Raw genomic sequence first — 57,671 nt, 5'->3', positions numbered from 1 at the left:
GACCTGCACCTGCGAAGACCTCCGGCACTCGGCCCTCACTCAAGGACGTACCGTCATGAGCACCGACGACACCCTGCGCACCCTCGTGGTCACCGCGCACCCCGATCCCGGCTCCCTGACCCATCACGTCGCGGAACGTCTCAGCGCAGCCCTGCGCGCCGGGACGGTCGAGGTCGCGGACCTGCACCAGGAGGGATTCGATCCCCGGTTCACCCCGGCAGACCGTCGTGCGTACCAGGAGGGCGGCGGCCACCCGCCCGATGTGGTCCGCGAGCAGCAGCGCCTGGACCGGGCGACCGACCTGGTTCTGGTCTTCCCGGTGTACTGGTGGTCGGCCCCGGCCCTGCTGAAGGGGTGGATCGACCGGGTCTTCGTGAACGGCTGGGCCTTCGAGTACTCCGCAACAACGGGGGTGCTGCCCAAGCTCCAGCAGCTCACGACGCACCTGATACCGATAGCCGGCGCGGACACCGGCGCGTACGAGAGGCACGGCTACGAAAGGGCGCTGCGCACCCAACTCCTGCACGGCTTCGTCGACTACGTCGGCAGCCGGCGCGGCGCCACCGCCTTCGTCCATGATTCCGAGCAGCCCACCACCGAGGTCACGGTCGACCGTGCGATCCGCACAGTCGCCGTCGCTGTTGGAGCTCCTGTCCCTCATTCCTGATCCACCGCCCGGCTCCGCACGCCCGGCGCCCGGAAGGCGCGTCGGTAGAGCGCGCGGCCTGGTACCGGTGGCCTCGCCTATCCAACTGTCGCCAGTGTGCCCAGTAGATGGCGCGATCGTTGCTCTCTGCGATCTCTACCGGGCACACTGGCGTTTCTTCCCCAGGACCGGGTCCGGGTGACCGAGCAGCGTGGCTCGGGACTATCCGCTCTGAGGGTCACGCTCGCGTTCCTGTCCAGGAAGCACTGGCCTGAGGCACGCCCCTGGCCAAGCTCCGCCGCGGCCGGCGCATCAAGAGAGAAGCGCCAGTACGCCTACGATCCCGCCCTATGGATGGCAGGTGCGCAAGAACTAGCTGGCAGCTGAGGAGAGGGAGCGGGCGGGCCGAGCCCACGCAGGCAGTACGGGCAACGCAAGTCGCCGACTACCTGGTGCTGGGGTGACGTCCCGCCAGCTCACACTCTTGCGAAGCACGTAAACGATGCCCCGCGGAACAGCACGGCCATCGGCCGGCAACCTCCCCGGGTAGCGGTGCCGCCGCGGCGCACGAGCCGGCAGCAGCGGAGCGAGACGAAGCACCCCGAGTGCCTGGCACTCAACTCCTTCGGCCCTACCATCGGCGACCCGGTAGACCCGTACTGGAAGGACCGCAGCCCCGCCAGGAAGGCGAGGGACACCGACACCCCGCTCCTGTTCACCCAGGGCACCACCGAGACAAACACCTCCCCGTGGGAATGGAGGAGTTCCTCAGCAACCACCGCGGCCCGCAGCGTGCCTGGGTCGGCCCCTGGGACCACGTGCGCGGCAACGACCGTACGCAGGACGGGAAGTTCGCGATGGGCCGCGCGACCTGGTTCAAGGAGACGATGTCCTTTTTCGACGAACACCTCAAGGACCTAGATCCCAAGGTCAAGTACCCGAACTACGCCGTCCAGGACAACCTCGGCGACTGGCGCGCCGAGAAGTTCTGGCCGACAGCGAACCGCTCCGCGAACCTCCGACTCGGCAACGGCTCGTACCTGGACAGCGGAGCGGGCTCACAGCCCACACCCCCGGAAGAGGAAACCGGTCGTGACGCCGCCGGAAGCTTCTTCGTCTGGTCCCGGCCTCTCGGCACGGCCACCCGGGTCACCGGCACACCCCGGATCACCATGACGGCCAAGGGCGAGGGCAACGTGATGGTCAAGCTGTACGACGTGGACCCCGACGGAAACGCCGTCGCATTCGACGAGCGAGTCTCCCGACTGGACCAGGACCAGTTGGACATCGGCCTGAAGTCGACCGATTGGACACTGCAGACGGGCCACCGCCTCGTCGTGGAAATCGGCTCGGTACGGACCGGTGACTGGCTCGATACCCCCTCCAAGCAGAAGATCAGGATCAACAACGCCCGTCTCCACCTGGCCCTGGGCAACCCGGCTGAAGACGTCGCCACCGATGGCGACCGAGCGCCGTGGATCGACGCCTTCACGCAGATCAACTCGGCGAAGCTGAACCCCGGTCGCGCCATCTTCACGGTTCCCCCGGCCAACGCACGAGGCTGAGGGACGCCACACTCCTGGGCATCCACGTCGACGATGCGCACACCCGCGTGCCCAGCCGTGAGCGGAAGCGCATCTCCAGAGCGCGGTCAAGAGATCCGAGCTCCGTCCGGCCGATCCGGACGGAGCTCGATGCGCACCAAGACCTCGTCGAGCCCGGGGCATTCGACGCGGATCTCACCGACCTCCGCACGCCCTTTGTCGGGAATCACCGCAACCCGTGTCGTGATGGGCATCATCTCCTCCTGGGGCCACTGGGCGCCAGGCGGCCCCGAGCCCACCGGGCCGGGTCCCACGACTGGTTCACCCAACTCGCACGCGGCGAACCAGCCCAGCTGGCATCAGAAGCCCTGGTCGGTGGGCCGGATGACGATCTCGTTGATCGCCCGCCGCCGCGGGCTGGTCACGATGTAGGCGACAGCACCGGCGATGTCCTCGGGATGGAGCTTCTCCACACCCTCGAACCGCTGGTTCTCACCTGCCTGGGCGTGCTCCTGCTGGTGCCCGAACAGCTCGGTGTCCACCGCGCCCGGCTCCACAACCGAGAACCGCAGCCCCTGCGACGCGTACTCCTGCCGCCACGACTCCGTCGCGGCGGTCACACCGAACTTGGTCGCGTTGTAGATCGCCACCGTCGGCGCTGCGGCACGGCCCGCCACCGAACTGATGTTGACCACGTCCGCCACCTTGCGCCCGGCGCTCTCGGCCGCCTCCAGCAGGTGCGGAAGCGCGGCCTTGGTGACATACATCAGCCCCTTGAGGTTGACGTCCACCATCTGGTCCCACTCGTCCAGACGCGCCCGAAGGGAGTCGCCGTTGAGCATCACACCGGCCGCGTTCACCAGGACATCGAGCCGCCCGAAGCGGTCCACAACTTCCTTCACCGCCGCCGAAGCGGCATCGGCATCGGTCACATCCGCGACGATGACCAGAGCCCGACCGCCCTCCGCCTCGACGGCCTTCGCCACCTCCTCGGCACGGTCTCGCCGACGCGCCACCAAGGCGACGGTGGCCCCCTCCTGCGCCAGACGCACAGCGGTGGCACGACCGATACCGCTACTGGCACCCGTCACCAGCGCAACCGCAGACTCCAGAACAGCAGCCATGACAACAAACCTCCAGAAGTCCAACGGCCCACACATGATGTATGAGCCCTCTTACTTCACCGAATGTAAGAGGGCTCTCTCATCAAGTCAAACGCCACGTCGGCCGCCGCCCACGCTTCCACGACGGCCGAACCTGATGTAAGATGTCTCTTACATCAGGTTCGGAGAGAGAGTTCATGGCCAAGCGCAGCACCTACCACCACGGTGATCTCAGAACGGCCCTGGTGACGACCGCGCTCGAAGTGATCGCCGAGCAAGGCATCGGAGCCCTGTCCGTGGCGGAAGTGGCTCGGCGCGCGGGCGTGAGCAGCGCAGCGCCCTATCGGCACTTCAGCAGCCGGAAGGCGTTGCTGATCGCTTGCGCCGTAACCGCCGCCAGACGCCTCACGGACGAACTGTTGCAGACCCAAAGGGACCTGGTCGGGAACGGCGATCAGCCCGACCCCGTCGAAGTGACGGCCGCGAGCGCCGCCGCCTACACGCGCTTCGCCGCACAGTACGGTTCAGGCTTCGATCTGATATTCGCCGGAGAACTGCAGGACGCGGGAGACCAAGACCTTCTCGCTGCAGGACGCGAAGTCATGGACGCCTTCCTGCCCTTCGTCCTCGCGGTCACCAGCGGCGACGCCCGCAGTGCCCTACAACTCCTGGAACGACAGATCTCAGCAGCCCACGGCTACGCCACACTCATGCGCAGTGGCTTCTACAGTCGGCGCCAGGCAACCACGGATGACGTCGCCGCCCACGCGGCAGAGATCGCCCGAAGCCTGGCCCGCGACGCCGCGAAATCAGCAAGGAGCTGACGACCAAGGGGCGTGGGGCGCACCACTCGCCTGAGGGAATCCGGCGCCGACAGCCTTGGCGGCTTCATCTCCGACGGCCGTAACCACGCCGAGGTCGAACTCGCCGGCTTCCCCATCGAAGCGCGGCAGGTTCACGCCGGGTCCTCCGCAGTGATCGACCGACCGACTCTCCACCAACCAGCGCCGTGACACGGCCTGTTTACAGGAAACCCCCGAGAACGCCCGGAACGGGACGCATTACCCAGAGAAATACTCTATGAAAAGCACAAAGGCCCAGGTCAGATGTGATCTGTCCTGGGCCTTCAGTGAGCCGCCTTCGGGATTCGAACCCGAGACCTACGCATTACGAGTGCGTTGCTCTGGCCAACTGAGCTAAGGCGGCGCGCCCTGTCGCACCATGGTGCGGTCAGCAGCGACGCCAAGTCTACACAGTTTCCGGGGGTGCTCCGTACCGGCCCGTCTCCGAGGTGTAGCCGCAGGTCAGCGGCGGGGCAGGTGGGGTCAGGAGCACTTCTTGCCCTTGGCCGGCGGGGTGCCCTCCAGGAGGTATTTGTTGATCGCCGTGTCGATGCAGTCGCTGCCGCGCCCGTACGCCGTGTGGCCGTCGCCCTCGTACGTGAGGAGGGTGCCGGAGGAGAGCTGGCCGGCCAGGGACTGCGCCCACTTGTACGGGGTGGCCGGGTCCCGGGTGGTGCCGACCACCACGATCGGGGCCGCGCCCTCGGCCTTGATGCGGTGCGGGGTGCCGGTGGCGGGGACCGGCCAGTAGGCGCAGTTCAGGGACGCCCAGGCGAAGCCCCTGCCGAAGACCGGGGAGGCCTTCTCGAAGTCGGGGAGCGCCTTGGTGACCGCCTTGGATGTGGTGAAGGCGGGAGGCAGGTCGAGGCAGTTCACGGCCGCGTTGGCGTACATCAGATTCGTGTACGTGCCGTTGGGCTGGCGCTCGTAGTAGCTGTCCGCGAGGGAGAGCAGACCGGAACCGTCACCGGCTTCGGCGGCGGTCAGCGCCTCGCGGAGCTGCGGCCATGCCGTCTCGTCGTACATCGCCGCGATGACCCCCGTGGTGGCGAGGGACTCACCCAGCTTTCGGGACTCCCCCGTGGCGATCGGTTTGGCGTCGAGGCCGGCGAAGAGCCGGCTCAGCCTCTTCGCGGCATCGGATGCTGACGTGGTGCCGAGCGGGCAGTCCGACTTCTTCACGCAGCCCCCGGCGAAGGACTGGAACGCGGTCTCGAACCCCGCGGTCTGGTCCCGGTTCATCTCCGCCGACGGGAGCGAGGGGTCCATCGCACCGTCGAGGACGAGCCGGCCGGACCGCGCGGGGAAGAGTTCGGCGTACGTCGCGCCGAGGAAGGTGCCGTACGAGGCGCCGACGTAGTTGAGCCGTTCGTCGCCGAGCAGGGCCCGCAGGATGTCCATGTCACGCGCCGTCTCCACGGTGGAGACGTGCGGCAGGATCTCCTCGGAGCGCTGCTCGCAGCCCGTGGCGAACTTCTTGAACGCACCGCTCAGCGCGGCGACCTCGCCCGCGTCGTCCGGTGTCTGGTCGACCTGCGTGTAGGCGTCCATCTGCGGACCGGTGAGACATTCGACGGGTTCGCTGCGCGCCACACCGCGCGGATCGATGGCGACCATGTCGTAGCGGGCCCGCACCTGGGCCGGGTAGCCCATCGCCGCGTAGCCCTGGAGATAGCCGATGGCCGATCCGCCGGGGCCGCCCGGATTCACCAGCAGGGAGCCGATCCGCTTGCCGGGGCCGGTGGCCTTCTTGCGGGAGACCGCCAGTTTGATCTCGTCGCCGTCCGGCTTCTTGTAGTCGAGCGGCGCCTTCATGGTGCTGCACTGGAAACCCGTGACACCGCAGTCACGCCATTTGAGGTCCTGCTCGTAGAACTTCTTCAGCGCGGCGGGGACGGCGGAGGTGGCTGCCGCCGGCGCGGACGACGAGGCGCTCGACGTCGAACTTCCACTGCTGCAGCCGGAGATGAGCAGGCCGGCAGTGCCGAGCGCGAGGGCGAAGGTGCGGAGCGGGCGCCTGGTGTCCATGTCGGGAGCGTAGCCGCAGGGTGCCGACTCGCCCGATTCGATGCTCATTCGGGTGATTCGGGCGCACGCGGCCCCCCGGTACCCGCCGGAGCGCGGGGGTACCTGACGCGCGGGACGTGCGAGACACGCAGGACGTGCGGGACGCACGAGACGTGTAGGGCATGCAAGGCATGCGGGACGTGCGAGACGTGCGAGACGTCAGCCCTCGTGCAGCGCCATCGTCATCGCCTCCACGGCGAGCAGCGGAGCCACGTTGCGGTCCAGCGCACGGCGGCAGGCGGTCACGGCCTCGATCCGGCGCAGCGTCCGCTCGGGTGTGGACGCACGGACGACACGGTCCAGGGAGTCCTGCGCGTCCGCATTGGCGATGGCGATCCGCGATCCCAGCTGGAGGGCGAGCACATCGCGGTAGAAGCCGGTCAGTTCGGTGAGCGCCAGGTCGAGGCTGTCGCGCTGCGTACGGGTCTTCCGGCGCTTCTGCTTGTCCTCCAGATCCTTCATCACCCCGGCCGTACCCCGGGGCATACGGCCGCCGGCCGACGCACCGAGGGCCGCCTTCATGTCTTCCGTCTCCTTGACGTCCACGTCCTCGGAGGCCTGTTTCGCGTCGTCGGTGGCGGTGTCGATCAGCTCCTGCGCCGCCCTCAGACAGCCACCGATGTCGTCGACGCGCAGGGGCAGTTTGAGGACTGCCGCGCGACGGGCACGCGCCCGCTCGTCCGTGGCGAGGCGGCGCGCCCTGCCGATGTGCCCTTGCGTGGCGCGGGCGGCGGACGCGGCCCGCTCCGGATCGATGCCGTCGCGGCGGATCAGCACATCGGCGACGGCGTCCACCGACGGGGTACGCAGCGTGAGGTGACGGCAGCGGGACCGGATCGTGGGCAGCACGTCTTCGAGTGAGGGTGCGCAGAGCAGCCACACCGTACGCGGCGCGGGCTCCTCGATCGCCTTCAGCAGGACGTTGCCCGCGCCCTCGGTCAGGCGGTCGGCGTCCTCCATGACGATGACCTGCCAACGCCCGACTGCCGGGGAGAGCTGGGCCCGGCGGACCAGCTCGCGGGTCTCCTTCACACCGATGGAGAGCAGGTCGGTGCGGATCACGTCGACATCGGCGTGCGTCCCGATGAGGCTGGTGTGGCAGCCGTCGCAGAAACCGCAGCCCGGCGCCCCTCCCAGGGCACGGTCCGGGCTGGTGCACTGCAGGGCGGCGGCGAAGGCCCGGGCGGCGGTGGACCGCCCTGAGCCCGGCGGGCCGGTGAAGAGCCAGGCGTGCGTCATCTTCGAGGCGGGCGGCACCGGCTCCCCCGCCGAGATGGCGGAGACCAGCACATCGGCATCCCGGGCGGCGGCGCCGAGCTGTTCCTGCACCCGGTCCTGGCCGACCAGGTCGTCCCATACGGACATGGGTCTTCGCCCTTCCGGTGGTGTGCGGCCGCGCTGCCCCTCCGCGGAGCGGCGACGCGGGCCTGTGTGACTCCCGGCTTCCCATTGTGGGGGACGGGTCTGACATTGATCCGACATCGATGCCGGACCCCGGGTTCCGGTGGCCGCGGGCACCCGCACACGAGGGAGGCGGGCACCCGCACACGAGGGAGGGAGCCCCGGGTGTCCCGGAGCTCCCTCCCCTGTCCAACGGACGACGTACCGGATCAGCGGCGCGGGCGGCGTCCTCGTCCCCGGGACCCGGGACCCTCGTCGTCGTGGTCGCCGAGCAGTTCGTCCGCCAGCGTCGGCAGATCGTCCAGCGGGGTCTCCTCCGCCCAGTCGGGGCGCGGCCGACGCGAGGACCGGCCGGAGCGCTCCTGCTGGTCCGCGGCCGGGTGCTGGGGCGCGTGCGGGTCCGGGACCTGCGGGAGCTCACGGGTGCGCTCGTTCTCGCCCTCGGGGGCGGAGCCTGCCGGACGCTCGTCCCGGAAGATGCCCCGCGGCACCCGGTCGGACGGATCCGCGTCCCGCGCGGGTTCGCGTCCCGCGTCCCGTACCGGCGGAAGCACCGCCGTCTCGTCCATCGCACCTGTCGCGTCGCGCCCGTCCGGGCGCCCGGACGGGTCGTCGATCTTCGGGATCATCGTCGTCTCGGCCTCGTCGGAGGGCCAGGGAGCGGACGAGGAACCGGACCGGGAAGAGGAACCGGATCGCGAACGGGAGGTATCCGACGACCGGCCCGCCGACGGATCGACCGGGGAAGGAACCGGCTGAGTGATCTCGTTCGGGTTGACGATCGGGGTCGGCACCGTCAGCTCGTTGTCGTGAACGGACGACCCGGACGACCCGGAATCCGATTCCGACCCGGAAGCCGATTCCCGGGAGGCGCGTGCGGCCGCTTCCGCCTCCGCCGCGGCCTGTGCCGCTTCCGCCTCGGCAGCAGCGGCCTCAGCCCGCGCGGCCTCAGCCGCGGCGGCCGACTCGGACTCCGCCTGGCGGCGTGCCGCCTCGGCCCGCAGCAGCGATTCCTCGGCCTTGCGCTGCTTCTCGAGACGCCGCGCCTCGGCCTCCTTGCGCAGCCGCGCCTCCTCCTCGGCCTGGCGGCGCAACCGTGCCTGCTCGACCTCGCGGGCCGCTTCCTCGGCCTCCTGCCGGGCCCGCTCCTCCTCCGCGAGGCGGCGGGCCTCCTCGGCACGCTGCCGGGCCTCCTCTGCCTGGCGTTCGGCCTCGCGGCGGCGCGCTTCCTCCAGCTCCTGGCGCTTGCGCTCCTCCTCCTCGGCGCGGAGCCTGGCGAGCTGTTCCTCCCGCTCGCGCTCCAGGCGCTCCTCCTCGGCCTTGCGCGCCGCCTCTTCCTCGGCGAGGCGCCTGGCCTCCTCCTCGGCGGCCTTGCGCGCCTCTTCCAGAGCCTTGACCTCGGCCTCGGAGAGCGGGAGGAGCTGGTCGAGCCGGTGCCGTACGACCGTGGTGATCGACTCCGGGTCCTGCCCGGCGTCCACCACCAGATAGCGCGTCGGGTCGGCCGCGGCCAGCGTCAGGAAACCGGAGCGCACCCGGGCGTGGAACTCGGGCGGCTCGGACTCCAGCCGGTCGGGCGCCTCGGTGAACCGTTCCCTGGCGGTCTCGGGGTCGACGTCCAGAAGCACCGTCAGATGCGGTACGAGCCCGCTCGTCGCCCACCGCGAGATCCGGGCGATCTCGGTCGGCGCGAGATCGCGGCCCGCGCCCTGGTAGGCCACGGACGAGTCGATGTAGCGGTCGGAGATGACGATCGCGCCGCGCTCCAGCGCCGGGCGCACGACCGAGTCGACGTGCTCGGCGCGGTCGGCGGCGTACAGCAGCGCCTCGGCGCGGTTGGAGAGCCCGGCCGACGACACGTCGAGCAGGATGGACCGCAGCCGCTTGCCGACGGGCGTGGCCCCGGGCTCCCGGGTGACGACGACCTCGTGGCCCTTGGCCCGGATCCACTCGGCGAGCGCCTCGACCTGGGTGGACTTGCCGGCTCCGTCGCCGCCCTCCAGGGCGAGGAAGAAACCGGTCTCGGCGGGTGCGACCGCCGGGTCGCCGCCCCGCAGCGCCTCGCGCAGATCACGCCGCAGCGGCACTCCGGCACGGTCGTCCGTCTTCGCGAGGACGATCGCGGCGACCGGCAGCAGCAGCGCACCGATCAGCATCAGTGTGAAGGCGGCGCCGCCGTGCGCGAAGACGAAGTCACCGGCTGTCAGTCGGTGCGTCCCTATGGCCGCGGCCACCAGCGGGCCACCGACCGCGCCGAACGCGATCAGCACCCGGACGACGGCCTGGAGGTGTTCGGTGGTCCGCGCCCGGCGGAACTCCTCCGTCTCCTGGTCGACGAGGACATGACCGGTGTTGGCGGCGACACCCGCCGCGTATCCGGCGAGCACGGCGATCAGCACGACGGTGGCCGTGTCCGGGACCAGACCCATCGCCAGGAGCGCGACTCCGGTGACGGCGGTGGCCAGGGACAGCAGCCGCCGCCGCGACAGGGCAGGCAGCACCTTGCCGGCGGTACGGATACCGATACCCGTGCCACCGGTGAGGGCGAGGACCAGCAGTGCGAGGGTGGCGGGCCCGCCACCCAGGTCCGTGGCGTGCAGTACGGCGACGGCGCCCGCGGCCGCGATCGCGCCGGCGACAGCGGCGCAGGCAGCGACGATCAGCGGGGCGGCACCGGTACGTCCCTTGTCGGGTCCGCTGCCGGTGGACGGCCGGCGCAGGCCCTCCAGGGGCGAACGGGGGCGGGGTGTCTGCGTACCGGGGAGTTCCAGGAAGTACAGGATGGAGATGGAGGCGGAGAAGAGCCCGGCCGCGACGTACGAGCCGAGGGACGCCTGGTGGAACGAGAACCAGTCCAGGCCCGAGCCCAGCAGATTCCCGATCAGCGTGGCCACCAGCAGGACGGCCGCGGCAAGCGGTACGGCGGCGAAGTCGGTACGCAGGGAGAGCCGGCGCAGTGCGTCGAGGTGGTCCGGCAGCGGGCGAACCGCGGCGCCCTCGATAGGCGGGGCGGGCAGCAGCGCCGGGGCGGCACTCTCCTTGGCGACCCGCCAGAGTCGTTCGCCGACGCCGGTGACGAAGACGGTGATCAGGACCATCATGAGTGCCCGGTCGGGCATCCAGTCGATCCACAGCGGCGCGACGACCAGCAGCGCGAGCCGCAGCCCGTCCGCCCCGATCATCAGCCATCGCCGGTCGATCGGCCCGCCCGGCGCCGTCAGGGTCGTCAATGGCCCCAGTAGTACGGCTCCGAAGAGCAAGGTGGAAATAATCCGGGCACCGAACACGGCGGCGACGGCAAAGGCCGCCCCGCGGTATCCGGATCCGAATGAGCCCTCAAGGACCGCCGCTTGCAGCGACAGCAACACCAGCACGAGAAGGGCGAGTGCATCGCCGATACCGCCGACGAGCTGGGCGCTCCACAACCGCTTCAGCGGGGGAATACGCAACAGGGCTCGTACGGCGCGCTCGCGTGAGTCTGCGGCAAGTGTGTCGGAGGTGGGGCTCACGACCGTTGGCTGCTCGGCTCGCGTCATCCGCCCAGCCTATCGGGACCGACCCGGTGCCCGGGGCCCGCGTCCGAACATACGACCGCCAGCCCCGAATTCCCGCCCCGCCCGAGCCCACTCCCACCCACGCATCCCACCCGCTCCCAGCCCCATCACCGTCACAGCGCACACCCGCGGCACACCCCAGCCCCGCCGGCGTTTGAGGCGCGGGGTCCGGGGCGGAGCCCCGGTTACGGGAAGGGGCGGGCAGGGGACAAGGCCCGCCGCAGGCGCCCCCGCACCCACACCCCCTCCCCCACACGGCCCACACCAAAACGCCGAACGGGCCGAAGAACCAACTCTCCGACCCGCCCGACGTTCAGAACCACCGAGAAATCCGCGATGCCCGCGATGCCCGCAAAGCCCGCGAAGTCACTCCTCCGACGAGGAAGCCGAAGAAGCCGCCTTCTTCGCCGGAGCCTTCTTGGCCGCAGTCTTCTTCGCGGCCCCCGCCCCCGCAGCCACGGTCTTCTTCGCCGCAGTCTTCTTGGCCGTAGTCGCCTTCTTGGCCGGAGCCTTCTTGGCGGCCGCCTTCTTCGCCGGGGCCTTCTTCGCAGTCTTCTTCTTGGCCGGCCCCTTGGCCCGCTTCTCCGCGAGCAGCTCGTACCCGCGCTCCGGCGTGATCTCCTCGACGCTGTCGTCGGACCGCAGCGTCGCGTTCGTCTCGCCGTCGGTGACGTACGCGCCGAAGCGCCCGTCCTTCACGACCACCGGCGCCCCGCTCACCGGGTCCGTGCCCAGTTCCTTCAGCGGCGGCTTGGCGGCGGCACGCCCGCGCTGCTTCGGCTGGGCGTAGATGGCGAGGGCCTCTTCGAGCGTGATGTCGAAGAGCTGGTCCTCGGAGGTCAGCGACCGCGAGTCCGTGCCCTTCTTCAGGTACGGGCCGTAGCGGCCGTTCTGCGCGGTGATCTCGACACCCTCGGCGTCCTCACCCACCACACGCGGCAGCGACATCAGTTTCAACGCGTCGGCCAGCGTCACCGTGTCCAGCGACATCGACTTGAACAGCGAAGCCGTCCGCGGCTTCACCGCGTTCTTGCCGGTCTTGGGGGTGCCCTCGGGCAGCACCTCGGTGACGTACGGACCGTAGCGCCCGTCCTTGGCGATGATCTGGTTCCCGCTGACCGGGTCCGCCCCGAGCTCGAAGTCGCCGCTCGGCTTGGCGAGCAGCTCCTCCGCGTACTCGACGGACAGCTCGTCGGGCGCCAGGTCCTCGGGGACGTCGGCGCGCTGGTGGCCCTCGGAGTCCTTCTCGCCGCGCTCGATGTACGGGCCGTACCGGCCGACCCGCAGCTTGATGTCGTTGCCGACGGGGAACGAGGAGATCTCCCGGGCGTCGATCGCGCCGAGGTCGGTGACGAGCTCCTTGAGCCCGCCGAGGTGGTCGCCGTCGCCGTTGCCCGCGTCGGAGGCCTTCCCGGCACCGGCCGCGTCGTCACCTTCCTGGGCACCGAAGTAGAACCGCTTCAGCCACGGCACGGACTGGGCCTCACCGCGGGCGATGCGGTCGAGGTCGTCCTCCATGCGGGCCGTGAAGTCGTAGTCCACGAGCCGGCCGAAGTGCTTCTCCAGCAGGTTGACCACGGCGAACGACAGGAACGACGGCACCAGGGCCGTGCCCTTCTTGAACACGTAGCCGCGGTCGAGGATCGTGCCGATGATCGACGCGTACGTCGACGGGCGGCCGATCTCGCGCTCTTCGAGCTCCTTGACCAGCGAGGCTTCCGTGTACCGGGCCGGCGGCTTGGTCGCGTGTCCGTCGACCGAGAGCTCGTCGGCGGAGAGCGCGTCGCCCTCGGCGACCTGCGGCAGCCTGCGCTCACGGTCGTCGAGCTCCGCGTTCGGGTCGTCGGCGCCTTCGACGTACGCCTTCATGAAGCCGTGGAAGGTGATCGTCTTGCCGGAGGCGGAGAACTCGGCGTCCCGGCCGTCGCTCGCCCGGCCACCGATCTTGACGGTGACGGAGTTGCCGACCGCGTCCTTCATCTGGGAGGCGACGGTCCGCTTCCAGATCAGCTCGTAGAGCCGGAACTGGTCACCGGTGAGGCCGGTCTCGGCAGGGGTGCGGAAGCGGTCGCCGGAGGGGCGGATCGCCTCGTGCGCCTCCTGCGCGTTCTTGACCTTGCCGGCGTACGTGCGCGGCTTGTCCGGCAGGTAGTTCGCCCCGTACAACTGCGTGACCTGGGCCCGGGCCGCGGAGATCGCGGTGTCCGAGAGCGTCGTGGAGTCGGTACGCATATAGGTGATGAAGCCGTTCTCATACAGCTTCTGCGCGACCTGCATGGTGGCCTTGGCCCCGAAGCCCAGCTTCCGGCTCGCCTCCTGCTGGAGGGTCGTCGTACGGAAGGGGGCGTACGGGGAGCGGCGGTACGGCTTCGACTCGACGGACCGCACGGCGAACGCGGAGTCTGCGAGTGCGGCGGCCAGGGCGCGGGCGTTCGTCTCGTCCAGGTGCAGCGTCTGGCCGGAGCCCGACTTGAGCTGCCCGTCCGGACCGAAGTCCCGGCCCTGGGCGATGCGGCGCCCGTCGACCGCGCTGAGGCGGGCGGTGAGCGTCGACGGGTCGGAGGCGTCACCGGTGCGGCCGGTGGCGAAGGTGCCGGTCAGGTCCCAGTACTCGGCGGAACGGAAGGCGATGCGCTCGCGCTCCCGCTCGACGACGAGGCGGGTGGCGACGGACTGGACACGTCCCGCGGAGAGCCGCGGCATGACCTTCTTCCACAGGACCGGCGAGACCTCGTAGCCGTAGAGGCGGTCGAGGATCCGGCGGGTCTCCTGGGCGTCGACCATGCGCTGGTTGAGCTCGCGCGGGTTGGCGACGGCGGCCCGGATCGCGTCCTTGGTGATCTCGTGGAAGACCATCCGGTGGACCGGGACCTTGGGCTTGAGCACTTCCTGCAGGTGCCACGCGATGGCTTCGCCCTCGCGGTCCTCATCGGTGGCGAGGAAGAGTTCGTCGGACTCGGCCAGCAGCTGCTTGAGCTTTCTGACCTGGGCCTTCTTGTCGGCATTGACGACGTAGATGGGCTGGAAGTCGTGTTCGACGTCCACGCCGAGGCGGCGCACCTCACCGGTGTACTCGTCCGGCACCTCCGCGGCACCGTTCGGGAGGTCGCGGATGTGCCCGACGCTCGCCTCGACGACGTATCCGGGGCCGAGATAGCCCTTGATCGTCTTCGCCTTGGCAGGCGACTCGACGATAACGAGTCGGCGGCCGCCCTGTGCGGTCTCGCTGGTCGGGGACAACTTCGCTCTTCTCTCCGGTCGACGCTCGGTGGGCATCCAGGCAGCGCGATTGCGCTGCCGACAGTGCTGTCGCTGCGGAGTGTGACGGTACAACCCGCCCCCGTGTCAAACGGCAAAAGCCCGCAACGGCCACTCGAACGGTAACCCGACTTCCGCCTTTCCTGCCGCCCGGCCCGCTCGGTCCGCCGTGCGCAGGGCCACTGCCTGCGGGTTTCGGAAGCGCTCAGGCCGCCCTGCGGGTGCCGGGAGCGAGGCCCCGGCGGCCCGGGCGTGTTCCTGGGCCTGCCCTGGGCGGCACGGGGGTCACGACGGGCTCGGACGCGAGTTCGAGCGCGCCCTCGGTCTCGGCGCCGGGCATGACTTCGGCCACGGCTTCGGACGCGGGTTCCCATACGAATTCCGCTACGGGTTCAGACCAGGGTTCGGATCCCGGTTCGGACCGGGTTCGGATCCCAGCTCGGATCCGGGTTCAGACGCGTGTGAGGCACCACACCCCGAGGACGAGAAAAACTACGCCGAACACAGTGGCCAGTGCGGTGGAGACGAGGGGGCTCACCCCGTGCGCCACCGGCGCACGTCGCAGCGTGCGCGCCCCCGTCCACAGCAGCAGTGCGGCACCGAACAGCGCGAATACCGTTCCGGCGAAAACCGCAGGTCCGCTCTCCATACCCGTACGCCTCTCCGTCCCCCGACGCGGGCCGGGGCGGGTGCCCGGGTCACGCCGCGCGGTACGACTCCGTGTCACGCCGTTTCGGGGGAGGTTCGCACCGCAGAACGTCCCCGGCGCAAACCCCGGGTGAACAGCAGGGCCCCACCGCCCCGGCGCGTCCCGCCCGCACTCCCGCCCTCACACCACGTCGAAGGTCGCCCACCGCCTGCTGCCGCGTTCGGACACCGTCAGGAGCAGCCACATCGAGCAGCGCGTACCCCACCACTGTCACGAGATCGGCCGCGTGGGTCATCGGCAGTACGTTCCCCGACGGCACCCATCCGACATCCGATGGGGCAGGTTCCCGCGCGGGACGTTCGCGCCGGTCCGCAGTAGCAGCAGGAGCCGTGGCAGTGGCGGTGGCAGTGGCAGCACAGAACTCGCCACGTTCGAGATCAGGAACACATCACGGAAGCGCGGCCCGAGCGCCCCAGCGCGAGGCCGACGGCGGAGCCCCCACTTCAGCGGGGAGCAGTTCCGCGGCCAGTCCGGGCAGAGCATCAACCGGAATCCGCAGACCGAGCAGCAGGCAGGCCGCGGACAGCATGAAGACGCTGATGACGAGGCCGTTCAGTACATATGACGGAGCGCGGCCGGACCAGAGCGGAACCCGGTTCCGCCAGGGTGGCACGGAAGGTCTCCAACTCCGCCTCGTCCGGCGCGCATCACCCATGGCGCACAGGGCGGTGAGGGGGTTCGGTACGACATCGCGAGTCGCAGACCGCAGAAGGCGCTCCACAGCGGGCTGACCGCGGTCCGCGTCGCGCCGAGCGACGGCTCGTCCGGTTGGATGCCGATCATCCAACCTCCCGGTCCGCCGGGGGCAACGGCTCCAGGAAGCCCTCCTCGACCAGCAGCCGGATGGCCTGAGGCGTGCGGTCGCGCAGCAGCACCGGATCCTCGTTCATCAACTGGGCGATGGCGTCGAGAATCCGTCCCGCGGGCAGCGAGCCGTCGCACACGCCCGCGAAACCGGCGCCGACCGCGTCGACCTTCGTCGCACGTCGCATACCGCGGTTCTGACGGAGCACCACGTGCTCGGGGTCCTCCGCACCCGGCAGCCCCACCTGCTCCTGCACGACCTCGGCGGCGAGGCTGAAGTGACCGGCGAGGAGTGCTGCGTCGTCCTGGTCTCGCAGATAGTCCTGACGGGCGAAGTGCGCCTCGATGGCAGGGCCGAGCGGCTGCTCCACCGCGTGCGGCCATTCCTCGACCACGATCGAGGCGTCCCCGGCGGCGGCAGCGGCGGACTTCCGCAGCGTGATCCAGCCGAAGCCGACCCCCTTGGTGCCACTGGCCTCGAACTCGTCCAGCCAGGCGTCGTACCGCGCGGCGTACTGCGCGGGGTCCGTACGGTGATCGCCGCTGTCACGCAGCCACAGCTCCGCGTACTGCGTGACGTCCTGCACCTCGCGCTGCACGATCCAGGCGTCACAGCCGCGCGGCACCCAGGAACGCAGCCGGTCCTGCCACTCCTCGTCCCCGGTGTGCTGCCAGTTGGCCAGGAAGTGGGCGTATCCGCCGTCGTTGAGCCGGTCGCCGGTCTGCTGCACCAGCGTCCGGCACAGGTCGTCGCCCGCCATGCCGCCGTCGCGGTAGGTGAGGCGGGCGCCGGGCGAGATGACGAAGGGCGGGTTGGAGACGATCAGGTCGTACGTCTCGTCGGCGACGGGCTCGTAGAGGGAACCTTCGCGCAGATCGGCCGGGGCGGCGCCGGACAGGGCCAGGGTGAGCCGGGTGAAGTCGAGGGCGCGCGGGTTGAGGTCGGTGGCGGTGACCCGGGTGGCGTGCTGCGAGGCGTGCAGCGCCTGGATGCCGGAGCCCGTACCGATGTCGAGGGCGGAGCCGACGGGCCGTCGGACGGTGATCCCGGCGAGAGTGGTGGACGCACCGCCGATGCCGAGGACGACGCCCTCCTCGCGCGAACCGATTCCGCCCGCCCCGCCGACGGCGCAGCCCAGGTCGGAGACGATGAACCAGTCCTGGCCGTCCGGACCGCTGTACGGCCGCACATCGACGGAGGCGCGCACCTCGCCGTCCGACTCGGTCAGCCAGCCGTCCGCCACGCATTCCGGCAGCGGCAGCACGGCGGCCACCCGCCCCGCCGGAACCGGACTCTGGAGCAGGAAGAGGCGCACCAGCGCGTCGAGCGGCGCGTCACCGCGGGTGGCACGCAGCGCGGGAACGGTCTCGCTGCGGGCCAGCGCGGCGTAGGCGGGCGCGCCGAGCAGGTCGAGGAGTCCGTCGGCGGTGAAGGCGGCGGCGAGCAGGGCTTCGCGGAGCCGGGTCGCATGGTCGGGTGCGGGAAGGCTGGTCTTACTCACAGGACCCATTGTGGCTGCTCCCACTGACAACGGCAGCGGCCCGCCGGCCCATCGGGGGCCGCCGGGCCGGTCGTACGCCCGCCGGTTCACGGTCGTACAGCTGCTCGTTCGGGGTGTTTCGGCGTGTTCCGGGGTGTGCGGCCGCGGCGCGGGTTCTCGCGGTTACGACTTCTCGCTGGGCGAGGCGGAGGAAGAAGCCTCCTTCGGGTCCGCCTTCGAGTCGTCCGAGGGCGAGGCCGACTTCGAGGAGCCGGCCGACGGCGATGCCGAGGCCGTCGGCTTCTGGCAGCCCTCCTGCTTGGCCATCGCGTTGCCGACGTCGCCGGACTGGAGCTTCTTCAGCGCCTGGTCACCGTTGGTGCTGATCTTGTTCAGCTGGTCCGCGATGCCCTTGAGACCGTCGGCGAACTTCGCCTGGTCCTTGGTGTTGAGGTCATCGACCTTCTTCTGCAGATCCGCGTACGCCACGGAGGAGGCGTTGAGCTCCTTCACGGCCTCCTTCTGCGTGGTCTCGCCGTCGTCGACCGGCGGCGGGCCCGCCGAGTCGACGGCCGAGCCGAGCGCCTTGTAGGCCTGGGAGATCTGCTTGAACGCGGCCGAGTCGGTCTTCTGCACGTCGACGGGCTTGCTGTTGTCGGCCGTCTGCTGCTGGATGGAGGCGTTGGCGTTCGCGATCTTCTGCAGCTGGGGCTGGACCTGGTCACAGACCTTCTTGGCCCAGTCGTTCACCTTGTTGTCGCTGTCGTCGCTGCAGCCGGACAGCGTAAGTACCAGTACCGCACCGCCGGACAGCGCGGCCGCAAGCTTCTTGTTCACCGGATCGGTCCCTTCCAAGGCTCTCGGCCCCGGAACTTACACGCCGAGCGCCCTCCATCCGGGTGCCGGGCATCCGATGAGTGACCTTTTGCAGCCATTTGCACCAAGCGAAATGAGGGAGATACAACTCACCCGCCCGGCCCCGACGCACGGGAACACCTGAACGAACATGCACTCGTCCGGACAGGCCGACGGGCGGACGCCGCATCAGAGAGCAGCGCCCGCCCGCACATTGGACCCGCCGCCTAACGGACGCGGCCTCCTTCCGGCGACCGGCTCACTGAACTGCTGCCGGGTCGGCCGGACGGGCGGAACCGCCCCCGTCCTCGCCCCCGGAGCCGCCCTCGTCCCCCACGGCGATCCCTCGCCGCTTGGAGACGTAGACCGCGCCGATGATGACCACGACCGCGAGCACGGCCACCAGCGCGCGCACCCATGGGTTCGCGTCATCGCCGTAGCTGAACTGCACCACGGCGGGCGCGATGAGCAGCGCTACCAGGTTCATCACCTTGAGCAGCGGGTTGATCGCCGGCCCGGCCGTGTCCTTGAACGGATCGCCCACCGTGTCACCGATGACGGTCGCGGCATGGGCGTCGCTCCCCTTGCCGCCGTAATGACCGTCCTCGACGAGCTTCTTGGCGTTGTCCCAGGCGCCACCGGAGTTGGCGAGGAAGACCGCCATCAGCGTCCCGGTGCCGATCGCCCCGGCAAGGTAGGAGCCGAGCGCCCCGACCCCGAAGCTGAAGCCGACCGCGATCGGCGCCAGCACCGCCAGCAAACCGGGCGTGGCCAGCTCGCGCAGCGCGTCCTTGGTGCAGATATCGACGACGCGCCCGTACTCCGGCTTCTCGCTGTAATCCATGATTCCGGGGTGCTCGCGGAACTGCCGCCGCACCTCGTAGACCACGGATCCGGCGGACCTGGACACCGCGTTGATGGCCAGGCCGGAGAAGAGGAAGACGACCGCGGCACCGAGGATCAGACCCACCAGGTTGTTGGGCTGCGAGATGTCCAGGCTCAGCCCCATCTCCCCGGCCGAGGCACCGACGTCGTCGACCGCGGTGGCGATCGCGTCACGGTAGGAGCCGAAGAGCGCCGCCGCCGCCAGGACGGCGGTGGCGATGGCGATGCCCTTGGTGATGGCCTTGGTGGTGTTGCCGACGGCGTCCAGGTCCGTGAGGACCTGAGCGCCGGCTCCGGTCACGTCACCGGACATCTCGGCGATGCCCTGGGCGTTGTCGGAGACCGGGCCGAAGGTGTCCATGGCGACGATGACGCCGACGGTGGTGAGCAGCCCGGTGCCGGCCAGCGCCACCGCGAAGAGCGCCAGCATGATCGACGTACCGCCGAGCAGGAACGCCCCGTAGACGCCGAGCCCGATCAGCAGCGCGGTGTAGACGGCCGACTCCAGACCGATGGAGATACCGGCGAGTACGACGGTGGCCGGCCCGGTCAGCGACGACTTGCCGATGTCCCTGACGGGCCGCCGGCTGGTCTCGGTGAAGTATCCCGTCAGTTGCTGGATCAGTGCGGCCAGCACGATGCCGATGGCGACGGCGACCAGGGCGAAGACCCGTGGATCCCCGCCGTGCGAGGTGATGGCGTCGTCGGCGACACCGTCCAGGTCCGCGTACGAGGACGGCAGGTAGACGAAGACCGCCACGGCCACCAGGACGAGTGAGATGACCGCCGAGATGAAGAATCCACGGTTGATGGCTGTCATCCCGCTGCGGTCGCTGCGCCGCGGGGCGACCGCGAAGACGCCGATCATCGCGGTGATCACCCCGATCGCGGGCACGATCAGCGGAAAGGCAAGCCCCGAGTCACCGAAGGCGGCCTTGCCGAGGATGAGCGCGGCGACCAACGTCACGGCGTACGACTCGAAGAGGTCGGCCGCCATGCCCGCGCAGTCCCCGACGTTGTCGCCCACGTTGTCGGCGATGGTGGCGGCATTGCGCGGGTCGTCCTCCGGGATGCCCTGCTCCACCTTGCCGACGAGGTCCGCGCCGACGTCGGCCGCCTTGGTGAAGATGCCGCCGCCGACCCTCATGAACATCGCGATCAGCGCAGCACCGAGCCCGAACCCCTCGAGCACCTTGGGCGCGTCGGCGGCGTAGCCGAGCACCACACAGGAGGCACCGAGGAGTCCGAGACCGACGGTGATCATGCCGACCACACCTCCGGTACGGAATGCGATCTTCGTCGCTCTGTGCGAAACGGCGGTGAGATCCTTTTCCGGTTCGCCTTCCGCCGGAGTCGCCTCTCGCGCCGCGGCGGCCACCCGCACATTGCTCCGTACGGCCAGACGCATCCCGATGTATCCGGTGGCCGCCGAGAAAAGCGCACCCACCAGGAAGAACACCGAACGCCCCGCACGCTGCGACCAGTTGTCGGCCGGAAGCAGGAGAAGCAGGAAGAAGACCACGACGGCGAAGATGCCTACTGTGCGCAACTGCCGGGCCAGATAGGCATTTGCGCCTTCCTGGACCGCAGCTGCGATCTCCTTCATACGATCGGTGCCCTCGCCGGCCGCCAGCACCTGGCGTGCCAGCAACTGGGCGACCAGCAGTGCCGCGACGGCGACGACCGCGATGACGATCACGATGACACGGTTGCCATCGGTGAGTACGGCTGCCGCGAGAGTGGTGGGTGGGTCGGAAAGTGCGGAAAACTGCGTCAGTTCTGCCAGTGGTGTGGTGCCGAACCCCGCCATACGTCCTCCTTGACGCTCAGCGCTCAAGACGTGGACGGATTGTAGGGAGCGGAACACGATCAAAACAGTGCGCGGTAAATGTAATTGACCTTCATCCACCGAACGACAATTGATCACGTTCGCCGACTGGACCGAATGCAGTAATGGGGCAGAAGCATTTTTCGGCAGATCACCGGTCACACAGAAATGAAAAAGGCCCTGCTCAGCAGGGCCAAGAAAAAAAGATCAGGGGCCGTCGGTCGCACCGTCGGGCGGTCGCACCGTCGGGCGGTCGCACCGTCGGGCGGTCGCGCCGCCCCGGGGCTCCGGCCCTCAGGAAGGATCGCCGCACCCTCAGAGAGGTACGGCCCCGCTCCTCAGGGAAGTACGGTCCCGTCCCGTCCCTCAGGGAAGTACGGTCGCCGGCGTCTTCGGCCAGCTCATCCGGATGACCCCACCGGCCGCGCCGGACCTGACTTCCACGTCATCGACCAGTCCGCTGATGACCGCGAGGCCCATCTCGTCCTCACCGTCACCCTCCGGATCGGGTTCCGGCTCATCCGGTCCCACGCCGGGCGTGGCGCCGCGGTGCCCGGACGCGCCGGGTACGGCCCCGTCACTGCCGGGACCCGGCACCTCATCGCCGACCTCGATGGAGAATGCCTTCTCCTCCTCGGTCAGGACGACGGTGACCGGAGCGGTGATGCCATGACTTCGGTGCAGCCCGACCGCGCGGCTGCAGGCCTCTCCCACGGCGAGCCTGACCTCGTCGAGCACTGCCTCGTCGACCCCGGCCCGGCGCGCCACGGCGGCCGCCACGAGGCGAGCCGTTCTGACGTGTTCGGGCTGGGCGCTGAAGCGGAGTTCAACGGTGGCCATGCGATCCCCCTCGAACGTACGTGTGTGCATCCCGAGGGCCGGGCGGGTGGCCCGGCTCTCCTGGCTCTTCTCTCCGGACACCGCCGACCGCCGCACCGCCCCGACATCCGACGGACACCGGTCCGACGAATACTGTCCGGCCAATGTTCCGCCACCGCCGAACGGCTGACGGCTGACGGCTGACGGCTGACGGCTGACGGCTGACGGCTGACCCGATCGCATGAGCGAGCGGGTCGGCAAAATAGATCAGCCGACGGCCGCCGACCGGGTGACGGACTGGTGGCGGTACGGCATGACGGCGGCCCGGCCGATGACGGTCCGGCTGGCGCCGGACGTCGGCCACCGGAATCACCGGCCACCGACGAACCGCCGCCATCACCCCGGCTGTCTTCCTCCGGAGCTGCCGTCGCACCGACCACGGTCGTACCCGCTGCCGCCGGACCGGCCCTGGAGCCGGTCCGACCGCGGGCCGGCCGTCAGTCGGTTGCCGCGACGGCCTCGTCGACCGTCGTGTGAATCGGGAACACCTTGGTCAGCCCGGTGATCCGGAAAATCTTGAGAATGCGTTCCTGGTTGCAGACCAGGCGCAGCGAGCCCTCATGGGCCCGAACGCGCTTCAAGCCGCCCACGAGCACGCCGAGGCCGGTGGAGTCGAGGAAGTCGACGCCTTCCATGTCGACAACCAAGTGGTAGCTGCCGTCATTCACCAACTCGACCAACTGCTCGCGCAGCTTGGGCGCGGTATACACATCAATCTCGCCACCGACCTCGACGACCGTACGGTCGCCACCAGGGCCGGACACATTGCGAGTCGACAAGGACAGGTCCACGGATCCTCCAGCACCTTGCTATCGAGCGGTCGCCCCTCGGTCTCCCCGGCGGAGCCAGGGGACGGATCGCCAGCCGCGATGGCATTCAATCACTTACCGGCTGCCATGCACGACGCCTTGGGACCATTGTCCGCCTCGCCAGTGACACACTCGGTGCCGATGGCCAAGAATCACCGCCCCAGTCGACCGCCCGAGAGCGGGGGCTCCCGCCCCTCTCCGGACCTGGTCCTCGACCGGCTCGCCGCAGGGGCGGGCCGGTCCGCGCGCATCACTCATACGGAGCACTTGCCCCCGCGTACGGGAACCCATGCCATCTGGCCCGATCGCATCCGTCCAGAAGTGGTCGCGGCAATCCAGAAGGCCGGCATCGACCACCCGTGGGCCCATCAGGCGGCCGCGGCCGAGCACGCGCTGGACGGCGAGTCGGTCGTAATCGCCACCGGTACGGCCTCCGGCAAGTCGCTGGCCTACCTCGCCCCGGTCCTCAGCGCCCTCCTGGACGGCTCCGAGGCTCCCAACGGCCGTGGAGCCACCGCCCTCTACCTCGCCCCCACCAAGGCGCTGGCGGCCGATCAGAGACGCTCGGTGAAGGAGCTGGCGACTCCGCTGGGCAACGGGATCCGCCCTGCGGTCTACGACGGCGACACCCCCGTCGAGGAACGCGAATGGGTACGCCAGTACGCCAACTACGTCCTCACCAACCCCGACATGCTGCACCGCGGGATACTTCCGTCCCACCCCCGCTGGTCCTCCTTCCTGCGCGCCCTGCGCTATGTCGTCATCGACGAGTGCCACACCTACCGCGGTGTCTTCGGCTCCCACGTCGCCCAGGTGGTGCGCCGGCTGCGCCGTCTGTGTGCCCGCTACGGCGCCGATCCCGTCTTCCTCCTGGCCTCCGCCACCGCGGCGGAGCCGTCGGCCGCTGCGGGCCGTCTGACCGGCCTCCCGGTCGTCGAGGTCGCCGACGACGCCTCCCCGCGCGGCGAGCTGGTATTCGCCCTGTGGGAGCCGCCCCTGACCGACCTGCACGGCGAGAAGGGCGCCCCCGTACGCCGTACGGCCACGGCGGAGACCGCGGACCTGCTCACCGATCTGACCGTGCAGGGCGTGCGCTCGGTCGCCTTCGTACGCTCCCGGCGGGGCGCCGAGCTCATCTCCGTCATCGCCAAGGAACGCCTCGCGGAGGTCGACCGCTCCCTGCCCGCCCGCGTCGCCGCCTACCGCGGGGGGTATCTACCCGAGGAACGGCGTGCCCTGGAGCGCGCCCTGCACTCCGGCCAACTACTCGGCCTGGCTGCCACGACCGCCCTCGAACTCGGCATCGACGTCTCCGGCCTGGACGCCGTCGTCATAGCCGGCTACCCCGGGACACGTGCCTCGCTGTGGCAGCAGGCCGGCCGCGCGGGGCGGGCGGGCCAGGGTGCCCTCGCCATCCTGGTGGCCCGCGACGACCCGCTGGACACCTTCCTGGTCCACCACCCCGAGGCACTGTTCCAGCAGCCCGTGGAGTCGACCGTCCTCGATCCTGACAACCCGTACGTCCTGGCCCCCCATCTCTGCGCCGCCGCCGCGGAGCTACCGCTCACCGAACCCGATCTGGCACTCTTCGGCCCTGCCACCGCCGAGCTCCTTCCGCAGCTGGAAACCGCCAAGCTGCTCCGCAAGCGGCCCTCCGGATGGCACTGGACCCGGCGCGAACGGGCCGCCGACCTCACCGACATCCGGGGCGAGGGCGGCCGCCCCGTCCAGATCGTCGAGGAGGGGACCGGCCGGCTGCTGGGCACCGTCGACGAGGCCGCCGCACACACCGCCGTCCACGAGGGCGCGGTCCACCTCCATCAGGGCCGCACCTACCTGGTCCGGAAACTGGACCTCGACGACTCCGCGGCCCTGGTGGAGGAAGCCAGTCCGCCGTATTCGACGACCGCACGCGACACCACCGCCATCGCCGTCCTGGAGACCGACACCGAGATCCCGTGGGGTGACGGCCGCCTCTGCTACGGCTCCGTGGAGGTCACCAACCAGGTCGTCTCCTTCCTGCGTCGCAAACTGATCACCGGCGAGGTCCTCGGCGAGACCAAACTGGACCTCCCGCCCCGCACCTTGCGCACCCGTGCCGTGTGGTGGACGGTCACCCAGGACCAGCTCGACAACGCCCGGATCAATCCGGAGATCCTGGGCGGCGCACTGCACGCGGCCGAGCACGCGTCGATCGGGATGCTGCCGCTCTTCGCCACCTGCGACCGCTGGGACATCGGCGGCGTTTCCGTGCCGCTGCATCCGGACACCCTGCTGCCGACGGTCTTCGTGTACGACGGTCACCCCGGCGGCGCCGGATTCGCCGAACGCGCCTTCCACACCGCGCGCGACTGGCTGACCGCCACCCGCCAGGCCATCGCGTCCTGCGAGTGCGACGCGGGCTGCCCGTCCTGTATCCAGTCCCCGAAGTGCGGCAACGGCAATGACCCGCTGCACAAACGCGGCGCCGTGCGGCTGCTCACGGAACTCCTCCGGTCCGCACCGCCGGAACCGCAGCAGCAGCCCGAGCCGGAGCCGGAGCCATTGAAGCCGTCGTGACAGGAGTGGTGGCCGCCGGTCCAGTCACGACGGGGGCGGTGGCCGCCGGCCCAGTCTCGACAGGGGCGGTGGCCGCCGGTCCGGCGCGGGACCTGACCTCGGGCGCGTACGGTCCGAGCCGCACCCGGGCCGCCACATCGGCGATCTCCCCCTGCACGGCGCACCGCACCACTTCCGCGCCCTGGGCACCGGCAACCTCCCGTGCGGCCCGGCAGGCGACGGCCGCGCCCTCCAGGGCCCGGTCGGCCGCTGCCAGTGCCGCCAGATCGGCCGCGCCTCCGGCCCGGTGCCGCGCCACCACCACCTGGCCGAGCGCCAGGATCACCGCGAACACCGTGCACAGCGTCGCTGTGGTCACCGCAGCCCACACGGTGGCCAGGCCCCGGTCCCGGCGCTCACGGCGCTCACGGCGTCCCAGGAGCCCCCGCAGCCACTGGCCCGACGCCGGCGACCGACGGTCCGGCGCCCGCCGACCGGGCCGCATCACGACGCCGCCCCTGCCATGTCCTCGGCCGACGCCACAGCCTCCGCCCTCAGCGTGACGGCCAGCGGGCCTAGGCCCGGGGTCGGTGCGGTCACGCTGACGCGCCACAGCTCCCCGGTCCGTTCAACCTCGATCCCCGCGCGGCCGGGCGCCGCCGAGAGCGCGGCCTCCCGCACCTGCGCCTCCGGTTCCGAGCGAGCGGCCGCCCGGGCCCCGGCCCGTGCCGCGTCGACGCAGCGGATCTGGGCCGAGGCTGCCATCAGGGCCCACAGCAGGGCGAGGGCGAACACCGCCAGCACCGGAATCGCCATGGCGGCCTCCGCCGTCACCGCACCCCGGTCGCACCACCGCCCCTCTGCCCGCCCCTTCCCGGACCCCGTCGCCACGGCCCGCCTCTTCCCGGGCCTCGCAGCCGCTACCGAGTCGCTCTCGCAGCCGCAGTCACAGCCGCGCTCAGAACTTCGCATCGAGAGCGCCCTTCAGCAGCGATTGCAACTGCGCCATGACCGGCGCACTGGTGACCACCTTGTAAAGCACCGCGGCGAAGGCACAGGCGGCGATCGTTCCCACCGCGTATTCGGATGTCGTCATTCCGCCGTCCCCGCGAACCCCGCGCACCCTCCGCGTCAGACTCTGCGCCCAATTCATAACTTTCTGCATCATTTCAGACCCCCGTGCGATGTATTTCTACCGAAAATGACCCATCGAGCTGATTGACCTCTTCACGGCGTCAGGGACTCAGCAATCCCTTCGCCAGACCGATCACCACAGGCGCCACCCCCACCGTGAGAAACGCGGGAAGGAAGCAGAGCCCGACTGGTGCGGTGATCATCACGGCCGCCCGCTGTGCCCGCGCCACGGCCGCGCTCGACCGCTCGGCCCGCATCGCCGCGGCCAGCCTCGACACCGGCTCCGCCGCCGGAGCGCCGGTCGCACCCGCCCGGTCCAGGCACCTGGCCAGGGCGTCAGCTCCCGGTATCGCGCCGAACCTCCCCCAGGCGACTGCGGGTTCTCCACCGAGCCGGATCTCCGCGGCTGTTCGCGCCAGTTGCTCACCGACCGGGCCGCCGAGCGACTCCCCCACCGCCTCTGCCGCCTCCCGCGGGCCGGCCCCGACCGAGATGCAGGCGGCCAACAAGTCTGCAGCCAGGGGAAGCTGACGTGCGGCCTCCGCCGCCTCCGCAGCTTCGTGGGCCGCCAGGTGCGGCTTCTCCCCAAGCCGGGACCGCTGCCAACGCCATGCGCCGTACCCCGCCGCCAACCCGACCGCCCACCCCGGCAGGCCGCCCACCAGAATCCACCCCGCGGGCACGACACAGAGCGCCGCTGCCCACTGCCTGGCCGGGGCAGCGGGCACCCGACGGCCCAGCCGCATCAGGACCCGGCCGCCCCATCCGGTGCGGCCGTCTCCACTGGCGCGGCCGGCCGGACGCACCGGCGTCCGCGCATCCACCCCAAGGATCTCCCCGCCGCGGCGGCGTACCAGCTGCCCCGCCCTTCGGTGGGCCATCACGAACGCCAACTGGGTGCACGCGCCCGCCACCGAACCAATCGCCCCCAGCCTGTGGACCACTTCACCGGCCCCCGCACTCATACCGCTTCTCCCGCCCGGACGATCCGGCCGGCCCAGAGCAGACCGGCCGCCTCCAGCAAGCAGCCCATCACCAGGCAGACCAGCCCGGCCGGACTGTGCAGCAGAACTCTCAGCGGGTCCGCCCCGAGCGCCGCGCCAAGCCCCGTGCCCAGCACCGGCAACACCGCCAGCACCGCGACCGTCGACCACGCTCCGGCCAGTTGTGCCCGCAGTTCCTCCCGTCGGCGCCGCTCGGCCCGTAACGCGCCCTCCAGCCGGTCCAGGCCGGCCGCGAGACCGGCGCCGCCGTCCACCGCCACCCGCCAGCAGGCGGCCAACCCGGCGAGTCCCTCGAGGCCTGGTTCACCCGCCGCCTGGCCCAGCGCTCCCGGGACGTCGCCCCCGAACCGCGCCGCAGCCGACACACCGGCCTCGGCAGCACCCATCACCCCCGTTCCCCGCACCGCGACAAGGAGCGCCTGTCCCGGCTCTCGGCCGGCCCTCAGCTCGCCCACCACCGCACCGCACAGGTCCACCACCCCGTCGGCCCTGCGCTCACGGTCCTTGCGTGATTCCCTTCTCCGCAGCCACCGCCGCACCAGCGGCACCGCGGCAACCCCCGCGATCACCGGCAGCACGGATTCGCCCAGAACCGCCAGCACCAGTGCCACCGGCAGACACAGCCACTCCCGCCGCTCCCTCAGCCACCCCCGGAGCACTCTCAGGCTGCTCTCCCACCACTCCCGGTGGGGCGACTCCGCGTTCCCGTCGACGAACAACGCCCTTGCGCGCCCGCGCCCTTGGCCCCGTCCGGCCACCGCCAGCCAGGTTGCCGCCCCCGCGCACAGCGCCGCGGCGTGCACCGCATCCGGCATCCCCACCTGCGCACCGCCGCTCACAGCTCACCCCCGATCAGCGACCGCAGCCGCTCCCAGCCGCGCTCCCGCTCGAATCCGGCCGTGCTCCACCGCAGTGCCGGTACCGTCACCACCAGCCCCGCCGGATCCCGCTCCAGCACCTGGATTTCGGCAATCCGCCGCAGACCGGCCCGGTCCCGTACGAGATGGACCACCACCGACAACGCCGCCGCCAACTGGCTGTGCAACGCCGCCCGGTCCAGCCCCGCAGCGGTCCCCAACGCCTCCAGCCGGGCCGGTACATGCTCGGCCGCGTTGGCGTGGACAGTGCCCGAGCCACCTTCATGTCCCGTGTTCAGAGCGGCCAGCAGCTCCGTGACTTCGGCGCCCCGCACCTCCCCGACCACCAGCCGGTCGGGCCGCATGCGCAGGGCCTGCCGCACCAGGTCCCGGAGCGTCACCCGCCCGGCACCCTCCTGGTTGGCGGGGCGCGACTCCAGCCGGACCACGTGGGGATGGTCGGGGCGCAGCTCAGCCGAGTCCTCGGCGAGCACGATCCGTTCGCGGTCCCCCACCACGCCGAGGAGGCTGGCGAGCAGCGTCGTCTTCCCCGCCCCCGTTCCTCCGCTGATGAGGTAGGAAACCCGGGCCCGCACCAGCGCCCTCAACACCTGGTCACCACCCGGCGGTACGGTCCCGGCCGCAACCAGCTCGCCCAGCGAGAATGCTCTGGGCCGGACCACGCGTAGCGACAGACAGGTCGATCCGACCGACACGGGCGGCAGCACCGCATGCATCCGGGTGCCGTCCGGAAGCCGAGCGTCCACCCAGGGCCTGGCATCGTCGAGCCGGCGTCCCGCCACAGCCGCGAGCCGTTGCGCGAGCCTGCGCACCGCAGCCGCGTCGGCGAAGGCGACTCCGGTGAGTTCGAGTCCACAGCCCCGGTCCACCCACACGCGGTCGGGTGCGGAGACCAGGACGTCGGTGACCGCGGGATCAGCGAGGAGCGGCTCCAGTACCCCGGTCCCGATCAGCTCTCCGCGCAACTCGTCGGCAACGCCCAGTACTTCCGCGTCGCCGAGCAGCCGCCCCTGCGCCCGCAGCGCGGCCGCCACACCTGCCGGGGTCGGGGCGGCTCCGCTCTGCGCCAGCCGCTGCCGCACGGCGTCGAGCAGCGCCTCGGTCATGAGGGGCCCCCGACGGACGCTCCTCCTGTGCCCTCACTGGCGAAGGCCCGTTCCCAGAAGGCCGAGCAGAACCTGGCAAGCGGGCCGCGGGCACTGCCGCCGGGCGGTTCACCCATGTCCTGCTCAGCCAGCAACCCGGGTTCCAGTGGGAGTTCACCAGCCAGCGGAAGGCCCATGGCGTGGGCTACCCACTGCTCGTCGAGGCCTGACGCGTAAGGCCCGCGCGCCACCACCCGGATGTCGTCGAGCACCATCCCGGCCATCGACGCCACGCGTTTCGCCGCCGCGACCGCCCGCAGTTCGCCCGGCACCACCACTAGCCCGAGGTCCAGTTGTGCGAGTGCCTCGGCCACCGCCTCGTCGACCCGGCGCGGCAGGTCCACGACCACCACCCCACCGAGCCTGCGCGCGGCGGCCAGCACCGCCTGCATGGCCGGAGCCGGGATGACCACCCAGTCGTCCCGGCCCCAGCTGAGCACCCGAAGGCCGTGCAGCGCGGGCAGCGACTCCTCCAGGGCACCGCCACCGACCCGCCCCTTCGAATGGGCGAAATCAGGCCACCGCATACCCTCGGCCCGTTCGCCCCCGAGCAACACATCGATGCCGCCGCCGAGCGGGTCCCCGTCGATCAACATGGTCCGGCGCCCAGTCCTCGCCGCTGTCACCGCGAGCGCGCATGCCAGTGTGGAAGCACCGGCACCGCCCCGGCCGCCGATCACCCCGACGGTCAGCGCCGGCCTGCCGACGCCTTCCGCCGCGTTGGCGATCTGATCGACGAGCCAGGTCTCCGAACCGGGCAGCCGCAGCACGTACTCCGCCCCGATCTCCACGGCCTGGCGCCATACGTCGGGCGTGTCCTGATCGCGCCCGACAAGCATCACGCCCCGCCTGCGCGCCACACCGCGGCATCGCGCTGCCGCGTCGTCCCCGACGAGGACCATGGGAGCCCGCTCCCAGCCCCCTCGCCGGTCCGGCACTGAGTGATGAACCTCCGGCTCCGCTCCGGCGGCGGCGCACAGCCGCAGCAGATCGTCGAGCAGATCCACATCCTCGGTCACGATCAACGGTCCGCCCCGCCGCGCTCCGACCGCCGGCAATCCGTCCCGTGCACTGGATTCAGCCACGATCCCAGCCCCCTTCTTCGCACACCTTCACCACGGCTCGCGGTGATCTCGGAGCGTTCCGAGAACGGTGATTCCGCAGCCCGTGGACTTCACGGGTGGAATCACCGTGCAGCGCTTCAGGAAATCGTGTGGATCTTGCTCAAAAACTGTGGACAACTCCACCGTTGTGAATAACTCCGTCACTCAAACCGGGGACTTCCGGAGAGCAGCCCTTCCATCACACACCGTGACGGTGCAAGGTGGTGTGAGTCCACACAGACGGGGGCCACCACGGCCGAGAAGGAGGAGAAATGCGTGATTCCGAGCGACAGAAATGCGTCCGGACATGCGACGACCCCCGCCGGGGGGGAGAGCGGGGGTCGTCCCCACGGCCGACTCGGGGGGGGAGGAGTCGGACCGGGTTAGCACGGTCGCGAACGATCCGTGACTTCCATGGTGTACCCGAGAGCCTTCTCAGGCAAACCCACGCGCCGGAGTTTACGCCGAATGGTGGGCCCCTATGCTCTGCCTTGTGGAAAACTGCTTCTTGCCGCGTACAGCAGCCTTCTTTGACCTGGACAAGACGGTCATTGCGAAGTCTTCGACTCTGACCTTCAGCAAGTCCTTCTACCAAGGCGGGCTGATCAACCGCCGTGCCGTACTGCGCACTGCGTACGCACAGTTCGTGTTCCTTGCCGGAGGTGCGGATCACGACCAGATGGAGCGGATGCGCGAGTATCTCTCAGCGCTCTGCAAAGGCTGGAACGTCCAGCAGGTGAAGGAAATTGTCGCCGAGACCCTGCACGATCTGATCGACCCGATCATCTATGACGAAGCGGCGACGCTCATCGAGGAACATCACACCGCCGGACGCGATGTGGTCATCGTCTCGACGTCCGGAGCCGAGGTCGTCGAACCGATCGGCGAGCTGCTCGGCGCCGACCGTGTCGTCGCCACACGCATGGTCGTCGGCGACGACGGCTGCTTCACCGGAGAGGTCGAGTACTACGCGTACGGCCCGACGAAGGCGGAGGCCATCAAGGCGCTGGCCGTGTCCGAGGGCTACGACCTCGAACGCTGCTACGCCTACAGCGATTCGGCCACCGATGTGCCGATGCTGGAATCCGTCGGCCATCCGCACGCGGTCAACCCGGACCGCGCCCTGCGCCGCGAGGCAACCCTCCGGGAGTGGCCGATTCTCGTCTTCGACCGCCCGGTCCGGCTCAAGCAGCGACTGCCGGCCTTCCCGCCGCGTCCGGCACTCTTGGCCGCGGCGGCGGTGGGCGCAGCCGCCCTCACGGCCGGAATCGTCTGGTACAGCGCCCGCCGGCGTACAGCTGCGGCATCCGTGTGACACGGACCATCGACGAGCTCGGCTGCGGGACCCGGATTCCCGCCTGCCCACTCCGGCAGACCGGCCCGCACGCCACCCGGATTCCCCGGCCCCGCCCATCGAGCGGCCTCGCCGCGCGCGAAATTTCCTCATGCCCAATTGAACCAACTCGTCCGTAATTGAACACAAAAGTAAAGAAGTACCGCCAGCACTACCGCTCACCCGGCCCCTGGAGTACAAAGGATTCAACGGCCCGCGAGACCAAGGACATCCGTGAGGATGACCTGTTAACGCAGAGAAGGCCCCACGGACCGCGCATGAAAGCCGAGCACCCACGCGACGTCGACCCGTCGATTACGGGCCAGCCGCACCAGGAACGGGCGAAGTACCCGACCTGATGGGCATATATCGAGGACGCTTGGTAACTGGGCGGACATGCCAGCGGCGGTACCGGAGTCGGTACCGCCGCATCATTTTCCGTCCTTTTCGTCTCTTCGCCTGACGCTCCCGCTCGCTTCAGCCACCCGGAATCCCAGGCCTTCCGCCCCGTACGGACCGGCACAGACGGCTCGACCCGTGCCGCATGGCTCGTTAAGCGGCGCCACGCTGGAGCGCCTCGCACACCGCGGTCGATTCCCTGACACCGAGCTCCGTCGCACGCCCGCAGTGGGTGATCCAGGCCGCCATGCCCTCCGGTGTTCCCGACAGATACCCCTCGAAGGCCGCTACGTACGCCGCACGCCCCTGCTCGGCATGGCCGACCTCCGCCGGGCAGATCGATTTCGGATCCAGCCCGCTCCCGATCAGCACGATCCGCTCGGCGGTCCGCGCGACCAGGCCGTTGTACGAACCGAACGGACGCAGGGCCAGAAGCTCGCCGTGTACGACCGCGGCCGTCACGAGGGCGGGCGCCTCACTCCCCGAAAGAATGAGCCCGCTGAGCCCCTCCAAGCGCCCCGCCACCTCGTCGGCGTCCGGCAGCGGCGACTCGATCAGCGGCTCGTCCACCGGTTCACCCGCCAGCCGGGGGCGACCGACGGCGTCCTCGGGCGCCGCGCCACCGGCCGCCACCAGGTGAAGCCGCGCCAGGACCCGCAAGGGCGACTGCCGCCAGATGGAGAGCAGTTGGCCTGCTTCGGCGGTCAGCCGCAGTGCCGCACCGACCACCCGCGCCTCACTGTCCCCGGTGAAGTCCGTGCGCCGGCGCACCTCCTCCAGATTCCAGTCGGCACCTGAGAGTGCAGCCGACCCGCGGGCACCCCTCAGGGCGGCCTCCGCGGTGACCTCGTTGCTGCGGCGCCGCATGACACGGTGCCCATAGACGCGGTCGACAGCCTTGCGCACGGAGTCCACCGCATCCGTCACGCCCGACAGGGTGCCGAGGGTGGCGAGCGGGTCCGAGGAAGTCGTACTCATAAGTAGCGAGGCTACGCGCCCGCCGCGCAGCTACCGCCCCCGAGTGGCCTTCTTCACGAAGTTCGACAACGTAAAGCAGTCGAGCGACTACCCTAGGTGAACATGAAGATCGCTTTCGTAGGGAAGGGCGGCAGCGGCAAGACCACGCTGTCCTCGCTCTTCATCCGCCACCTTGCCGCCAATGAGGCCCACGTCGTCGCGGTGGACGCCGACATCAACCAGCACCTCGGGGCCGCGCTCGGCCTCGACGAGGAGGAGGCCGCGGCGCTGCCCGCCATGGGAGCGCACCTGCCTCTGATCAAGGAGTATCTGCGCGGCAGCAATCCCCGCATCGCCTCGGCCGAGACGATGATCAAGACGACGCCGCCCGGCGAGGGCTCGCGACTGCTCCGCGTCCGCGAGGAAAACCCGATCTACGACGCCTGCGCCCGCAGGGTCGGGCTCGACGACGGGGACATCAGGCTGATGGCCACCGGGCCGTTCACCGAGTCGGACCTGGGGGTGGCCTGCTACCACTCCAAAGTCGGCGCGGTCGAGCTCTGCCTCAACCATCTCGTCGACGGGCCCGAGGAGTACGTCGTGGTCGACATGACCGCCGGCTCGGACTCCTTCGCCTCGGGGATGTTCACCCGCTTCGACATGACGTTCCTGGTCGCGGAGCCGACCCGAAAGGGAGTCTCGGTCTACCGCCAGTACAAGGAGTACGCGAGGGACTTCGGGGTCGAGTTGAAAGTCGTCGGCAACAAGGTGCAGGGCGAGGACGACCTGGAGTTCCTGCGCGCCGAGGTCGGCGACGACCTGCTGGTCACCGTCGGCCACTCCGACTGGGTGCGGGCCATGGAGAAGGGCCGCCCCGCCCGCTTCGAGCTGCTGGAAGCTGACAACCGGATGGCCCTGCAGGCCCTGCAGAACGCCGCGGAGGACTCGTACGAGCAGCGCGACTGGGAGCGCTACACGCGGCAGATGGTGCACTTCCATCTGAAGAACGCGGAGAGCTGGGGCAACGAGAAGACCGGGGCCGACCTGGCCGCCCAGGTCGACCCGGCCTTCGTGCTCGACGAACGCAGCGCCCGGGCCGAGGCGGCCCAGCCGGCGTGAGCGGCGGTGCCCGGACCGCGTCCGGTCCGGGCACCCCGTCCCGGCAGCTCGGCCGGACCGTAACCCCTACTTGTCGTCGGCGGCCTTTCCGGCCGAACCTGCAGGAACCTTCGCGGCGGCCTGCCCGGGCTCCTGCTCCTTGCCCTTCTCCTTGCCCTTCTCCTTGCCCGGGCTCGCGGCCCCGCCGAGGAAGTCCGTCCAGCTCTTCCGAGGCGGCGCCTCGCCGACCTTCAGCGTGCCGAGCTTCGCGAGCGTCGCGGGATCCTGTGCGTCCAGCCAGTCCGCCAGCTGCTTGAAGGAGACGCAGCGCACGCCCTCCTTCGTGCAGACCTTCTTGATCGTCTCCTCGATGGCACGCATGTACGTGCCGCCGTTCCAGGACTCGAAGTGGTTGCCGACGATCAGCGGGGCCCGGTTCCCGTCGTAGGAACGGTCGAAGGCATTGAGCAGGCCGTCCCGCATCTGGTTGCCCCAGTACTCGTGCTGGTCCGGGTCACCCTGCGTCGTACCGGACTGGTTGAACATGAAGTTGTAGTCCATCGAAAGGGTCTCGAATTCGCGGCCCGGCACCGGGACGAGCTGCATCGAGAGGTCCCACATGCCGTTCTTCTTCTTCGGCCAGACCTGATCGTTCACACCGCTGGAGTCGTAGCGGAAGCCCATCGAGCGTGCTGCCGCCACCAGGTTCTTCTGCCCTTCCAGGCAGGGGGTGCGGCCGCCGATGAGTTCCTTGTCGTAGTCGAAGGGCAGCGGCTTCAGGCCCTTGAGCTCCGGGTCGTTGGACTTCCAGCCCTTCACGAAGGACTTCGCCTGGCTGATCTCGCTCTTCCACTCGTCGACGGACCAGGTACCGACGCCGCCGTCCTTGCCGCAGAAGTGGCCGTTGAAGTGGGTGCCGATCTCGTTGCCGTCCAGCCAGGCACCGCGGACCTGGGTGAGGGTGTCCCGGATGCCCTTGGTGTCGTTGAAGCCGATGTCGGAGCTTCCTGCGTTGTGCTTGGGCGGGTCGTAGAGCTTCCGCTTCGCCTCCGGAAGGAGGTACACGCCGCTCAGGAAGTACGACATCTGCGCGTTGTACTTCTTGCCTACATCCCGGAAGTGCGAGAAGAGTTTCTGGCTGTCCTCACCAGCGCCGTCCCATGAGAACACCACGAACTGCGGCGGCTTCTGACCGGGCAACAGCCTCTTCACAGCCGGCTGCTTCGGCTGGAGACCCGTGAAGGACGTCGAACCGTCGCCGATGAGCCGGAACACGCTCTTGGGGGCCTCACCCGCGGCCTTCTTCTTCGCCCCGGCGGCACCATTCGCGGCACTGGGCCCGGAGGTGGCCGAGCCGGAACCGGACCCGGAGCAGCCGGCCATGGCCGCCACCAGCGCGACGGTCATGACGCCCAAGGCGATCCTCTTCGTGGCGGCCATCATCCGCCCACCCTCTTCCTTGCAGGTTCGATTGCGCTGATTCCTTGCAGGTTCGATTGCTCTGAAGTGCCGACGCGGCGCGGTCAAACTCGCACGCACTGCACACAGATCCGAGCGACAGGCCGAATGAAAAGCTGCCTATTCACCGGAATGGGTGATCGGATGGCCCATTTGCCCTCAATCATGGACACAGATCTTTACTCTCCATTACGATCTGTTTACCGAGAGTTGAGATATCCCGCCGCTGCACGCCGTGACCCACGGCCGCGTCCCACATTCCGCGACCGCGCTGCCCCGGAGGAGACGGGAACCATGTCTGCCTGCGTCCCTACTCGTCATGACCACTCATCCCGCAGTTCGCGACCTCCCCGTTCATCGGGGGTCAAGCGACCTCACAGCCCGCCACCGCCGCATCGCGGCGGACGATTCCGTATCGCGGGCGCCGACCTGTCCGCATCGATCACCGTCTTCCTTCTCGCCATCCCCATGTCGCTCGGCCTGGCCGTCGCCATGGACGCACCGCTGGAAGCCGGTCTCATCTCCGCCGCCGTCGGTGGCATCGTCGCCGGCCTGCTCGGCGGCACCCCGCTCCAGGTCTCCGGGCCGTCCGCGGGACTGACCGTGGTGACCGCCGAGACGATTCAGATCTACGGCTGGCGCACCACCTGCGCGATTACCATCGGCGCGGGCCTGCTGCAGATCCTTCTGGGTACGCTGCGGGCCGCTCGCAGCGCACTCGCTGTCAGCCCCGCCATCGTGCACGGCACACTCGCCGGAATCGGTGTGGCCATCGCACTCGCTCAGCTGCACATCGTGCTCGGCGGTTCACCGGAGAGCTCAGCCGTTGCCAACGCCCTCACACTTCCGGCCCAGTTGAAAGAAGTGGGCCCTGCGGCGCCACTGATCGGCGGGCTCACCATCGCGATTCTGGTCCTGTGGCCCCGCATTCCGGGGCGGGCCGGCCGAACCATGAGAAGAATTCCGGCGGCCCTGGTCTCCGTGGCCGTCGCCACCGCTGTGGCGGCGTCGGCGGCTCCGTCCATCGCCCGGGTCGATCTGCCGTCCTGGCGCTCGCACGCCCTGCCCGAAATGCCGCAGGGGCCTGTACTCGGCCTGGCCACGGCCGTGTTCACCATGATGCTGGTGGCAAGCCTGGAGTCCCTGCTCGCCGCTGTCGCCGTCGACAAACTCACCGCCGACCGGTCCGGCAAGCGGTCCTCCGGACCGGCCGTCGAGCCGGAGTGCGATCAGCCGGACAGTCGGCCGGCCAAGCGCCCGACCGACAGAGCCGAACCCGACCCGGATCGGCCACCACCGCCCGTCAAACGCTCCGACCTGGACCGGGAGCTACGCGCACAGGGCATCGCCAACGCCGTCTCCGGTCTGCTGGGCGGGCTGGCGGTCTCCGGTGGTGCGGTGCGCAGTTCGGCGAACGTACGGGCCGGGGCGACAAGTCGCGCCTCCACCGTGCTGCATGGCGTCTGGGTGCTCCTCGCCACCGGTCTGCTGGTCACCGCGCTGGAGTGGATCCCGCTGGCCGCCCTCGGCGCGCTCGTGATGGTGGTCGGCATCCAGATGGTGAATTTCGCGCACATCCGTAACGTCCACAGACACCGGGAATTCGTGGTGTACGGGGCGACGATCACCGGGGTCCTGCTCTTCGGCGTCCTCAAGGGTGTGGCCATCGGGATCGCCATGGCCGTCGGCGTCGCCCTGCACCGGCTGGCACGGACCGGAATCACGGTGACCGAGCAGAGCGGACAGCATCTGGTCGTCGTACGCGGACAGTTGACGTTCCTGGCTGTTCCACGGCTCAACCGGACGCTGGGCCAGTTGCCGCAGGACGCGGATGTGGTCGTCGAGTTGGACTGCTTCTTCATCGATCACGCGGCATACGAGATGATCCGGGACTGGAGCAAGGCCCATATCGCCCATGGCGGCCGGGTCGTCTTCGCCGGCAGATCCGGTGGCAGAATCGCCGAGCCCGCCTCCGCTGCGCACTCCTGCTGCCGCCCCTGGACGCCATGGCGCAACCACCACTGCCACGACCGGCCCGAGCACGTACTCGACACCGGCACCCGCACCCGCACCCGCACCCGCACCCGCCACGAACGCCCTGCCACCGCCGCCACCACCACCGAGGCCTCCGCTACTACCCCGGACCCGAGCGCGGCCCCGAGCACGGCCACGAGCGCAGCCACGGTCAAGGGCACGACAACCGGCCCCCCACCGCCCCACCATGGCCCCACTGACCCTGCTGGCTCTGCTGACCCCACTGGCTCTTCTGAGCCCACTGAGCACACTGAGCACACGGATGACGACCGGACACTCCCGGGCGACGCAGCCGACTACACACCGGATCACGCCGCCCCACCGCCACGCGGGACGGGTGGGCACCGGCTGGTCAGCGGTCTCAGCTCCTTCCAGCGCAATACGGCCCCCCTGGTGCGTGAGGAACTGGCGAGGCTGGCCAGAGAGGGGCAGACCCCTTCGCAGCTGTTCATCACCTGCGCGGATTCCCGCCTGGTGACGAGCATGATCACTGCAAGTGGTCCGGGCGACCTCTTCACCGTGCGGAACATCGGCAATCTGGTGCCGCCGCCGGACTCCGAGACGGCTGACGATTCGGTGGGTGCGGCGATCGAGTACGCGGTGGACGTCCTGGGGGTGGAGTCCATCACCGTCTGTGGTCACTCCGGCTGCGGCGCGATGAACGCACTGATCGGCGCCGGGCCCGACACCCCGGAGACCCCTCTGTGGCGCTGGCTGCGACACGGGGTGCCCAGCCTGCAGCGGATGGCGTCCAGAAGCCACGCATGGGCTCGGATCTCCGGCCGGCTGCCCGCCGATGAGGTGGAGCAGCTCTGTCTCACCAATGTGGTGCAGCAGCTGGACCACCTGCGGGCCCATGGATCGGTGGCCCGGCGCCTCGCGGAAGGCACGCTCACACTGCACGGCATGTACTTCCATGTGGCCGAGGCGCAGTCGTATCTGCTGACCGAGGGCATCGGCGCGGGCCACGGCATCGACGAGGTCTTCGACCGGATCGGCCCATCCGTCCCCTTCGAACTCTACGATCCCGAACTCTACGATCCCGGACAACACGATCCGAGTGCCCCGAACGACCCCGTCACCCAGCACGACCCCGTCGGCACCGAGTCCCGCTCCGGGTCGTGCGACCGGGCCAGCCCGCACGACCCGGCCGAGTTGGCGCGTACCGGGGCCTGAACCGGGTACGCCTCGGGTCCGTGAGACCTTGTGGTCCCGCCTCCGTAACGCCGTGCACCCCGCGCCACCGCACGGCACTCGTTGTTCTTCTCCACCCTGCCGCGGAGGCGGGACCGTGCCTCCATACACGAAACACAGGTCTAAACCAATTCCCGGCAGACACTTGTCACCCGGCCTTTGGCCTGATGAGCTATGCCCTGGGACACAACGGACACCCTGGGAATGGGAGATGTCGTGAGCAACGAAAGCCTGGCCAACCTGCTCAAAGAGGAGCGGCGGTTTGTGCCGCCTGCTGATCTGGCCGCGAACGCCAACGTCACCGCCGAGGCGTACGAGCAGGCCGATGCGGACCGGCTGGGCTTCTGGGCCGAGCAGGCCCGCCGCCTGACTTGGGCCTCGGAGCCGACCGAGACGCTCGACTGGAGCAACCCGCCCTTCGCGAAGTGGTTCGCGGACGGCACACTCAACGTCGCCTACAACTGCGTGGACCGCCACGTCGAAGCAGGCAACGGCGACCGCGTCGCCATCCACTTCGAGGGCGAACCCGGCGACAGCCGCGCCATCACCTACGCGGAACTCAAGGACGAAGTCTCCCGCGCAGCCAACGCACTGACCGAACTCGGCGTCGGCAAGGGCGACCGCGTCGCCGTCTACCTCCCGATGATCCCCGAAGCCGCCATCGCCATGCTGGCCTGCGCCCGCATCGGCGCAGCCCACTCGGTGGTCTTCGGTGGTTTCTCCGCCGATGCCATCGCCGCCCGGATCCAGGACGCCGACGCGAAGGTCGTCATCACCTCCGACGGCGGCTACCGGCGCGGGAAGCCCTCCGCGCTCAAGCCCGCCGTCGACGACGCCGTCGCCCGGATCGACAGCGTCGAGCACGTCCTGGTCGTGCGCCGTACCGGACAGGACACCGCCTGGGTCGAGGGCCGCGACGTCTGGTGGCACGAGATCACCGCCCGCCAGTCCACCACCCACACCCCCCAGGCATTCGAGGCCGAGCAGCCGCTGTTCATCCTCTACACCTCCGGCACCACCGGGAAGCCCAAGGGCATCCTGCACACCTCGGGCGGCTACCTCACCCAGGCGGCCTACACCCACCACGCGGTCTTCGACCTCAAACCGGAAACCGACGTCTACTGGTGCACCGCCGACATCGGCTGGGTCACCGGACACTCCTACATCGTCTACGGCCCCCTCGCCAACGGCGCGACCCAGGTCATGTACGAGGGCACCCCCGACACCCCCCACCAGGGACGCTTCTGGGAAATCGTCCAGAAGTACGGTGTGACGATCCTCTACACCGCACCGACCGCGATCCGCACCTTCATGAAGTGGGGCGACGACATCCCCGCGAAGTTCGACCTCACCTCGCTACGCGTCCTGGGATCGGTCGGCGAACCCATCAACCCCGAAGCCTGGATGTGGTACCGCAAACACATCGGCGCCGACAACTGCCCCATCGTCGACACCTGGTGGCAGACCGAAACCGGCGCGATGATGATCTCACCACTGCCCGGAGTCACCGCGACCAAGCCCGGCAGCGCCCAACGCGCCCTGCCCGGCATCAGCGCCACCGTCGTCGACGACGAAGCCCGCGAGGTCCCCGACGGCGGAGGCGGCTACCTCGTCCTCACCCAGCCCTGGCCCTCCATGCTCCGCACCATCTGGGGCGACGACCAACGCTTCCTCGACACCTACTGGTCACGCTTCGAAGGCAAATACTTCGCGGGCGACGGCGCCAAGAAGGACGAGGACGGCGACATCTGGCTCCTCGGCCGCGTCGACGACGTCATGCTCGTCTCCGGACACAACATCTCCACCACCGAGGTCGAGTCCGCACTCGTCTCCCACCCCTCGGTCGCCGAAGCCGCCGTCGTCGGAGCCACCGACGCAACCACCGGACAAGCCATCGTCGCCTTCGTCATCCTGCGCGGCACCGCAACCCCCTCCGACGACCTCGTCACACAACTCCGCAACCACGTCGGCACCACCCTCGGCCCGATCGCCAAACCCAAACGCATCCTGCCCGTAGCCGAACTCCCCAAGACCCGCTCCGGCAAAATCATGCGCCGCCTACTCCGCGACGTCGCCGAAAACCGCGAACTCGGAGACGTCACCACACTCACCGACTCCTCCGTCATGGACCTCATCCAGACCCAGCTCCCGTCGTCCTCCTCCGAGGACTGAGAGCGGTCCAGGCAGACCGCCGGCGGAGGCGGGGCCTCACCTCCACGAAGGGCATCCGGCAGCGCGCCGGATGCCCTTCCGGTATTCAGGGTGAAGATCCCAAGGCCCCGCACGCCCCGCCCCGGGTAGAGTGGCAGCTGGTCAACAACACGACAGGAACAATCTCCAAAGGGTGTGCCGGGAAGTCTGGTCGGCAACTGCATCAGCCATGCCGTCGCTGCCGTACCCACCCGGAGGTCCCCACTCGTGGCCGCGCCCACCCCTTCACCCCGCCGCACCTTCCTGGGACGCCTCTCGCTCCCGGAGCGGAAATTCCTCGCCGACGCGCTGCGTACCGAGACCGTAGGCGGAGTCATCCTGCTGGTCGCCGCGGTGGTCGCGCTGATCTGGGCCAACACCTTCGGGTCCAGTTATACGACCGTCAGCCGTCTCCACTTCGGACCCGAGGCGCTGGGTCTGCACCTGTCCATGGCGCACTGGGCCGCCGACGGACTGCTCGCGATCTTCTTCTTCGTCGCGGGCGCCGAGCTCAAGCGCGAACTCGTCGCCGGTGAGCTGCGGGACCCGAGAGCCGCGGTCCTACCGGTCGTCGCCGCGCTCTGCGGGATGGCGGTGCCCGCGATCGTCTACACCCTGGTGACGGTGGTCGGCGACGGTTCCACCAGCGGCTGGGCCGTCCCCACAGCCACCGACATCGCCTTCGCGCTCGCCGTCCTCGCGGTCATCGGCACCTCGCTGCCGTCCGCGCTCCGGGCGTTCCTGCTGACCCTCGCAGTCGTCGACGACCTGTTCGCGATCCTGATCATCGCGGTCTTCTTCACCGCGGACATCGACTTCGCCGCGCTCATCGGCGCCCTCGCCGGCCTGGTCGTCTTCTATCTGCTGCTGCGGTTCGACGTGCGCGGCTGGTACGTCTACGTACCGTTGGCCCTGGTCATCTGGGGGCTGATGTACAACAGCGGCATCCACGCCACCGTCGCCGGTGTCGCGATGGGGCTGATGCTGCGCTGCACCAGGCGCGAGGGCGAGGAACACTCCCCCGGGGAGCGCATCGAGCACCTGGTCCACCCGCTGTCGGCCGGTTTTGCCGTACCTCTGTTCGCGCTCTTCTCCGCGGGGGTCTCGCTCTCCGACGGCGCGCTGGCGGGCGTGTTCACCCGGCCCGAAACGCTCGGTGTCGTACTGGGGCTCGTCGTCGGCAAGGCGACAGGGATCTTCGGCGGTACGTGGCTGGCCACCCGGTTCACCAAGGCGGAGCTGAACAAGGAGCTGGCCTGGGCCGACGTCTTCGCGGTCGCCTCCCTCGCCGGCATCGGCTTCACCGTCTCGCTGCTGATCGGCGAGCTCGCCTTCCCCGGCGACGACGACATGATCAACGAGATCAAGGCCTCGGTTCTGCTCGGCTCCCTGATCGCCGCCGTACTCTCCGGTGTACTGCTCAGACTCCGGGTACGCAGGTACCGGGCGCTCGCGGACGCGGAGGAACGCGACGCGGGCGGGTCCGAGGGCACCGGACATCCATGAACAGGACGATCCGGGGTACCACCTGCGGGTGGCGGCGATCCGTGAAATGAAGGCGGCGGAGCGCCGCCGCCTTGCCCAACGGGCGGGGGCAGCGAGCAACAAGCCGGACAGTCCGGCATGATCTGACATCGGATGTGTTGAACGTCGGATGTGTTGAACAGGAGAGGGAGTCAGGGATGAGCGACCCCGGCAATTACGCGGGCAGCGCCGACCGCAGTCTCGGCCAGCTGGTCGCCTCGGCGACGGCCGAGCTGTCGGCGCTGGTGCACGACGAGATTGCCCTGGCCAAGGCCGAGGTGCGACAGGACGTCAAGCGTGGCGTGATCGGCAGTGTGGCGTTCATCGTCACCGGTGTGCTGATCCTTTTCGCGATCCCGGTGCTGAGCTTCGCGGCCGCGTACGGAATCCACAACCTGGGACTGGGGCTGGCCTGGTCGTTCCTGATCGTGGGCGGGGCGTTCATCCTGCTCGGGATCCTGCTCGCGCTCTTCGGCTACGCCAAGTTCAAGAAGGTCAAGCCGCCGGAGAAGTCCATCGCGTCGGCGAAGCAGACCGCCGCCGTCCTCCAGGGCGTCAAGCCCCACCCGCGTCCCGCCATCGCCGCCGACGCGATCCTTCCGGTGGGCGGCAGCACCATTGCGGACAAGGCCATCGAGAACGTTCCGGTCCAGGACAAGGCACCGGCTGTGGCACGCTCATCCACATGACGGTCCCCGATTCCAGCGCATTCGGCCCAACAGGCCCGGACGACCGGGCGGGCCACACAGGGCCGGCCACTCCGGCAGACCCTTCAGCGACCACGCCGCCCCCGGTCTCGGCGCCCCTCACAGGCCCGCCGGGCCCCGTGGGCGCCTCGGCCGGCCCCGGGGGCCCCGCTGCCGGTTCCGGGGGCCCCGTCCGTCTGGACGGCCCCTGGACCCACCGGGACGTCGCGGCCAACGGCGCGCGTTTCCACATCGCCGAAATGGGTGACGGGCCACTGGTCCTGCTTCTGCACGGCTTCCCGCAGTTCTGGTGGACCTGGCGCCACCAACTGCCCGCACTCGCCGAGGCCGGTTACCGGGCGGTGGCGATGGACCTGCGCGGAGTGGGCGGCAGCGACCGCACGCCCCGGGGCTACGACCCGGCCAACCTGGCGCTGGACATCACAGGCGTGATCCGTTCGCTCGGTGAGCCGGACGCCGCCCTGGTCGGGCACGACATGGGCGGCTACCTCGCCTGGACGGCCGCTGTGATGCGTCCGAAGCTCGTGCGCCGCCTGGTCGTCTCCTCGATGCCGCACCCGCGCCGGTGGCGCTCCTCGATGCTCTCGGACTTCGCGCAGTCCCGCGCGGGCTCGTACATCTGGGGTTTCCAACGGCCCTGGGTGCCGGAGCGTCAGCTCGTCGCGGACGACGCGGCTTTGGTGGGACAGCTGATCCACGACTGGGCGGGGCCCCGGACGGCGGATTTCCCCGACGACACGACGGTGGACGTCTACCGGCGCGCCATGTCCATCCCGTCCACGGCACACTGCTCGATCGAGCCGTACCGCTGGATGGTGCGCTCGCTGGCCCGCCCGGACGGTATCCAGTTCAACCGGCGCATGAAGCGGCCGGTGCGCGTGCCCACGCTGCATTTGCACGGTTCACTCGATCCGGCGGTCCGCACCAGGAGTTCGGCGGGGTCCGGCGAGTACGTCGAGGCGCCGTACCGTTGGCGACTTTTCGACGGTCTGGGGCACTTCCCCCACGAGGAGGACCCGGCCGGGTTCTCGGCCGAACTCATCAACTGGCTCAAGGATTCCGAGCCCGACCGCTAGCCGATGCGCACGCGCGTCCTACGAACAGCGACTTGCCTGCCGCATAGGCCAATTGGCTGACGGATGGGCGGTTACCGACCATGAGCCACGGGCAGACGTCCGGGTATGGGCTGGACGCACGACTTCGGTGACGCAGCACGCAATCGTCGCTCGACCGCCACGGCGGGTCCGGGCACTCATGAGGGGGGCGGCCTCCAGGGCCGGGTGCACTCTATGCATGTTCTGCATGATCCCCGGCTCGGTATTCCGCGCATTCTCCGCCGCCGGGCCCGCTGGGTCTCGGCGCGGCTTCGCCATCCCCGCGGATGACCCACTGACCGGCCGGCACCGCACTCCGGTCCGCCGGCACCACGCTCCGGTACGCCGGCGCCGCACTCCGCCCCGGCGGTCCCGCGCCGCCGGTCAGCACGTCTACAGCGCACACGCCTGACTGTCGACCTGCTGGTTGGCGGTACGGCCCTGCGTGATGTCCTGGCGGATCTCGTCGGCCGTCAGCGCGTAGCCGGTGTTCGAGTCGTCGAGCGACTTGGCGAAGACGACTCCGTACACCTTGCCCTCGGGGGTCAGCAGCGGTCCGCCGGAGTTCCCCTGACGGACCGTCGTGTAGAGCGAGTACACGTCACGGCGGACGGTGCCCCGGCGGTAGATGTCCGGGCCGTTGGCGTCGATACGGGCGCGCACCCGCGCGGAGCGCACGTCGTACGCGCCGTTCTCCGGGAAGCCCGCGACGATCGCACTGTTCCCGGTCACCGCGTCGTGGTCGGTGTCGGTGAAGGAGAGCGGCTTCGCGTCGAGGTCCGGGACGTCGAGCACGGCGATGTCGCGCCGCCAGTCGTAGAGGACGACCTTCGCGTCGTACAGCCGTCCCTGGCCGCCGATCTGGACGGTCGGCTCGTCGACGCCTCCGACGACATGGGCGTTGGTCATCACCCGACGGTCGGAGAAGACGAAGCCGGTGCCCTCGAGGACCTTGCCGCAGCTCGGTGCCGTACCGACGACCTTCACGATGGACTCCTTGGCACGGGCGGCTACCGGGCTGCCCGCCAGGGCCGGGTCGGGGGCCCTGACCTCGGTGATCGGCTCATTGGCGAAGGGGCTGAAGACCTGCGGGAAACCGTTCTGCGCGAGGACGGAGGAGAAGTCCGTGAACCAGGTGGAGGCCTGGGGCGGCATCACCCGGGAGATCCCGAGCAGGACCGAGGAGCTGCGTACCTCCTTGCCCAGCGTCGGCAACGACGTACCGGCCAGCGCGGAGCCGATCAGCCAGGAGACCAGCAGCATCGCCACGACGTTGACCAGGGAGCCGCCCGTCGCGTCCACGGCACGCGCGGGTGACCACGTGATGTACCGGCGGAGCTTGTTGCCCAGGTGGGTGGTGAAGGCCTGTCCGACGGAGGCGCACACGATCACGATGACGACCGCGACGACGGCCGCCGTCGAGGAGACCTCGGAACCGTCCGTCACCTGGTCCCACAGGACCGGCAGCAGATAGACGGCGACGAGGCCGCCGCCCAGGAACCCGATCACCGACAGAATGCCGACGACGAACCCCTGGCGGTATCCGATGACCGCGAACCACACGGCGCCGGCCAGCAGCAGGATGTCCAGCACGTTCACCGTCTATAGCCTCGCAGATTCGTCACCCGGCCCGTACGTCTCTCTGGGTCCGGGCGGTCCCGGAGCAGCGGAGCACGGGAGTCAGCCTGTCATGTGCGCCAGTCGAGCGGCACCTGCTTGGCCCTGTCCCAGGGGCGCTCCCAGCCCGCGAAGTGCAGAATCCGGTCGATCACACCAGCCGTGAACCCCCATACGAGTGCGGATTCGACCAGAAATGCCGGGCCGCGGTGGCCGCTGGGGTGGACGGCCGTCGCCCGGTTGGCCGGGTCCGTGAGATCCGCCACGGGGACGGTGAACACCCGAGCGGTCTCCCCCGGATCGACGACTCCGACCGGGCTGGGCGAACGCCACCAGCCGAGGACCGGCGTCACCACGAAACTGCTCACCGGGATGTAGAGCCGGGGCAGCACACCGAAGAGCTGCACGCCGTGCGGATCGAGGCCCGTCTCCTCCTCTGCCTCCCGCAGCGCGGCCCTCAGCGGACCCGTGGTCGCCTGGTCGCCGTCCTCCGGATCCAGGGAGCCGCCGGGGAAAGAGGGCTGCCCGGGGTGCGAGCGCAGGCTCCCGGCGCGCTCCATCAGGAGCAGTTCGGGGCCGCGCGCGCCCTCGCCGAACAGGACGAGGACGGCCGACTGCCGTCCCGCCCCGCTCTCGGGCGGCAGGAACCGGCTGAGCTGCCGTGGCTCGACGGTGCGCGCGGCCTGGGCGACCGGGTCCAGCCAGCCGGGCAGGCCGTCGGTGGTGACGGTGATCGAGGCGTCGTGACCGGCACCCGCCCCGGGCGCGGGCGACGCGGCGGCGGCCGCCGCGTCACTGCTGTGTTCATGCGTCTTCATGGGCACCCCTCGTCTCACAACGCCTGTCGTCCCGCATTTCGTTCCGGAGCGGCGCTTCGGGTCATACGGCCTTCGTTCCGGAGCGGCGGCGCCTCGGGTCATACGGATTTCGTTCCGGAGCGGCCCTTCGGGTCATACGGCTCGCTCCGGAGCGGCGTCCCGGGTCATTCGGCGCCGAGGGCGGGGGCGGGTGCGCCCGGGTAGTCCGGCGGCGGGCTGAGCCGCTGCCCGGGCCGGCCCCCCATCTCGTACTTCAACAGCTTCCTGGCCTTCTCCGGATCCGTCTCGCCCTCACCGTACGAGGGACAGAGCGGGGCGATCGGGCAGGCGCCGCAGGCGGGTTTGCGGGAATGACAGATGCGGCGGCCGTGGAAGATGATCCGGTGCGAGAGCATCGTCCACTCGCTCTTCGGGAAGATCGCCCCGACCTCCGCCTCGACCTTCTCCGGATCCTCCTGCTCGGTCCACTTCCACCGGCGCACCAGCCGTCCGAAGTGGGTGTCGACCGTGAGACCGGGCACGTGAAAGGCGTTGCCGAGGACTACGTTGGCGGTCTTGCGGCCGACCCCCGGCAGCGTCACGAGGTCCGCGAGCCGTCCGGGCACCTCGCCGCCGAAGTTGTCCCGGAGGGCGGCTGAAAGACCTATCAGCGACTTGGTCTTGGCGCGGAAGAAGCCGGTCGGCCGAATGATCTCTTCCAGTTCCTCCGGGACGGCCGCGGCCATGTCCTCGGGGGTGGGGTAGGCGGCGAAGAGCGCGGGGGTGGTCTGGTTGACCCTCAGGTCGGTGGTCTGGGCGGAGAGGACCGTGGCGACGAGGAGCTCGAAGGCGTTCCTGAAGTCCAGCTCCGGATGGGCGTACGGATAGAGCTCGGCCAGCTCACGGTTGATCCGGCGGGCCCTGCGGACCATGGCCAGGTGCGATTCCGGCTCGGCCTTCGACTTGGGCGCGGCCTTGGGTGGGGCCTTGGGCGCGGCTTTGGCTGCACCCTTCGGTGCGGCTTTGGTTACGCCTTTCGGCGCGGCCTTGGACCTGCCGTCGGGCGCGGCGCCGGCCCCTCGCCCGGTCTTCGGCTTCGCCACCTTCGCCGGGCCTTTTGTCGCATTTTTCGGTTCGCTCGCGGCCTGTTCGCCCACAGCAGAATTGCGCTCTTCAGACACCCCATCAGCCCCCTTGGCCTGCGCTCTCACCGGCGTTCCCGACACCCGGCCAGCCTAGAGCCAGCCACTGACATCCGCCCCGGTCACTGGCGATCCACCCCCAATCGGCCCCCTGCCGCACGCTCCGGCACGCGCGTGCGTCAAACTGGTTTGTGATTGATCGCACTGTTTTACCGTCCGGCATGATGGGGACCACGGTTCCCTGAACAGGCCGACAAGGAGAGAACTCGTGGACGACGTTCTGCGGCGCGCCCCGCTTTTCGCGGCGCTCGATGACGAGCAGGCCGCGGAGCTCCGCGCCTCGATGAGTGAGGTGACCCTCGCGCGCGGCGACGCGCTGTTCCATGAGGGTGACCCGGGAGACCGCCTCTATGTGGTCACCGAGGGCAAGGTGAAGCTCCACCGCACCTCCCCCGACGGCCGCGAGAACATGCTGGCCGTCCTCGGCCCCGGCGAGCTGATCGGCGAGCTGTCGCTCTTCGACCCGGGCCCGCGCACCGCCACCGCGACCGCGCTGACCGAGGTGAAGCTCCTCGGCCTCGGCCACGGCGACCTGCAGCCCTGGCTGAACGTGCGCCCCGAGGTGGCCACGGCCCTGCTGCGTGCCGTCGCCCGGCGCCTGCGCAAGACCAACGACCAGATGTCCGACCTGGTCTTCTCCGACGTGCCGGGCCGGGTGGCCCGTGCGCTCCTCGACCTGTCGCGCCGCTTCGGCGTCCAGTCCGAGGAAGGCATCCACGTCGTGCACGACCTCACCCAGGAGGAGCTGGCCCAGCTGGTCGGCGCCTCCCGCGAGACGGTCAACAAGGCCCTCGCCGACTTCGCCGGCCGCGGCTGGCTGCGGCTGGAGGCCCGTGCCGTGATCCTGCTCGACGTGGAACGGCTGGCCAAGCGGTCCCGCTGACCCGTCCCGTCGTACCCAACAAGTACGCAGGCAGAACCAGTACGCAGGCACATCAAGTGCTCGGGTATCGCGAGTGCACAAGCACAACAAGTGCTCGGGTACCGCGAGCGCACAAGCACCGCGAGGGGCCCCGCCGACACCGGCGGGGCCCCTCGCGCGCGCAGAGCGGCCACTCGCGTACGGCGACGGCGCTCCCCTCGCACGTTGCCGGCGACGTTCGTCCCGCCAGCACCCGGCAGCGCGGCGCCCGTCCGTCCGTCCGTCAGATCAGGCCGTGCCCCTCCAGGTACTCCAGCTGTGCCAGAACCGAGAGCTCGGCCGCCGGCCACAGTGACCGGTCCACATCCGCGTAGACATGCGCCACCACCTCCGACGACGTCCGGTACCCCGCCTCCACGGCCGTCTCCACCTGGGCCAGCCGGTTCGCGCGGTGCGCCAGGTAGAACTCGACCGCGCCCTGGGCGTCGTCCAGCACCGGCCCGTGCCCCGGCAGCACCGTGTGCACGCCGTCGTCGACGGTCAGCGAGCGCAGCCGCCGCAGCGAGTCGAGGTAGTCCCCGAGCCGCCCGTCCGGATGCGCGACCAGCGTCGTCCCGCGGCCGAGGATCGTGTCCCCCGTCAGCACCGCGCGGTCGGCGGGCAGATGGAACGAGAGCGAGTCCCCGGTGTGCCCCGGGGTCGGCACCACGTACATCTCCAGTCCGCCGGTCGTGATCACGTCGCCCGTGCCCAGGCCCTCGTCGCCGAGGCGCAGCGCGGGGTCGAGGGCGCGCACCTTCGTACGCGTCAGCTCGGCGAACCGTGCCGCGCCCTCGGCGTGGTCGGGGTGTCCGTGGGTGAGGAGCGTGAGCGCGACCCGGCGCCCCGCCCGCTCGGCGGCGTCGATGACGGCCCGCAGATGGGTGTCGTCCAGCGGGCCCGGATCGATGACCACCGCGAGATCGGAGTCGGGCTCGGCGACGATCCAGGTGTTGGTGCCGTCCAGTGTCATCGCCGACGCGTTGGGCGCGAGGACGTTGACCGCACGGGTGGTGGCGGGGCCGGACAGCACCCCGCCGCGTGGCTGTCCGGGCAGGGCTGCCGCGTCGCTCATGCCGCCCCACCGCCCGTCCCACCGGCCGGGATGTGTTTGGTGAACTCCTCGTGCCCCGGCCAGCTCAGCACCAGCTCATCGCCCTCCAGACGGGCCTGTGCGAGTACGGGGGCGAGGTCCTGGCCCGATGCGGCCTCCAGCGCCTCCGCGGCGGTGGCGTACCCCCTGAGCCCGCGCAGCGTCGAGACGGTCGGCGGCATCATCAGCAGCTCGCCGCGGTCGTAGCCGTCGGCCGCGTCGCCCGGACGTGTCCACACGGTTCGGTCGGCCTCCGTGGAGGCGTTGCGGGTGCGCTGGCCCGCGGGGAGCGCGGCCACGAAGAACCAGGTGTCGTAGCGGCGCGGTTCGAACTCCGGGGTGATCCAGCGCGCCCATGCGCCGAGCAGGTCCGAGCGCAGGACCAGCCCGCGCCGCTCAAGGAACTCCGCGAACGACAGCTCGCGTGCGACCAGCGCCTCGCGGTCGGCCTCCCAGTCCGCGCCGGTGGTGTCCGTGACGACGGTGCCCTCGGTCGGGCCCGCGAGCAGGACGCCCGCCTCCTCGTACGTCTCGCGGACCGCCGCGCAGACGATCGCCTGCGCCTCGGCCGGGGTGGCGACGCCGAGCCGCTCCGCCCAGCTCTCCAGCGCGGGCCCGGCCCAGCCGACGAGCCGGTCGTCGTCGCGCGGGTCGACCCCGCCACCCGGATAGGCGTACGCCCCTCCGGCAAAGGCCATCGAGGTGCGCCGGCGCAGCATGTGGACGGTGGGACCGCCCGCGGTACCCGCGGCGGCGTCCCGGAGCAGCATCACGGTGGCGGCCCGGCGGGGGGTCGCGGCCGTCAGCTCGCCGCCGGCGAGCGCCCGGATCCGGTCGGGCCATTCCGGTGGGTACCACTGACCATTGGACATGGCCGGAGGCTATCCGGAACCGAGACGATGTTCGAGGGGCGTGGTGATCCGTACATGCCCTGTACACAGATGACCGGGCACCCTTCCCGTCCTCGTACGCGAACGGCCCCACCCCGGTGTCGTACGTGAACAGTCCCACCTCGGCTCTCGTACGCGAACAGTCCGGCCCGGGTCGTCGTAGGCGAACGGCCCTGCCCCGTCCTCGTACGCGAACGATCCCGCCCGGTCGTCATGACCGGACGGGATCGGCAGAGCAATGCACGGTGCGGGCCTTGCGGCGCCACGGCTTCGGCTCAGGCTCCGGTCAGCTCGACCTGGACCTCGACCTCGACCGGCGCGTCCAGGGGCAGCACGGCCACGCCGACGGCGCTGCGGGCGTGCACGCCCTTGTCGCCGAGCACCGCTCCCAGCAGCTCGCTCGCACCGTTGATCACGGCGGGCTGGCCGGTGAAGTCGGTGGCCGACGCGACGAAGCCGACGACCTTCACGACGCGTGCGATCCGGTCCAGGTCGCCCGCGACCGACTTCACCGCGGCGAGCGCGTTCAGCGCGCAGGTCTTCGCCAGCTCCTTGGCCTCGTCGGGTGTGACCTCGGCGCCGACCTTGCCGGTGACGGCGAGCTTGCCGTCCACCATCGGCAGCTGGCCCGAGGTGTACACGTACACCCCGGACTGCACGGCCGGCTGGTACGAGGCCAGCGGCGGCACGACGTCCGGCAGGGCCAGCCCGAGCTCGGCGAGCTTCGCCTCGACGGCGCCCGCCACTACTGCTTCTCCCGCTTCAGGTAGGCCACGAGCTGCTCGGGGTTGTTCGGGCCGGGAACGACCTGGACCAGCTCCCAGCCGTCCTCGCCCCAGGTGTCCAGAATCTGCTTGGTCGCGTGCACGAGAAGGGGCACGGTCGCGTATTCCCACTTGGTCATGGCCCGACTGTAATGCCTGGCCGATCCGCGGGACGCCCAGCCTCGTGCGTAGCCTGCGGTGCGACTGGTTAGGCTCGAATACGTGAGCAGGTTCCAGGTCGTCAGCGGCAAGGGCGGTACCGGTAAGACCACGGTTGCCGCCGCCCTCGCGCTCGCCCTCGCGACCGAGGGCAAGCGCACCCTCCTCGTCGAGGTCGAGGGCAGACAGGGCATCGCCCAGCTCTTCGAGGCGGACTCCCTCCCCTACGAGGAGCGCAAGATCGCCGTCGCGCCGGGCGGCGGGGAGGTGCATGCCCTTGCGATCGACGCCGAGCGCGCCCTCCTGGACTACCTCCAGATGTTCTACAAACTCGGCAGCGCGGGCCGGGCGCTCAAGAAACTCGGCGCCATCGACTTCGCCACCACGATCGCACCCGGCGTCCGGGACGTCCTGCTGACCGGCAAGGCGTGCGAGGCCGTGCGCCGCAAGGACAAGCAGAACCGGTTCGTCTACGACTACGTGATCATGGACGCCCCGCCGACCGGCCGCATCACCCGCTTCCTCAACGTGAACGACGAGGTGGCGGGGCTGGCCCGGATCGGCCCGATACACAATCAGGCGCAGGCCGTGATGCGGGTGCTGAAGTCCCCGGAGACCGCGGTCCACCTGGTGACGCTGCTGGAGGAGATGCCGGTCCAGGAGACCGCCGACGGCATCGCCGAGCTCCGGGCGGCGGAGCTGCCGGTGGGCCGGGTCATCGTGAACATGGTGCGCCCGCACCTGCTGGACGAGGACACGCTGCGCACAGCCGCGGGCGGCCGTCGCAAGGAGATCGCCAAGACGCTGACCCGGGCGGGCGTGACCGGCTCCGCGGGCCTCGTGCGCCCGCTCGTCGAACAGGCCGCCGAGCATGCCCAGCGGGTCGAGCTGGAGCGCGAGCAGCGCACCGTACTGACAGGCCTCGGAGTGCCGGGTTACGAACTCCCGCTGATCGGTGAGGGCGTGGACCTGGCCGGGCTGTACGACCTGGCGATGGAGCTCCGTAAGCAAGGCGCGGGTGAAGGGGCGGCGGGACGAGGGGTGGGTTCATGACATCGGACAGGAACCGCGACCGGGACAGTGCCCCCGGCAGGAACCGGGACGGCGACCAGGACGTGGCGAGGGACCGGGGCCACGACCAGGACGTGGCGAAGGGCCGGAGCCGCGACCAGGACGTGGCGAAGGGCCGGAGCCGCGACCAGGACGTGGCGAAGGACCGGAGCCGCGCTCGGGACGCCGAGGGCGACAACGCCGAAGGCGGCCGTATCGAGAGCGACAACGGCACAGCCACCCCCGCGGGCGCCCCCGTCCTGGACGCCGACGCCCTGCTCGACGACCCGGACATCCGGATCGTCGTGTGCTGCGGTTCGGGCGGGGTCGGCAAGACCACCACCGCCGCGGCGCTCGGCGTACGCGCCGCCGAGCGCGGCCGCAGGGTCGTCGTGCTCACCATCGATCCGGCCCGCAGGCTCGCCCAGTCCATGGGCATCGACTCCCTCGACAACATCCCGCGCCGGGTCGAGGGCATCGAGACGCGGGGCAGCGGTGAGCTGCACGCCATGATGCTCGACATGAAGCGGACCTTCGACGAGATCGTCGAGGCGCACGCGGACGAGGAGCGGGCCCGCGCCATCCTGGAGAACCCCTTCTACCAGTCCCTGTCGGCCGGCTTCGCGGGCACGCAGGAGTACATGGCGATGGAGAAGCTCGGCCAGCTGCGGGCGCGCGACGAGTGGGACCTGATCGTGGTCGACACCCCGCCGTCGCGCTCCGCGCTGGATTTCCTGGACGCGCCGAAGCGCCTCGGCTCGTTCCTGGACGGGAAGTTCATCAAACTGCTGATGGCCCCGGCGAAAATGGGCGGCCGGGCCGGGATGAAGTTCCTCAACGTGGGCATGTCGATGATGACCGGGACGCTCGGCAAGCTGCTCGGCGGCCAGTTCCTGCGGGACGTGCAGACCTTCGTGGCGGCGATGGACACCATGTTCGGCGGGTTCCGTACCCGCGCCGATGCCACGTACAAGCTCCTCCAGGCACCCGGCACGGCGTTCCTCGTCGTCGCGACTCCGGAGCGGGACGCGCTCCGCGAAGCGGCGTACTTCGTCGAGCGGCTGGCCGCGGAGGACATGCCGCTGGCGGGTCTGGTCCTCAACCGGGTCCACGGCAGTGAGGCCGCCCGGCTCTCCGCCGAGCGCGCGCTGTCCGCCGCAGAAAATCTTGAGGCCGCCGGCATTGTGGATCAGGGGGCCGGGAAGGCTGGACTTCGTGGGCCCGCCGACTCCCCCGACGCCGGGACCGCACAGACCACGGGCACCGCTGGAGCCGCCACCGCCGATCCGTCCGAGCATGGCTCGGAGCACAAGCCCGCCGACACAACCGGGGCCACCGGTGCACCGGCCGCGTCCGCGGTGTCAGCCATGTCCGATTCCTCGGCCGGCTCCGCAGCCGGTTCCGTTGCCGACTCCGTAAACGATTCTGCGGCCGCGCCCGTCTCCGTGGAGCAGCTGACCATCGGTCTGTTGCACCTGCACGCGGAGAGGATGCAGGTGGTCGCGCGCGAACAGCACACACGCGACCGCTTCACCGCGCTGCATCCCGAGGTGGCCGTGACCGCGGTGGCCGCGCTGCCCGGAGATGTCCATGACCTCGCAGGGCTGCGAGCCATCGGCGACCGGCTCGCGACCGGTTCTGCCCCGGCCTGAGCTGCGTAGTCACCCCTCGTCCGTCCCGCCGCCCGGGGCTACCCCACGGCTGCGAACGTCTCGTGCAGTTCGTCGTCCTCCAGCCCGATCGCCACGGGCAGGATGCCCGTGGACCGCTCGTACTCGCTGCGGGCGGTCTCCAGCAGCCGGCGCCAGGACGTCACGGTCGGGCGCCTGCGCAGCAATGCGCGGCGCTCCCGCTCCGTCATCCCGCCCCACACGCCGAACTCGACGCGATTGTCCAGCGCATCGGCCAGGCACTCGGTCCGCACCGGGCATCCGGTGCACACCGCCTTGGCCCTGTTCTGCGCTGCCCCTTGTACGAACAGTTCATCCGGATCGGTAGTGCGGCAGGCTGCCTGCGCACTCCAGTCGGTTACCCAGCCCATCCCGGCGCCGTCCTCTCCCGAATCGAGGCTCCCCCACGGCGACAGCGGCATATTCACCGCTGCCAGTTGAGGACGTTACGGAAGGTGGCGACAGCACAACACCCCCTTCGGGCCCAATCTTGAATGGCCCGAACGGACTATGCGTATGCGGCAGATCACCCAGGGGAGTGAGGTGAGGACATGCGCGACTATCCCGTCAGAATCGGGACAGACCACCTGAGTCACAACGGACTTTCAAGGACACACGAGGCGATTTCGGGAGCGCCTGAACTCGTGGCCGGGTCATGCACAGGGTCATGCAGGGGGGTTGATACAAAACCGGACTGCTGTGACAGTTGAGAGCAGCTTAGGCCAAGGCATATACGTGTGTCCGGCGAATGAGAACGTAGGCTGCCCCCATGCCAAAGAAGCGCTCGGGCGGGGGTCTCACTACGACCCAGCAGGCCGCCAAGTTCCTCGGTGTCGCCGCACTCTCCGGAGTGGTCCTGGCGGGCATCGCGCTGCCGGCCGCCGGAGCACTGGGTCTCGCCGCCAAGGGAACGGTCGACGGATTCGACGAGATCCCGGCCAATCTGAAGACTCCGCCGCTGAGCCAGCGAACCACGATCCTGGACAACCAGGGCGGCCAGATCGCCACGGTCTACTCGCGTGACCGCACCGTGGTCCCGCTGAAGAGCATCTCGCCGTACATGCAGAAGGCGATCATCGCGATCGAGGACGCCCGCTTCTACGAGCACGGCGCGGTCGACCTCAAGGGCATCCTGCGCGCGATGAACCGCAACGTTCAGTCGGGCGGGACCGCGCAGGGCGCGTCGACCCTCACCCAGCAGTACGTGAAGAACGTCTTCGTCGAGGAGGCCGGCGACGACCCGGCCAAGGTCGCCGAGGCCACCCAGCAGACGCTCGGCCGCAAGGTCCAGGAGCTGAAGTACGCGATCCAGGTCGAGGAAGAGCTCGGCAAGAAGAAGATCCTGGAGAACTACCTCAACATCACCTTCTTCGGACAGCAGGCCTACGGCGTAGAGGCGGCCTCCCAGCGCTACTTCTCCAAGTCCGCGAAGGACCTGAAGGTGGAGGAGGCGGCACTGCTGGCCGGCATCGTGCAGTCGCCCAGCCGCTACGACCCCGTCAACGACACGGAGGAGGCGACCAAGCGTCGCAACACCGTGCTCCAGCGGATGGCGGAAGTCGGGGACATCTCGCAGGACGAGGCCGCCAAGGCCAAGGCGACCCCGATCAAGCTGAAGGTCAAACGCCCGCAGAACGGCTGCATCACCGCCGTCAGCGGCTCGGGATTCTTCTGCGACTACGTACGGCAGATCGTCACGGGCGACCCGGCGTTCGGGAAGACAGCGAAGGACCGGGCCAAGCTCTGGGCGACCGGCGGGCTCACCATCAAGACGACGCTGGACCCGCGTTCGCAGGCCGCCTCCAACGAGGCCGCCACCTCCAGGGTCAACAAGGACGACAAGATCGCCGACGCGGTCGTGCAGGTGAAGCCCGGCACCGGCCAGATCACGGCGATGGCCCAGTCCCGCCCGTACGGACTGGACCAGTCCAAGCACCAGACCGTGCTGAACCTCAACGTCGACAACAAGATGGGCGGCAGCTACGCCGGCTTCCAGGTGGGGTCGACCTTCAAGCCGATCACCGCGGCGGCGGCGCTGGAGAAGGGGATCAGTCCGGCGCAGAGTTTCACCACCGACCACAAGATCACCCTGCCCGGTGACAGCTTCCGCACCTGCGACAACCAGCCCGCGGACACCGTGCCGTGGGAGGTGTCGAACGAGCTCGAGTCGGAGAAGGGCACCTTCGACATGACCAGCGCGCTGGGCAAGTCGGTCAACACCTACTTCGCGAAGCTGGAGCAGAAGGCCGGTCTCTGCGAGACGGTCGCGATGGCGAAGAAGGTCGGCTACGACCGCGGCGACAACAAGCCGCTGCTGCAGAACCCCGCCACCACACTCGGCGGCCAGGAGTCGACGCCGCTGGCGATGGCCTCGGTGTACGCCACCTTCGCCAACCGGGGCAAGTACTGCTCCCCGATCGCGATCCTCTCGGTCACCAAGCCGGACGGAAAGCAGCTCGACGTACCGAAGTCGACGTGCACGCAGGCCATGAGCCAGCACACGGCGGACACGATCAACCAGATGCTCAAGGGCGTCGTCGAGGACGGCACCGGACAGCAGGCCGGCCTCAGCGACCGTGACAACGCGGGCAAGACCGGTACCACCGACGAGCGCAAGAACGCCTGGTTCGTCGGCTACACACCGAACCTGTCCACGGCGGTGTGGGTCGGCAGCGACGGTGACCACCAGATCCCGATGAGCAACATCACCATCGGCGGCCAGTACTACGACGACGTCTGCGGTGGCTGTCTGCCGGGGCCGATCTGGAAGACGGCGATGACCGGCTCCCTGAACGCCTCGGAGACCCCGGCCTTCACAGCGGTCGACGTACCGCGGGCCAAGCCGAAGGAGGACAAGGACAAGGGCAAGAAGAAGCCGGGCGACGGCGACAACAAGCCCGGCAACGGTGGCGACGACGACGGTGACGACGACGAGCCCTTCCCCGGCATCAGCATCCCGCCGGGCGTGATCGGCGGGAACAACGGCCACACCCGCGGTCAGGACAACGGCGGGACGCAGGGTCCCTGACCCGCGCCTGTCGTAGACATGAAGGTGGGGCGCACCCGGTCCGGG

44 protein-coding genes, 1 tRNA gene and 1 pseudogene are annotated in these 57,671 nt (G+C 69.9%); 16 read left to right on the top strand and 30 right to left on the bottom strand.

Annotated features, from left to right (window positions below):
• The first annotated feature begins 55 nt into the window (after positions 1-55).
• On the top strand, positions 56-667 hold the full coding sequence (locus ACFVJX_RS11375) for an NAD(P)H-dependent oxidoreductase (protein WP_384126241.1): 612 nt from the start codon (positions 56-58) through the stop codon (positions 665-667).
• Positions 668-1,401: 734 nt separating this feature from the next.
• A complete protein-coding gene (locus ACFVJX_RS11370; protein WP_384126352.1) occupies positions 1,402-2,211 on the top strand; it encodes a CocE/NonD family hydrolase in 810 nt (269 codons plus the stop codon).
• A 338-nt stretch (positions 2,212-2,549) separates the two neighbouring features.
• Here the strand turns inward: ACFVJX_RS11370 and ACFVJX_RS11365 are convergent, their stop codons facing one another.
• Positions 2,550-3,314 carry an SDR family oxidoreductase gene (locus ACFVJX_RS11365; RefSeq protein WP_384126239.1) on the bottom strand — a complete coding sequence of 255 codons (765 nt, stop codon included), beginning with the start codon at positions 3,312-3,314 and terminating at the stop codon, positions 2,550-2,552.
• Between the two features lie 176 nt (positions 3,315-3,490).
• On the opposite strand from ACFVJX_RS11365, the gene ACFVJX_RS11360 reads away from it, so the two are divergent.
• The gene (locus ACFVJX_RS11360; protein WP_384126237.1) at positions 3,491-4,117 is read left to right on the top strand and encodes a TetR/AcrR family transcriptional regulator; all 627 of its coding nucleotides are present in this window, start codon (positions 3,491-3,493) and stop codon (positions 4,115-4,117) included.
• 308 nt (positions 4,118-4,425) lie between these two features.
• Here the strand turns inward: ACFVJX_RS11360 and ACFVJX_RS11355 are convergent.
• From ACFVJX_RS11355 to ACFVJX_RS11300, 12 genes are all read right to left on the bottom strand, one after another.
• Positions 4,426-4,499: transfer RNA gene (locus ACFVJX_RS11355), tRNA-Thr, on the bottom strand.
• A 119-nt stretch (positions 4,500-4,618) separates the two neighbouring features.
• Positions 4,619-6,163 (bottom strand): alpha/beta hydrolase, encoded by a 1,545-nt coding sequence (locus ACFVJX_RS11350; protein ID WP_384126236.1) that lies wholly within the window; start codon positions 6,161-6,163, stop codon positions 4,619-4,621.
• Between the two features lie 198 nt (positions 6,164-6,361).
• Positions 6,362-7,567 carry a DNA polymerase III subunit delta' gene (locus ACFVJX_RS11345; RefSeq protein WP_384126235.1) on the bottom strand — a complete coding sequence of 402 codons (1,206 nt, stop codon included), beginning with the start codon at positions 7,565-7,567 and terminating at the stop codon, positions 6,362-6,364.
• Between the two features lie 245 nt (positions 7,568-7,812).
• Positions 7,813-11,139, bottom strand: a complete 3,327-nt coding sequence (tmk, locus tag ACFVJX_RS11340; protein ID WP_384126234.1) for a dTMP kinase — start codon at positions 11,137-11,139, stop codon at positions 7,813-7,815.
• Positions 11,140-11,523: 384 nt separating this feature from the next.
• Positions 11,524-14,397, bottom strand: coding sequence for a type I DNA topoisomerase (gene topA, locus ACFVJX_RS11335; RefSeq protein ID WP_384126232.1), 2,874 nt, complete (start codon positions 14,395-14,397; stop codon positions 11,524-11,526).
• A 469-nt stretch (positions 14,398-14,866) separates the two neighbouring features.
• Positions 14,867-15,064 (bottom strand): hypothetical protein, encoded by a 198-nt coding sequence (locus tag ACFVJX_RS11330; protein ID WP_384126231.1) that lies wholly within the window; start codon positions 15,062-15,064, stop codon positions 14,867-14,869.
• 448 nt (positions 15,065-15,512) lie between these two features.
• Positions 15,513-15,737, bottom strand: a complete 225-nt coding sequence (locus ACFVJX_RS11325) for a hypothetical protein (protein WP_384126230.1) — start codon at positions 15,735-15,737, stop codon at positions 15,513-15,515.
• Between the two features lie 166 nt (positions 15,738-15,903).
• A complete protein-coding gene (locus tag ACFVJX_RS11320; protein ID WP_384126228.1) occupies positions 15,904-17,439 on the bottom strand; it encodes a methyltransferase in 1,536 nt (511 codons plus the stop codon).
• A gap of 153 nt (positions 17,440-17,592) precedes the next feature.
• On the bottom strand, positions 17,593-18,246 hold the full coding sequence (locus tag ACFVJX_RS11315; RefSeq protein WP_384126227.1) for a small secreted protein: 654 nt from the start codon (positions 18,244-18,246) through the stop codon (positions 17,593-17,595).
• Between the two features lie 277 nt (positions 18,247-18,523).
• A complete protein-coding gene (locus ACFVJX_RS11310; RefSeq protein ID WP_384126226.1) occupies positions 18,524-20,959 on the bottom strand; it encodes a sodium-translocating pyrophosphatase in 2,436 nt (811 codons plus the stop codon).
• Positions 20,960-21,343: 384 nt separating this feature from the next.
• Entirely contained in the window at positions 21,344-21,817 is a 474-nt protein-coding gene (locus ACFVJX_RS11305; protein WP_384126225.1) for an ATP-binding protein, read from the bottom strand.
• A 476-nt stretch (positions 21,818-22,293) separates the two neighbouring features.
• Positions 22,294-22,647: an STAS domain-containing protein gene (locus ACFVJX_RS11300; RefSeq protein WP_003967428.1), complete on the bottom strand. Its 354-nt coding sequence runs from the start codon at positions 22,645-22,647 to the stop codon at positions 22,294-22,296.
• A 78-nt stretch (positions 22,648-22,725) separates the two neighbouring features.
• Here ACFVJX_RS11300 and ACFVJX_RS11295 point away from each other — a divergent pair, with 78 nt between their 5' ends.
• On the top strand, positions 22,726-25,224 hold the full coding sequence (locus ACFVJX_RS11295) for a DEAD/DEAH box helicase (RefSeq protein ID WP_384126223.1): 2,499 nt from the start codon (positions 22,726-22,728) through the stop codon (positions 25,222-25,224).
• Here the strand turns inward: ACFVJX_RS11295 and ACFVJX_RS11290 are convergent.
• The 7 genes from ACFVJX_RS11290 to ssd all read right to left on the bottom strand — a co-directional run bounded on the left by ACFVJX_RS11290 (position 25,145) and on the right by ssd (position 30,383).
• Positions 25,145-25,582, bottom strand: coding sequence for an Rv3654c family TadE-like protein (locus ACFVJX_RS11290; RefSeq protein WP_384126222.1), 438 nt, complete (start codon positions 25,580-25,582; stop codon positions 25,145-25,147). The genes ACFVJX_RS11295 and ACFVJX_RS11290 overlap by 80 nt on opposite strands.
• A 125-nt stretch (positions 25,583-25,707) precedes the next feature.
• Entirely contained in the window at positions 25,708-26,037 is a 330-nt protein-coding gene (locus tag ACFVJX_RS11285) for a TadE family type IV pilus minor pilin (protein WP_384126350.1), read from the bottom strand.
• Positions 26,038-26,161: 124 nt separating this feature from the next.
• The gene (locus ACFVJX_RS11280) at positions 26,162-26,368 is read right to left on the bottom strand and encodes a DUF4244 domain-containing protein (protein WP_384126348.1); all 207 of its coding nucleotides are present in this window, start codon (positions 26,366-26,368) and stop codon (positions 26,162-26,164) included.
• Positions 26,369-26,438: 70 nt separating this feature from the next.
• Entirely contained in the window at positions 26,439-27,302 is an 864-nt protein-coding gene (locus tag ACFVJX_RS11275; RefSeq protein ID WP_384126221.1) for a type II secretion system F family protein, read from the bottom strand.
• A complete protein-coding gene (locus ACFVJX_RS11270; protein ID WP_384126219.1) occupies positions 27,299-28,156 on the bottom strand; it encodes a type II secretion system F family protein in 858 nt (285 codons plus the stop codon). Before ACFVJX_RS11270 ends, ACFVJX_RS11275 begins: the two co-directional genes overlap by 4 nt.
• A 20-nt stretch (positions 28,157-28,176) precedes the next feature.
• Entirely contained in the window at positions 28,177-29,325 is a 1,149-nt protein-coding gene (locus tag ACFVJX_RS11265; RefSeq protein WP_384126218.1) for a TadA family conjugal transfer-associated ATPase, read from the bottom strand.
• Positions 29,322-30,383 carry a septum site-determining protein Ssd gene (ssd, locus tag ACFVJX_RS11260; protein ID WP_384126217.1) on the bottom strand — a complete coding sequence of 354 codons (1,062 nt, stop codon included), beginning with the start codon at positions 30,381-30,383 and terminating at the stop codon, positions 29,322-29,324. Before ssd ends, ACFVJX_RS11265 begins: the two co-directional genes overlap by 4 nt.
• 565 nt (positions 30,384-30,948) lie before the next feature.
• Here ssd and ACFVJX_RS11255 point away from each other — a divergent pair.
• Positions 30,949-31,782, top strand: coding sequence for an HAD family hydrolase (locus tag ACFVJX_RS11255; RefSeq protein ID WP_384126216.1), 834 nt, complete (start codon positions 30,949-30,951; stop codon positions 31,780-31,782).
• Between the two features lie 570 nt (positions 31,783-32,352).
• On the opposite strand, the gene ACFVJX_RS11250 is transcribed toward ACFVJX_RS11255, so the two are convergent.
• Entirely contained in the window at positions 32,353-33,177 is an 825-nt protein-coding gene (locus ACFVJX_RS11250) for an oxidoreductase (RefSeq protein ID WP_384126214.1), read from the bottom strand.
• 102 nt (positions 33,178-33,279) lie between these two features.
• On the opposite strand from ACFVJX_RS11250, the gene ACFVJX_RS11245 reads away from it, so the two are divergent.
• Positions 33,280-34,275 (top strand): ATP-binding protein, encoded by a 996-nt coding sequence (locus tag ACFVJX_RS11245; RefSeq protein WP_384126213.1) that lies wholly within the window; start codon positions 33,280-33,282, stop codon positions 34,273-34,275.
• Positions 34,276-34,341: 66 nt separating this feature from the next.
• Here ACFVJX_RS11245 and ACFVJX_RS11240 read toward each other — a convergent pair whose 3' ends face one another.
• Positions 34,342-35,697 (bottom strand): hypothetical protein, encoded by a 1,356-nt coding sequence (locus ACFVJX_RS11240; protein WP_384126212.1) that lies wholly within the window; start codon positions 35,695-35,697, stop codon positions 34,342-34,344.
• Positions 35,698-36,006: 309 nt separating this feature from the next.
• On the opposite strand from ACFVJX_RS11240, the gene ACFVJX_RS11235 reads away from it, so the two are divergent.
• The 6 genes and pseudogenes from ACFVJX_RS11235 to ACFVJX_RS11210 all read left to right on the top strand — a co-directional run bounded on the left by ACFVJX_RS11235 (position 36,007) and on the right by ACFVJX_RS11210 (position 44,746).
• Positions 36,007-38,922, top strand: a complete 2,916-nt coding sequence (locus tag ACFVJX_RS11235) for a SulP family inorganic anion transporter (RefSeq protein WP_384126210.1) — start codon at positions 36,007-36,009, stop codon at positions 38,920-38,922.
• A gap of 192 nt (positions 38,923-39,114) precedes the next feature.
• The gene (acs, locus tag ACFVJX_RS11230; RefSeq protein ID WP_384126209.1) at positions 39,115-41,112 is read left to right on the top strand and encodes an acetate--CoA ligase; all 1,998 of its coding nucleotides are present in this window, start codon (positions 39,115-39,117) and stop codon (positions 41,110-41,112) included.
• 246 nt (positions 41,113-41,358) lie between these two features.
• Positions 41,359-42,757: pseudogene (nhaA, locus tag ACFVJX_RS11225) on the top strand (Na+/H+ antiporter NhaA).
• 55 nt (positions 42,758-42,812) lie between these two features.
• Positions 42,813-43,343 carry a phage holin family protein gene (locus ACFVJX_RS11220; protein ID WP_384126208.1) on the top strand — a complete coding sequence of 177 codons (531 nt, stop codon included), beginning with the start codon at positions 42,813-42,815 and terminating at the stop codon, positions 43,341-43,343.
• Complete coding sequence (locus tag ACFVJX_RS11215; RefSeq protein WP_384126206.1) at positions 43,340-44,437, top strand: alpha/beta fold hydrolase; 1,098 nt, start codon at positions 43,340-43,342, stop codon at positions 44,435-44,437. The genes ACFVJX_RS11220 and ACFVJX_RS11215 overlap by 4 nt, the downstream gene beginning before the upstream one ends.
• A 105-nt stretch (positions 44,438-44,542) precedes the next feature.
• The gene (locus tag ACFVJX_RS11210) at positions 44,543-44,746 is read left to right on the top strand and encodes a hypothetical protein (protein ID WP_384126204.1); all 204 of its coding nucleotides are present in this window, start codon (positions 44,543-44,545) and stop codon (positions 44,744-44,746) included.
• A gap of 102 nt (positions 44,747-44,848) precedes the next feature.
• Here the strand turns inward: ACFVJX_RS11210 and ACFVJX_RS11205 are convergent, their stop codons facing one another.
• The 3 genes from ACFVJX_RS11205 to nth form a co-directional block, all read right to left on the bottom strand.
• Positions 44,849-46,054, bottom strand: a complete 1,206-nt coding sequence (locus ACFVJX_RS11205) for a MarP family serine protease (protein ID WP_384126203.1) — start codon at positions 46,052-46,054, stop codon at positions 44,849-44,851.
• Positions 46,055-46,143: 89 nt separating this feature from the next.
• The gene (locus ACFVJX_RS11200; RefSeq protein ID WP_384126201.1) at positions 46,144-46,890 is read right to left on the bottom strand and encodes an NUDIX hydrolase; all 747 of its coding nucleotides are present in this window, start codon (positions 46,888-46,890) and stop codon (positions 46,144-46,146) included.
• A 164-nt stretch (positions 46,891-47,054) separates the two neighbouring features.
• Positions 47,055-47,972 carry an endonuclease III gene (nth, locus tag ACFVJX_RS11195; protein WP_384126199.1) on the bottom strand — a complete coding sequence of 306 codons (918 nt, stop codon included), beginning with the start codon at positions 47,970-47,972 and terminating at the stop codon, positions 47,055-47,057.
• 307 nt (positions 47,973-48,279) lie between these two features.
• Here nth and ACFVJX_RS11190 point away from each other — a divergent pair, with 307 nt between their 5' ends.
• Complete coding sequence (locus ACFVJX_RS11190) at positions 48,280-48,954, top strand: Crp/Fnr family transcriptional regulator (RefSeq protein WP_123460131.1); 675 nt, start codon at positions 48,280-48,282, stop codon at positions 48,952-48,954.
• Between the two features lie 262 nt (positions 48,955-49,216).
• Here the strand turns inward: ACFVJX_RS11190 and ACFVJX_RS11185 are convergent, their stop codons facing one another.
• The 4 genes from ACFVJX_RS11185 to ACFVJX_RS11170 all read right to left on the bottom strand — a co-directional run bounded on the left by ACFVJX_RS11185 (position 49,217) and on the right by ACFVJX_RS11170 (position 51,859).
• Positions 49,217-50,047: an MBL fold metallo-hydrolase gene (locus tag ACFVJX_RS11185; protein WP_384126197.1), complete on the bottom strand. Its 831-nt coding sequence runs from the start codon at positions 50,045-50,047 to the stop codon at positions 49,217-49,219.
• On the bottom strand, positions 50,044-50,937 hold the full coding sequence (locus ACFVJX_RS11180; RefSeq protein ID WP_384126196.1) for an NUDIX hydrolase: 894 nt from the start codon (positions 50,935-50,937) through the stop codon (positions 50,044-50,046). The genes ACFVJX_RS11185 and ACFVJX_RS11180 overlap by 4 nt, the downstream gene beginning before the upstream one ends.
• Positions 50,938-51,230: 293 nt before the next feature.
• Positions 51,231-51,701: a RidA family protein gene (locus ACFVJX_RS11175; RefSeq protein ID WP_219573178.1), complete on the bottom strand. Its 471-nt coding sequence runs from the start codon at positions 51,699-51,701 to the stop codon at positions 51,231-51,233.
• Positions 51,701-51,859, bottom strand: coding sequence for a DUF4177 domain-containing protein (locus tag ACFVJX_RS11170; RefSeq protein WP_003991873.1), 159 nt, complete (start codon positions 51,857-51,859; stop codon positions 51,701-51,703). The genes ACFVJX_RS11175 and ACFVJX_RS11170 overlap by 1 nt, the downstream gene beginning before the upstream one ends.
• Positions 51,860-51,941: 82 nt before the next feature.
• On the opposite strand from ACFVJX_RS11170, the gene ACFVJX_RS11165 reads away from it, so the two are divergent.
• Positions 51,942-52,931 carry an ArsA family ATPase gene (locus ACFVJX_RS11165; RefSeq protein ID WP_384126194.1) on the top strand — a complete coding sequence of 330 codons (990 nt, stop codon included), beginning with the start codon at positions 51,942-51,944 and terminating at the stop codon, positions 52,929-52,931.
• Complete coding sequence (locus tag ACFVJX_RS11160) at positions 52,928-54,580, top strand: ArsA-related P-loop ATPase (protein ID WP_384126193.1); 1,653 nt, start codon at positions 52,928-52,930, stop codon at positions 54,578-54,580. Before ACFVJX_RS11165 ends, ACFVJX_RS11160 begins: the two co-directional genes overlap by 4 nt.
• A 38-nt stretch (positions 54,581-54,618) precedes the next feature.
• Here ACFVJX_RS11160 and ACFVJX_RS11155 read toward each other — a convergent pair whose 3' ends face one another.
• The gene (locus ACFVJX_RS11155) at positions 54,619-54,969 is read right to left on the bottom strand and encodes a WhiB family transcriptional regulator (protein ID WP_018551136.1); all 351 of its coding nucleotides are present in this window, start codon (positions 54,967-54,969) and stop codon (positions 54,619-54,621) included.
• Between the two features lie 398 nt (positions 54,970-55,367).
• Between ACFVJX_RS11155 and ACFVJX_RS11150 the strand changes: the two genes are divergently transcribed.
• Entirely contained in the window at positions 55,368-57,626 is a 2,259-nt protein-coding gene (locus tag ACFVJX_RS11150) for a transglycosylase domain-containing protein (RefSeq protein ID WP_384126191.1), read from the top strand.
• Positions 57,627-57,671: the final 45 nt, after the last annotated feature.

The organism is Streptomyces sp. NPDC127177 (assembly GCF_042672475.1).
Taxonomy (GTDB): Bacteria; Actinomycetota; Actinomycetes; order Streptomycetales; family Streptomycetaceae; genus Streptomyces.
This window is presented reverse-complemented; position numbering and strand designations above follow the sequence as displayed.

Coding starts and splice junctions, on each gene's coding strand:
- ACFVJX_RS11185 (WP_384126197.1), bottom strand. CDS start 50,047: ATGAGCGACGCGGCAGCCCTGCCCGGACAGCCACGCGGCGGGGTGCTG.
- ACFVJX_RS11295 (WP_384126223.1), top strand. CDS start 22,726: ATGGCATTCAATCACTTACCGGCTGCCATGCACGACGCCTTGGGACCA.
- acs (WP_384126209.1), top strand. CDS start 39,115: ATGCCCTGGGACACAACGGACACCCTGGGAATGGGAGATGTCGTGAGC.
- ACFVJX_RS11240 (WP_384126212.1), bottom strand. CDS start 35,697: ATGATGGCCGCCACGAAGAGGATCGCCTTGGGCGTCATGACCGTCGCG.
- ACFVJX_RS11250 (WP_384126214.1), bottom strand. CDS start 33,177: ATGAGTACGACTTCCTCGGACCCGCTCGCCACCCTCGGCACCCTGTCG.
- ACFVJX_RS11270 (WP_384126219.1), bottom strand. CDS start 28,156: ATGCCGGATGCGGTGCACGCCGCGGCGCTGTGCGCGGGGGCGGCAACC.
- ACFVJX_RS11310 (WP_384126226.1), bottom strand. CDS start 20,959: ATGGCGGGGTTCGGCACCACACCACTGGCAGAACTGACGCAGTTTTCC.
- ACFVJX_RS11330 (WP_384126231.1), bottom strand. CDS start 15,064: ATGGAGAGCGGACCTGCGGTTTTCGCCGGAACGGTATTCGCGCTGTTC.
- ACFVJX_RS11305 (WP_384126225.1), bottom strand. CDS start 21,817: ATGGCCACCGTTGAACTCCGCTTCAGCGCCCAGCCCGAACACGTCAGA.
- ACFVJX_RS11320 (WP_384126228.1), bottom strand. CDS start 17,439: ATGGGTCCTGTGAGTAAGACCAGCCTTCCCGCACCCGACCATGCGACC.
- ACFVJX_RS11235 (WP_384126210.1), top strand. CDS start 36,007: ATGTCTGCCTGCGTCCCTACTCGTCATGACCACTCATCCCGCAGTTCG.
- ACFVJX_RS11265 (WP_384126218.1), bottom strand. CDS start 29,325: ATGACCGAGGCGCTGCTCGACGCCGTGCGGCAGCGGCTGGCGCAGAGC.
- ACFVJX_RS11200 (WP_384126201.1), bottom strand. CDS start 46,890: ATGAAGACGCATGAACACAGCAGTGACGCGGCGGCCGCCGCCGCGTCG.
- ACFVJX_RS11365 (WP_384126239.1), bottom strand. CDS start 3,314: ATGGCTGCTGTTCTGGAGTCTGCGGTTGCGCTGGTGACGGGTGCCAGT.
- ACFVJX_RS11180 (WP_384126196.1), bottom strand. CDS start 50,937: ATGTCCAATGGTCAGTGGTACCCACCGGAATGGCCCGACCGGATCCGG.
- ACFVJX_RS11150 (WP_384126191.1), top strand. CDS start 55,368: ATGCCAAAGAAGCGCTCGGGCGGGGGTCTCACTACGACCCAGCAGGCC.
- ACFVJX_RS11215 (WP_384126206.1), top strand. CDS start 43,340: ATGACGGTCCCCGATTCCAGCGCATTCGGCCCAACAGGCCCGGACGAC.
- ACFVJX_RS11245 (WP_384126213.1), top strand. CDS start 33,280: ATGAAGATCGCTTTCGTAGGGAAGGGCGGCAGCGGCAAGACCACGCTG.
- ACFVJX_RS11375 (WP_384126241.1), top strand. CDS start 56: ATGAGCACCGACGACACCCTGCGCACCCTCGTGGTCACCGCGCACCCC.
- ACFVJX_RS11160 (WP_384126193.1), top strand. CDS start 52,928: ATGACATCGGACAGGAACCGCGACCGGGACAGTGCCCCCGGCAGGAAC.
- ACFVJX_RS11155 (WP_018551136.1), bottom strand. CDS start 54,969: ATGGGCTGGGTAACCGACTGGAGTGCGCAGGCAGCCTGCCGCACTACC.
- ACFVJX_RS11255 (WP_384126216.1), top strand. CDS start 30,949: ATGCTCTGCCTTGTGGAAAACTGCTTCTTGCCGCGTACAGCAGCCTTC.
- ACFVJX_RS11210 (WP_384126204.1), top strand. CDS start 44,543: ATGGGCTGGACGCACGACTTCGGTGACGCAGCACGCAATCGTCGCTCG.
- ACFVJX_RS11220 (WP_384126208.1), top strand. CDS start 42,813: ATGAGCGACCCCGGCAATTACGCGGGCAGCGCCGACCGCAGTCTCGGC.
- ACFVJX_RS11350 (WP_384126236.1), bottom strand. CDS start 6,163: ATGGACACCAGGCGCCCGCTCCGCACCTTCGCCCTCGCGCTCGGCACT.
- ACFVJX_RS11345 (WP_384126235.1), bottom strand. CDS start 7,567: ATGTCCGTATGGGACGACCTGGTCGGCCAGGACCGGGTGCAGGAACAG.
- ACFVJX_RS11170 (WP_003991873.1), bottom strand. CDS start 51,859: ATGACCAAGTGGGAATACGCGACCGTGCCCCTTCTCGTGCACGCGACC.
- ACFVJX_RS11275 (WP_384126221.1), bottom strand. CDS start 27,302: ATGAGTGCGGGGGCCGGTGAAGTGGTCCACAGGCTGGGGGCGATTGGT.
- ACFVJX_RS11360 (WP_384126237.1), top strand. CDS start 3,491: ATGGCCAAGCGCAGCACCTACCACCACGGTGATCTCAGAACGGCCCTG.
- ACFVJX_RS11370 (WP_384126352.1), top strand. CDS start 1,402: ATGGAGGAGTTCCTCAGCAACCACCGCGGCCCGCAGCGTGCCTGGGTC.
- tmk (WP_384126234.1), bottom strand. CDS start 11,139: ATGACGCGAGCCGAGCAGCCAACGGTCGTGAGCCCCACCTCCGACACA.
- ACFVJX_RS11280 (WP_384126348.1), bottom strand. CDS start 26,368: ATGCAGAAAGTTATGAATTGGGCGCAGAGTCTGACGCGGAGGGTGCGC.